We start from the raw sequence: 55,362 nt of genomic DNA, 5'->3' as shown, positions 1-55,362 counted from the left end.
GTCGCCATCGTCGAGGACGGCACCATGCGGACGCAGCGCACGCTGCGCTCCACGCTGGGGCAGGTGGCCGGAGAAGCGGCCGCCGCGGGCGTGCGGCCGCCGGCGGTGATCGTCTTCGGCCCGGTGGCCGGACTGGCGAAGTGACGGGTCAGCTTTCGTAGCAGCGCTCGGCGAAGTCGGTGATCGCCGAGGTCAGGCGCTTCGGGTCGGAGCGCAGCTCGACCGGGCTGCGCGCCTGCACGAACTCGGCGCACGGCATGTCCGCGGCCAGGGTGTCAGCGTCGCCGAAGGGGTGGATCGGGTCGCCTTCGTGGCCGATCACCAGCGCGGGCGTGGTGATGGCCCGGCGAACCGACTTCGGCGGCGCGATCCGGCCGAACAGCACGCCGTGCAGGAGCGCGGCCATCGGCGCGGGCTGCTGGGTCAGGGTGTCGGTGACGACGTCGACCCACTGGCTCCCGTGGGGCACGAGGTTGGCCGCCAGGGCGACGCCGCGCACGGTCACGGGCAGGAAGCGCGCGGCGAACAGCAGCGGGGCGAACGTGAGCAGCCCGGCGACGATCGCGTTGTCCAGCACCGGCATTTCCACGACCAGCCCGCGGGCGCGGGCCGGCTGTGCCACCGCCACCTCGAGTGCGACATTCGCGCCGAGCGACGTCCCGCCCAGCACGGCGTCGTCCAGGCCGAGGTGGTCGAGCAGCGCCACGGCCTGCTCGCCGAACGCCGGCATCGAGTAGCGCCACGACTCGGTCGGCCGGTCGGATTCGCCGTGGCCCAGCAGGTCGAGGGTGATCACGCGGAAGCCCGAGCGCGCGAGCCGGCGGGCCAGGGGCGCGTGCATGCGGCGGGTGAACATGATGCCGTGCATCAGCACCACGACGCGCTCGCCCGAGCCGTACTCGGTGTAGGCGAGGCGCTGGCCGTCGCAGGTGAACGAGCCGGACAGCTCGATCGGGCGCGAGCGGCGCGCCGGCGGGGGATCCGCCGGCAGGTCGTCGACGGCAAGAACGGGGGCCGGGCTCATGCGCCACCTTCCTCTCGTGGTCGAGGGCCGCTTCGATCTCTCGTGTCCATCCCAGGAAAGCATCCCGCGACCGAATTGGCACAGCGTCAACCGGATGGTTCAAGATGACAGACATGACCGCACCCGCCGACTCCCTGCCCGATCTCGCCTCGCTGAAGGTCGACCTCGACGGCCCCGTCGCCGAAGTCACCCTGCTCGGCCCGGCGAAGGGCAACGCCATGGGCCCCGACTTCTGGCGTGAGCTGCCGCTGGTCTTCGCCGCCCTCGACGCCGACCCGCGCGTGCGCGCGATCGTGCTCACCGGCAGCGGCGCGCACTTCTCCTACGGCCTCGACCTGCCCGCGATGATGGGCGGCTGGGCCCCGATGCTCGCCGGCGACGCGCTGGCCGGCCCGCGCACCGACTTCCACCGCGAAGTCCGCCGCCTGCAGGAGTCCGTGAGCTCGATCGCCGAGTGCCGAAAGCCCGTAATCGCCGCCGTGTCCGGCTGGTGCATCGGCGGCGGCGTGGACGTGATCAGCGCGGCCGACGTGCGCCTCGCCAGCGCCGACGCGAAATTCAGCGTGCGCGAGGTGAAGGTCGCGATCGTCGCCGACCTCGGCAGCCTGCAGCGGCTCGCCACGATCGTCGGCGAGGGCCACGTGCGGGAGCTCGCCCTGACCGGCAGGGACGTCGACGCCGCCCGCGCCGAGAAGATCGGCCTGGTCAACGACGTCTACCCCGACCAGGAGACCCTGCTGGCCGAAGCGCGCAAGCTCGCCGCCGACATCGCCGCGAACCCGCCGCTGGTCGTGCAGGGGACCAAGCAGGTGCTCGCCGCCAACACCGAGCGCCAGGTCGCCGAGGGCCTGCGCTACGTCGCGGCCTGGAACTCCGCGTTCCTCCCGAGCAAGGACCTCGCCGAGGCCGTGCAGGCGTTCATGGAGCGCCGCGCGCCCGAGTTCAAGGGCGAGTAGAACAGGCACGTACGCGAGCACGAGGGAGCACGACGTGAGCAATGGCGCTTCGGGGAACCAGCGGGCCGGCGAGGCCCACCAGGTCTTTCGGGAGGCGCGGGACTACCTCCAGTCCCACCGCGAGGACTACGACACCGCCGTCCGGGAGTTCGCGTGGCCGCGGCCCGCGGAGTTCAACTGGGCGCTCGACTGGTTCGACGTGGTGGCCCGCGACCCGGCGAACGCGCAGCGGTACGCGCTGTGGATCGTCGAGGAGGACGGCACCGAGAACCGCTGGACCTACCCGGAGATGTCCGCCCGCTCCGACCAGGTCGCCACGTGGCTGCGCCGCCTCGGCGTCTCGCGCGGCGACCGGCTGATCCTCATGCTGGGCAACCAGGGCGAGCTGTGGGAGACGATCCTCGCCGCGATCAAGCTCGGCGCCGTGATCATCCCGGCCTCGACGCTGCTCGGGCCGGCCGACCTCGCCGACCGCGTCGAGCGCGGCAAGGCCAAGCACGTGGTCGTGCGCTCGGCCGACGCCCCGAAGTTCGCCGACGTGGCGGGCGGCTACACGCGCATCGCCGTCGGCGAGCCGGTGGAAGGCTGGCACGCCTACGCCACCGCATACGCCGAGCCGGCCGGTTTCACCCCGGACGGCGTGACGGCCGCGGCCGACCCGCTGCTGCTGTACTTCACCTCGGGCACCACGGCGAAGCCGAAGCTCGTGCAGCACACGCACGTGTCCTACCCGGTCGGGCATCTGTCCACAATGTACTGGATCGGCCTCGAGCCGGGCGACGTGCACCTGAACATCTCCTCGCCCGGCTGGGCGAAACACGCGTGGAGCAACGTGTTCGCGCCGTGGAACGCCGAGGCGACGGTGTTCCTGTACAACTACACGCGTTTCGACGCCACCGCGCTCATGGCGCAGATGGACCGCTGCGGGGTCACGAGCTTCTGCGCGCCGCCCACAGTGTGGCGCATGCTCATCCAGGCCGACCTGACAGCGTTGAAAACCCCGCCGCAGAAGGTGGTCGGCGCGGGCGAGCCGCTCAACCCCGAGGTGATCGAACAGGTCGAGAAGGCCTGGGGCGTCACCATCCGCGACGGGTTCGGCCAGACCGAGAGCAGCGTGCAGATCGCCAACACCCCCGGCCAGGCCGTGGTTCCCGGCTCGATGGGCCGGCCGCTGCCGGGCTTCGTGGTGGCGCTGGTCGACCCGGTCACGGGCGAGCGCGCCGGCGAGGGCGAGATCTGCCTCGACCTCGCGCACCGGCCCGTCGGCCTGATGGTCGGCTACGCGGACGACGACGAGCGCACGTCGGAAGCGTTCCGCGACGGCTACTACCACACGGGTGACGTCGGTTCGATCGACGAACGCGGCTACATCACCTACGTCGGGCGCACCGACGACGTGTTCAAGGCGTCGGACTACCGGATCTCACCGTTCGAGCTGGAGAGCGTGCTGCTGGAGCACGAAGCGGTGGCGGAGGCCGCCGTGGTGCCCGCCCCGGATCCGATCCGGCTCGCGGTGCCCAAGGCCTACGTCGTGCTGGCCGCGGGCCACGAGCCCACCGCGGACACCGCCCGCGCGATCCTGGCGTACGCGCGGGAGCACCTCGCGCCGTACAAGCGGATCCGGCGCCTGGAGTTCGCCGAGCTGCCGAAGACGATCTCCGGCAAGATCCGCCGCGTCGAGCTGCGCGGGCGCGAGCACGAGAACACCCGGCCCGAGGGCGAGTACCGCGAGGACGACTTCCCGGACCTCAAGGCCTGAGGTCGCGCGGCCGTCGTCCCGTCCGCCTCACTCCGACGGGACGACGGCCGCGAACACCGTCTGCTCGCCTTTGCTGCACGTGGTGCCGCCCTGCGCCGCCGGCGGGCCGGAGGTGCACAGCCAGCCGGACACGGTGTCGTTCACGGCGTCGTTGGACCCGGTGCCCTGCCGGCCGGCGATCTTCGCGTGGAAGTCGCGCACGAGCGCCATGGCCTCGGCGCACGGCACCCCGCCGGCCCGGCTGTCGAACACGTACAAGGTCAGCCCGCTCGCGGCCGTGACGGTGCCGCAGGACCCCGGAACGGCGGGCGTGCTGCTCGGGGCCTTCGCACGCGTGCTCGACGGCGCCCGCGTCGTTTCAGGCGGCGGGGGAGGGACCGAGTGCGCCGACGAGGTCGTCGGCGGCGCCGTGGTCGCGGACGGTGGTGGCGGTACCGCCGCCCGGGGCTCGGGTTCGCCCGAACAGGCGGCGAGCGCCGGCAGCACGAGCCAGGCCGCGAGCAGCGGCCGCCACGCGGGCTTCGACGGGGGCACCGGGGTCCTTTCGCCAGGGGTCCTTCCGGGCATTCTGGCCCGCCTCCGGCGCCGTGACCCGCACCGACACCCGGCGCGGCGGGCGGAGGTTACCGGAACCGGGGCTTCCGCCTCGGCGGGCTCCCCCGGCGGGGAGTCTATTGTGGACGGTTAAGCTGGTGTTAACGCACTGATACAGCGCGAATTCCTTCCTCACCGATCGGACGAATCTTCGCGGCGGTCGTTAACGTCCGCCGCCTTCGGACCGAAATACGTGAGGAGCGCCCAGGGCGTTCCCGTCCCCGATCACCCGCCGACCCCGAGAGACAAGAGCACCGCACAGCATGACCACCGAAACGGCCACCGAGCCCGGCACCCCGTCCGCGTCCGACCTCACCGACCCGACCGCGCGGCCCGCCACGCCGCCCACGGCGCCCTGCAGCGTCGTGTGGTGCTGCGGCCGCCCGTACGTCCTCGAAGGCCGAGCCGGCCGCGCCCGCTGGGTCGGCAACGACGACCGCGGCCGCCCCGAGCGCCTCAGCAACGCCGAGCTGCAGCGCCGCGGCTGGAGCCACCGCCGCGCCGGCTGAGCGCCGCCGCTTTTCCCCTCACGGCCCCGCGGTCGGGTCGCGCGCCACGAACCCGCGACCCGACCGCGTGACCACCGGCGTCGGTGCCGGTCCGCACCTCTAGGCTGAGCCGGTGACCACGGTCCCCGAGCCCAAGACGGAGCCTTCCCTGCTGCGGCAGGCGTTCAACGTCCCCAATCTCCTGTCGCTGCTGCGGCTCGCGGGCGTGCCCGTGTTCCTCTGGCTGCTGCTCGGCCCGAAGGAGGACGGCTGGGCGCTCGCGCTGCTCGTCTTCTCGGCGCTGACCGACTGGCTCGACGGCAAGCTCGCCCGCTGGCTCGACCAGATGTCGCGGCTGGGCCAGCTGCTCGACCCCGCGGCCGACCGGCTCTACATCCTCGCGACGCTGGTCGCGTTCCTCATCCGCGACATCATCCCGTGGTGGGTCGTCGTGCCGCTCGTGCTGCGCGAGGCCGTGCTGGCGATCTGCGTGCTCGTGTTGCGCCGCGGCGGGTTCGCGCCGCCCGAGGTGACCTACATCGGCAAGGGCGCGACGTTCGTGCTCATGTACGCCTTCCCGTTCCTGCTGCTCACGCAGGGCGGCTCGACCGTGGCCGTGGTGGCCCGGCCGATCGCCTACGCCTTCATGGTCTGGGGCGGGGTGCTCTACGTCTGGTCCGGCGCGCTCTACGTCGTGCAGGCGGTGCGCGCGCTTCGCAGCCGGTGATGGAAGACTGCCCGCGACGAAGTCGGTTCGAGGAAGGGGAGGGGCGTTGACCACTCCAGAAGAGCTGCGTTACACCGAGGAACACGAGTGGGTGGCCACGCGTGAGGGTGCGCTGGTCCGCGTGGGCATCACGGAGTACGCCCAGGACCAGCTCGGCGACGTGGTGTTCGTCGACCTGCCCGAGGTCGGCAAGCACGTCGACGCGGGCGACGTCTTCGGCGAGGTGGAGTCCACCAAGAGCGTCTCGGAGCTGTTCGCACCGGTCGACGGCGAGATCGTCTCGGTGAACGCCGCGGTCTCCGATTCGCCCGAGTTGATCAACTCCGACCCGTACGGCGAGGGCTGGCTCGTGGAGATCCGCCTCGACGACCCCGCGGGGCTCGACGCCCTGCTCGAAGCCGAGGCGTACCAGGCGCTCATCACCGGCTGAGGCGGGTTCGGCCTGGCCCGGGGGTTCCGCCCGCCGAAGGGGGAGCCCCGGGGTCCCGAACCGATCAGGCACGGTACGTTGGCAGCTACACGTTCTTGGTCATAGGCAACATTGTGTGTAGAGGAGAGCTCAGGTGAGCACGAACGACGGGCCCGGCGTTCCCCCGGAGCAGTCTCCGGAGCGGACCTCTGTCTTCCGGGCCGACTTCCTGGCCGATGTCGAAGGCCAGGAGTCCGCGCCGGCTGCCGAGGCACCGGTCCAGGGTGTCGACGCCCTGCCCCCGGGTTCCGCCCTCCTGGTCGTGAAGCGGGGCCCCAACGCGGGCTCGCGCTTCCTGCTGGACCGCGACACCACGAGCGCGGGCCGGCACCCCGACAGCGACATCTTCCTCGACGACGTCACCGTTTCCCGCCGGCACGCCGAGTTCCGGCGTGAGGGCGGGGAGTTCGTGGTGATCGACGTCGGCAGCCTGAACGGCACCTACGTCAACCGCGAGCCGGTCGACCAGGCCGTGCTGGCCGGCGGCGACGAGGTGCAGATCGGGAAGTTCCGCCTGGTCTTCCTGACGGGCCCGGGGCACGGGGGCCAGGGGGCACAGTGACGGCGGCCGGGCAGCCCGGTCGTTCGGAGGCCCGGCGCGACGGGTTGAGCATCGGGGCGGTCCTGGCGCAGCTGCGCGGCGACTTCCCCGATGTCACCATCTCCAAGATCCGGTTCCTCGAGGCGGAAGGCCTGGTCCGGCCGGGCCGCACGCCCTCGGGGTACCGGCAGTTCGCCCCGGCGGACGTGGAGCGGCTTCGCTTCGTGCTGTCCGCGCAGCGGGACCACTACCTCCCGCTCAAGGTCATCAAGGAACAGCTGGACGCGGCGGACTCCGGAGCGGAGCCCGCCGCGCCCGCGCCGCGGCTGCCGCGGAAGCTGGTGTCGCTCGACCCGGCCGACACCGGCGGGCTGCCCGACGCCGACGACTTCGAGACCGGTCCCGAGATCCGGCTGACGCAGGAGGAGCTGCTGGCGCGAGCCGGCATCACCGCCGCGACGCTCACCGAGCTGCAGCAGTACGGGCTCGTGCGGCCGGGTGCGGCGGGGTTCTTCGGTCCCGACGCGGTGCTGATCGCGCGCACGGTGAAGGCGATGACCGAATTCGGTATCGAGCCGAGACATCTGCGTGCCTTCCGCGCAGCGGCCGACCGCGAAGTCGGCTTGCTGGAGCAGATCGTGACCCCCGTGTATCGCCACCGTGACGCGGATGCGAAAGCGAGGGCCGACGAGGTGGTCCGGGAGCTGGCCGCGCTGTCCGTCACGCTCCACACGCTCCTCGTGAAAGCGGGGATCCGGGGAGTCACCGGTGGTTGAACCGGACGTAACGGGCCGAACACCGGTGTGCGTCACATGTCAATGACTGAATGTTCGGCACCGTATGCCGTACCGTGAGAGTCGGTTTGCGGTGCAGCGAACCGAGAATGTCCGCCACTAGCGAGCACAGCGCCCGGATGACGGGTAGCGTCGAACCCAACGGCGCGAGTACGTCGCAAGCGCTGCAGCCCGTGTGCACGAGAGGGAGGCGAAACCCGATGAGCGAGATGCGCGTCGTCGGTGTGCGGGTGGAGCTGCCCGCCAATCAGCCGATCTTGTTGCTGCGGGAAACCGAGGGCGAGCGCTACCTGCCGATCTGGATCGGCTCGGTCGAGGCCACCGCCATCGCCTTGGAGCAGCAGGGAGTACGACCCGCCCGGCCCCTGACCCACGACCTCCTCAAAGAGGTCATCGGGGCGCTCGGCCGCGAGCTGGAGCAGGTCGTGATCACGGACCTGAAGGAAGGCACCTTCTTCGCCGAGCTCGTCTTCGACGGCGACATCCGGGTGTCCGCGCGCCCCAGCGACTCGGTCGCCCTGGCGCTGCGGATCGGGGTCCCCATCCACGCCGTGGACGCGGTGCTGGAGGAGGCGGGCCTGATCATCCCGGACGAGCAGGAGGACGAGGTCGAGAAGTTCCGCGAGTTCCTCGACTCCGTGTCCCCCGAAGACTTCCGCGGCGCCGACACCTGAGCCGCCGGCGGCGGGAACGCGGCCGCACACCACGTTCCCGCCTTGTTTCCGGATTTCACTGCTTCGCAGCGGTCGCCCTCTCGAAGAGGTCGGCGATTTCCCGCCCGTAGCGGTCGAGGTCGGTCGACGGGTCGGCGGCGTAGGCCGCTGCCACCCCGTCGATGGCCTGCGCGATCGACATCGCCATCACCTCCGGCGCGAACGCGCCGAACACCCCCTCGTCCTGACCCTGCTTGAGCTGGCGCTGCACACCGCCCACCCGCAGCTGGTCCACGAGCACCGAGGTCATCGACCAACCGTCCGCGTCGTCGGCGTTCGCCGAGAGCTCCGCGAGCACCCGGACGCACTCCGGGTAGTCGCGCAGGAACGCCACCGACGTCTCGATGTGGGCCCGCAGGTTGCCCGGCCGGTCGCCGGGGTCGAGGGCCTTGCTGCGGTCCTGCAGGAACATCGCCTTCGTCTCCGACACCGTGCTCAGCACGGCCTGCATGAGCCCGGCCTTGTTCGTGAAGTGGTAGGAGATCATGCGGGTGCTGCTCAGCCCCGCGCGTTCCTTGATCTTGGCGAACGTGGTGCGCGCGTACCCGTGCTCGGCGATCGTCGCGATGGTCGCCGCGATGATCTGCGCCCGGGCCGTCGCCTCCGTGACGCTCAGCCCGAGCTCTGCTTGCGTGTCGAAGTTTACTCGCATGAGTAATAAGTTACTCAGCCGAGTAAAACGTGTCAAACCCGTACGGCGAACGGACCAAAGGCTCAAGACGAGCTTGAGGTGCGCCGCGCGTCGCGTTGACCGGCCCGCGACGCGGCCTTACCGTCGAAGGCGGTAAATCGCCACGATGTGATTCTCCGACCGGAGCACGATCGTGGCGGTTCTCCCCGGCCGGTCCCGCTCCTGGGCTCGACCGGTGTCGTTCGCCGGCCGCCAGGTCGGGCGAAGGGAGGCTTGCGTGGTCGAGGCTGGTAGTCCGGAGAGGCCGCCCGTTCGTGCCGCCGATGGCGAGCAGGGTGAGCTGTTCCCCGACGCCTCCCTTCCGGACGAGCTCGTCGGCTACCGCGGCCCCGCCGCGTGCCAGATCGCGGGGATCACGTACCGCCAGCTCGACTACTGGGCCCGGACGAAGCTGGTCGCGCCGAGTATCCGCACCGCGCACGGTTCGGGCTCGCAGCGGCTGTACTCGTTCAAGGACATCCTCGTCCTGAAGGTCGTGAAGCGGCTGCTGGACACCGGGGTCTCGCTGCAGAACATCCGGGTCGCGGTGGAGCACCTGCGCGTGCGCGGCGTGCGCGACCTCGCGAAGGTCACCCTGTTCTCCGACGGCACCACGGTGTACGAGTGCACCTCGCCGGAGGAGATCGTGGATCTGCTCCAGGGCGGACAGGGTGTGTTCGGCATCGCCGTCAGTGGCGCGATGCAGGAGATCAGCGGCACGATCCACGAATTCCCCGCCGAACGTGCCGACGGCGGCGTGATCGAATCGGTCGTCCCGGACGAACTCACCCAGCGCCGCAACTCCCGCCGCACCGGGTGATCACCACCCGCGAGGGCGAGGTATCCTGACTGCGCGGTCGACGAACCCGCGCGGGAGAGACCGAGCCGGCATCCACGAGCTCGGCGCCGAAGGAGCAAGTCCTCCCCGGAACCTCTCAGGCACCCTGGACCGCGCGGACGAGACGCCTCTGGAAAGTGGGCCCGCTGGACACCACCAGCCGGTTCCGCCGACGGTGCAAACCCGCGTATCCACGCGGGTGAAACTCTCAGGCGCCCCACGGGGTACGGACAGAGTGGGGAGGACCTCGGACCCGGTGCTCACCGGGCCGGGGCCGGGTGGTTCAGACCTCCGGATCACGATCTTTTCCGGCGGGCCGCGCAGCGGTCCCGGTCTCGTGCGGCCGCCGGTTTTCCCGCCGTGGATGCGCCTTTCCGGTGATCCGCGCCGACTCGGCCGTCCACTGTGGAGCCACGGCAGACCCGTCCGCTCACGGGTCCGCCGCACTCCGGCCCCACGACCTCAGCCCGGGATCTTGTCCAGGAACCCGTGCACCTTGGCGATCCGGCCGTCGGCCAGCTCGACGACGTCGAACCCGATGGCGAGCGGCTCGTCGGCGCCCTGCGCGGTGAGGTACCACTGGAACCGCGCCAGGTCGTGGTGGGCGTCGGGTGCCTTGGGCAGGCTGAACGTCAGCCCGGCGAACTGCGCCTGTGCGCCGCCGATGAACCCGTCGATGCCGTCGTGGCCGGTCACCGAGCCCAGGGGATCGGTCATGGACGCGTCGGGGGTGAAAACCTCGGTGACGAGGGCGCGGCGGCGCTCGGCGTCGGTCTCGTTCCAGATCGCGATGTACTGCTCGACAGTGCTCGTCACGTCGGACACGGGAAAGCTCCCTTTGCTTGGCGGACAACGGGTTCGCTGTCCTGGTGCCGCCAAGACTGCTGCGCCGGGCGCGGTTCGTCGATTACGCCGGAGGTAATCACCGCACCCGGCGCACATCGCCTCCGGCGATTACCCGCGAGGTAATGGCCTGAGCGCGAGCGGACCCGTAGCGTCGGGGGCGTGACGACTTCGGTGAAGGCCCCCGCACGGCGCGCGGTCGGCGAGCTCCTGCGGGAGTGGCGCGACCGGCGCCGCATCAGCCAGCTCGATCTGGCGATCGCCGCGGACATCTCCACGCGGCACCTGAGCTTCGTCGAGACCGGCCGCTCCAAGCCGAGCCGCGAGATGGTGCTGCGCCTCGGCGAGCACCTCGAAGTGCCGCTGCGCGAACGCAACCGGCTGCTGCTGGCCGCCGGCTATGCGCCCGCGTACGGCGAGACCGAGCTGGGCGCGCCGGAGCTGACGGCCGTGCGCGACGCGGTCCGCCAGTTGCTCACCGGCCACGAGCCGTACCCCGCGGCTGTGGTCGACCGCGGCTGGAGCCTCGTCGACGCCAACACGAGCCTCGGTGTGCTCGTCGAGGGTGTGGCACCGGAGCTGCTGACACCGCCCGTGAACGTCCTGCGCGCGACCCTGCACCCCGACGGCATGGCCCCGAACGTGCTGAACCTGGGGGAGTGGCGGGCCCACCTGCTGGGCCGCCTGCGCCGCCAGGTCGAGCAGACGGCCGACGCCGGGCTCGCCGAGCTGCTGGCCGAGCTGCGGGAGTACCCGTGCGACCAACCGGTGCCCGAGGTCGAGGTGCCCGGACCGGGCGACATCTTCGTCCCGCTGCGCTACCTCCACCGGGGCACGGAGCTCACGTTCTTCAGCACGGTCGCGACGTTCGGCACGCCGCTCGACGTCACGCTCGCCGAGCTGGTCATCGAGTCCTTCTACCCGGCGAACCCGGAGACGGCCGCGTACCTGCGGGCCCGGGCGAGCACCTGAGCAGGACCGCTCGATCGTGCGGCGGGGTGCCGAGCCCGCGGGCCGGGGGAGTGGAAGGATCGGAGCGGTCACCCCAGGACACCGCAGTGAGGATCCGCCTTCATGGCCAACCCGCCCCTGCTCACCCTGAACAACTCCGTCACCATCCCGCAGCTCGGCTTCGGCGTGTACCAGGTCCGCGCCGCGCAGGCCGGGAAGGTGATCGGCGCCGCGATCGAAGCCGGCTACCGCAGCATCGACACCGCCGCGATGTACGGCAACGAGGCCGAGGTCGGTGAAGCCATCCGCGCTTCGGGCGTGCCGCGGGACGAGTTCTTCGTGACCACGAAGCTGTGGAACGACCAGCACGGGTACGACAACGCGTTGCGCGCCTTCGACCACAGCGCCGCCGCTCTCGGCCTGGAGCGGATCGACCTGTTCCTCATCCACTGGCCGCAGCCGCGCCGCGACCGGTACGTGGAGACCTGGCGGGCGCTGGAGCAGCTCTACCGCGACGGGCGGGTGCGCGCGATCGGCGTGTCGAACTTCGGCATCACCCACCTGAGCCGGCTGCTCGACGAGACCGACGTGGTCCCGGCCGTGAACCAGGTCGAGCTGCACCCCTGGCTGCAGCAGCTGCCGCTGCGTACGTTCCACGCCGAGCACGGCATCGCCACGGAGGCCTGGAGTCCGCTCGCGCGCGGCCGGCTGCTGGGCGAGCGCGTGATCACGGCGCTCGCGGCCAAGTACGGGAAGACGCCCGCCCAGCTCGTGCTGCGCTGGCACCTGCAGATGGGCACGATCGCCATCCCGAAGTCGGCGACGCCGGCGCGGATCCGGGAGAACTTCGCCGTGTTCGACTTCGAGCTCGCCGACGACGACCTCGCGGCGCTGGCGGAGCTCGACAACGGCACCCGCACGGGCGCCGACCCCGACACCTTCGGCTGAGCCGCGCCGCCCGGCGCGCGAAAACGGCCGGCCCCGGAAGTTCCCGGGACCGGCCGTTCCGGCGTTACGCCAAGCCGCGGGTCAGGACGCCCGGATGCCGGCGGCCGCGAAGTCGGCCAGCTGGGCGGGCTCCTTGAGGAACGCGCGGAAGCTCTGCGTGGCGCGCTGCTGGTTCTCGTCGGTGGCCGTGCCGCCGACGGACGCCGCCGCGAGGCCCACGAACGGGTAGTCGGCGGGCGGGCCCGAGCCGATCGGCATTGCCGGCGAGCCGATGAGCTCGGGCTTGGCGTTCGTCAGCTGCGTGACCCAGTACGACGACTCGGGGATCCAACCGTCGGGCAGGCCGCCGATGGTCGAGAGGTCGGTCTTGCCGGTCAGCGCGTCGAGCACCACCGAGGACGGCTTGGTCGTGACGTTGACCTGGAAGCAGGCGCCGTGCACCGGGGTCAGATCGGCGTCCCAGCGGCTCGCGGCGGCCTCGACCGGCTTCGCGACCTGCGGGGTCACGACGAGCCTGACGGTGGTCCGGTTCCCGCCGCAGCTGGCAGCCTGGGCTTCGGCGCGGTTGTTGAGCACGCTGTCGGCCCAATTCCAGCCGAAGACGCCGAGCGCGACCAGGACGACGAGCCCGGCACAGGCGATGGGCCACTTGGCGATCCGGCGGCGCGGCGCCTTCGCGGCGACGATGCGGTGTGAGCCCGTCGTCTCGCTGCGGCCCTGCTGGCGCTTCGGCGGATCGAGAGGGTGCGGCACCGGCTCTTCGGCCAGTGTGTGTCGCCCCATCGTTGTCCTTTCGAGATGTGCGCACACGCGCTGCTATGCAATCAAACCGTTATCACTCTAACAGGTTAGCGACCCTGGGTGAATATTATGACTCAGAGTTGCACGGTCTGTACACAATTCACCGGATGCCGCCGAGCAGGTGACGGCAGCGCGCGAATCGGCAGAGCGCGAGCCGGCCGAGCCCGTGGCGGGAACGGGTCCGGCCCGCGACGAGGTGTAGAAAATACCCCGCCGCGGGCCGGACTTGATCAGCGGCTCACCGAACGCGCCTCACAGGAGGCACAACAGGGAACACGCCTTGGCCGAAGACCACGCCGAGTGCGACGGCGGGGTCCCGGCCGGGGCGTTGGCCGGGGTGTAGCTCACCTTGGCCTGGTTGGTGATCGGGAACAGGTTGAGCAGGGCGTGGGTGGCGCAGTACACCTGCTTCGACTGGCCGGGTTCCAGCGAGAACGCGTCCGCCGCCTGGCACGACGGCTCGACGCTGTCCACCACGTGCGTGCCGCTGATCCCCACCGGGCCGTGGTCGGTCACCGTGATCCGCCAGTACGCCGTGGCGTCGAGCAGGCCGAGGACGCCGACCGGCGCCTGTTTCGCCCAGGGTCCCGAGCCGCCCGGCCCGCACTTCGCCGCGCTCGCCGAGGTGCAGATCTCCTTCTCTACGCTCACCACGGGGGTGCAGGCCGCACCCGGTGCGACCGGGAGCGCCACCGTGTTGGAGGTGAACGTCCCGGCCGGGTCGGTGCCGGTCGCGGTGTCGGACACGCCGCTCACGCTGCAGTCGGTCGAGATCGCCGCGCGGAAGCACACCTGTGGCGCGTCACCGGTGAAGTCGACGACGAGCTGCGGCTGGTTGCCGCCGGTGAAGTCGGCGGAGCTCTTCAGCACGAGCGTGGTGGTCACCGTGAGCGAGGTGTGGGCGGTGGCCGACACCCCGCTCAGGTCGACCGAGCCGTCGGGGGCGAAGCCCGGGTTGGCCACGACCGCGCCGTCCTGGTCCAGGACGGTGACCCGCGAGGCGGTGAGGTCGACGTTCGCCGGCGTGATGCCGGTCAGCCGCGCCACGCCGTAGCCCTGCACGTGGCCGCTGCCGCCGTCGCAGTAGAACTCGCCCGGCTCGAGCGTCACCTGGGCACCGGAGCGCAGGCACGGAGACGCGCCGGTGGCCGGGTCCATCGAGAACAGCACGCCGGCGTCGCCGAGGCCGATCAGGCAGCCGGTGGGGGCGTCGAAGCTGTAGCCGTAGTCCCGGGTCGCGCCCACCGTCGGGTGCGTGACGGGCACGGGCAGCCCGGCACACGCCGTCGCGGTGGTCCAGTCGTGGCAGAACGTCGCGCCCGCGTACGGGCCGCCCCACACCGGGAGGTAGCTGCGCTGGTGACCGGCAGGATCGGTGACCACCTCGGGGTTGAACGCCAGCACGTTGGCCGGCAGGTTCGCCATCGTGGCCGGGGTGGCCAGTGGTGCGCCGGCGACGGTGAAGCACGTGGTGACGTCGGTGGTCCCGTTCGTCGTCGAGCAGACACCGGCCGTGGTGCCGTCGGTGCCGAACGCGGTGTAGGCGTTGTAGGTGTAGTTCCCGGCGGGTCCGGTCGGGCGGGGGCTCGCCCAGCCCGCGCAGGCCGCATTGGTGGCCGGGTCGAAGCAGCCCAGTTCCGGCTGCCCGAGGCCCGGGTAGGACGAGGACGCGAAGACCTTGCCGGCCACGACGTCCAAGGCTCCGTACATGAGATCCCCGGAGCCGGGGCGATCACCGCTCGGGCGCACGATCGGCGCGTACGGCTGGCCGGCGCACGCGGCGTGCGCGGAGAGCGACCAGCAGACGACGGCGCCGGTGGTGGCCACGCCGTAGAGGTTGCCGCCGGTTTCGACCAGCCCGGCGAGGCTGTTCACGGCCGACGGCGCCCCGCCGGTGGCCAGGAGCGGCCAGTACCCGCAGTTCGCCGCCGCGGCAAGGTCGAGGCAGCCCACGCCGATCGACGCGGCGGTCACGGCGGGGTAGTAGACCGTGGAGCTCTTGGCGGGGTCGCGCACGTACTGCGGGGTGAGCGTGGAGGCGATGTCCCCGGTGGCTCCGGTGCCGAGCGGTCCCGGTGTGGTGTTCAGCGGCTTGGGCCAGGTCCCGCCCGGGCAGCGCCCGCCGGTGCCGAGGTCGCTGCACACCAGCTTCGGCACGGTCGCGCCGAGGTGGTGGAAGACGTTCCAGGCCTGCAGGACGCCGCTCGGGGTGCGCTGCAGGATCGGGGTGAACCCGTCGCCTCCGGTCGCGGTGGCGACCGCCTGCACGGGTGGGGTGAGTACCCCGGACATCGAGGTGGCGTCGGGGCCCGAGCGCGGGTCGACCGCCCGCACCGCGACGGTGCCCGAGGCGGGTTCGGTGGTGGTGAAGGTGCTGCCGTCGGTCGACCACGACGGGGTCCAGCCGGGTGGCACGTGCAGCGATCCGGCTTGGTAAGTCTGTCCGGCGCCGACGGGGTCGGTGATGGTGGCGGGCCCGGTGGTGGTGGCGCGGTCGTCGTAGGCGACGACCCAGGTCGGGGTGTCGCCGTGGCCGGCCGGGGACGACACCCCGTGGACGGATTTCGTCAAGGTCGACCCGGTGGTCGCCGGCGCCGGATCGGCCGACGCCGAGGAGGGGAACGCGGCGGCCACCAGGAACAGCGGCAGCACGGACAGCCCGAGGCGGCGCACGCGCGCGCGTCTTCGCATGAATGGTCCTCGATCCGTTCGGGAAGGATTTCCAGGAAAGGTTTTCCTGGCCGAAGAAAAATCGTAGATCGTCGGGGTGTGCCGATGAACCGGCCTCACCCGTGCGCCCGGAAAAGCGACGCGAACAGCTCAGCCGGCGCCGGAAGCTCTTCTCTGACCAGCATTTCCGGGTGTCCGGTTCACCTGAACGTGGGGCCGACGCCGCCTTTCGGTGCCGTGGTGGCGTATTTATCCGATGGCCAAAAAGGCGATTGCTCCACGCCGGACCAAGCCTTTCCGCCGAATGCGAAAGCGGGGTGCGCAGGTTTCGAATTCGGCGGATCGGCGATTCGGGGTGTTCCGCTTCCGCGGTACGGCATTTCTGCCGTTCGCCCACCGGCGGCACCGCCGAATGCGCGCCGTATCCTGACCGGGTGCCGCCCGCTCAATCGCCGACCGGCCTCGTCGCGCTCGACGAGGCGGTGTGGCGTGCCCGGGCCGCGGCGCACGAGGCGCGCGTCGACGAGCTCGTGGGCGAGCACCTGGCCCGCCGCCGAGACGGCGTGAAGCACCCGGTGCACGACTTCCTGTTCACGTACTACTCGTTCCGCCCGACCCAGCTGCGCCGGTGGTCGCCGGGCTACGGCGTCGTACTGGCCGGCGGGCCGGAGCCCGTCGCGGCCGCGGACGTGGTGGCCCGCCGCGAGCGCATCGACGGCATCCACGCGCTGCTGGCGGCCACCGCGGCCCGGCCGGCGAACTTCGGCTGTTTCGGCCTGCACGAGTGGGCGATGGTCTACGGGCTCACCGAGGACCGGGTCCGGCACGCGACGTACCCGCTGCGCCTCGGGGCCACCGGGACCGACCGGGTGGTGCGGGCGCACCGGATCGCGTGCTCGCACTTCGACGCGTTCCGCTTCTTCACCGCCGCGGCCCGCCCGCTCAACACGCTGGGCCCGGCCGCGCACGACCGGCCCGCCTTCGAGCAGCCGGCGTGTCTGCACGCCGGCATGGACCTCTACAAGCACGCGTTCCGGCTCGCGCCGCTCATCCCGTCCGAGCTGGTGGCCGACTGCTTCGAGCTGGCCCGCGACATCCGGGTGCTCGACATGCGGGCCTCGCCCTACGACCTCGCCGACCTGGGCTACGAGCCCGTGCCGATCGAGACGGCCGAGGGCAAGCAGGAGTACGCCGCCGCCCAGCGCGCGTTCGCCGAGCGCGGCGCCCCGCTGCGGCGCCGGTTGATCGAGCAGTGCGAGCGGCTGCTCGCTGTCACGGCCTGACCCGGCCCCGCGGCCCGGTCAGGCCGTCACGTGCGTGCCGTCGCGCACGGTGCCCACGTACTCCTCGACGAGGTCCTCCAGCGCCACGACGCCCACCGCCTTGCCCGCGGCGTCGAGCGCCCGTGCGAGGTGGCTGCCTTCCTTGCGCATGGCCGAGAGCGCCACGTCGAGCCGCGCGTCGGCGCGCAGCTCGGTGAGCGGCCGGGTCTTCGAGTCCGGCACGCTCGTGTCGGCGCTCTGGCCGACGAGGTCGAGCACGTCCTTCACGTGGATGTAGCCGGTGAGCATGCCGTCGTCGGTGCAGACCGGGAACCGCGAGAACCCGGTCGAGGACACCGCGCGCTCCACGTCGCCGAGCGTCGGTCCACAAGGGAGGGTGGTCAGCTGCTCCGTGGGCACGAGCACGTCGGACACCGTCTTCGCGACCGACGACAACGTCTGCGAAAGCCGTTGGTGCTCCGACTGTTCGAGCAGTCCCTCGCGCCGCGACTCGCTGAGCAGCTCGGCCAGCTCGTCGGAGGTGTAGGCCGTCTCGAGCTCGTCCTTCGGCTCCACCTTCACCAGGCGCAGGAACGAGTTCGCGACCAGGTTGAGGAACCAGATCACGGGGCTCGCGAGCTTCACCCACGCCACGTGGGCGGGCACCAGCCACAGCGCGAGCCGTTCGGGCTCGGCGATGGCGAGGTTCTTCGGCACCATCTCGCCGATCAGCACGTGCAGCATTGTGATGAACGCCAGCGCGATCGCGAACGAGATCGGGTGCAGCAGCTGCTGGGGCAGGCCGAACAGGTCGAAGAACCCGGACAGCCGGTGTGCCACGGCGGGTTCGCCCAGCCGGCCGAGCAGCAGCGAGCAGATGGTGATGCCCAGCTGCGCGCCCGCGAGCATCCGCGAGACGTGCCGGCTGGCGTTGATCACGATCTTCGCGCGGGTCTTTCCCTGGTCCAGCAACGCTTCCAGGCGGTCGCGGCGCGAGGAGATCAGGGTGAACTCGGCGCCGACGAAAAACGCGTTGGCGAGCAGCAGCACCACGACCAGCGCGATGTTCAGCCAGTCGTTCACGCGACCACCTCGCGTTCGGTGACCGGCCGCGGCGTGGCGTTCTTCTTCCGCACGGCGGCCGGGTCCTGGTCGGTGTTCGGGGCCGGGCCGGGTTCCACGGGCCGCACCTCGACCTCGGCGATGCGGTGGCGGTCCATGCTCGTGACGGTGAGCCGCCAGCCGTCGACGACGGCGGCGTCACCCTCGGCGGGGATGCGGCCGAGGCGTTCGAGGATCAGGCCGGCGATCGTCTCGTAGTCGCCGTCGGGCATGCGGAAGCCGGTGACCTCGCTGACCTCGTCGGAGCGCAGCTGGCCCGACACGAGCCAGCTGTCGGAGCCGACTTGCTGCGACGCCGGGGCTTCGCGGTGGTCGTGCTCGTCGCGGACGTCGCCGATGATCTCCTCGACCACGTCCTCCAGCGTCACCAGCCCGGCCGTGCCGCCGTACTCGTCGACGACGATGGCGAGCTGGTAGCGGGAGTCGCGCAGGCGGTTGAGCAGGTCGTCGCCCGAGAGCGACTCGGGCACGGTCGGCACGGGACGCATGACCGAGCCGATGCGGACGGTCGCGCGCTCCTCGCCGGGCACGGCGAAGGCCTGCTTCACGTGCACTGCGCCCTGCACGTCGTCGAGGTCCTCGCGGTAGACGGGAAATCGCGAGAAGCCGGTGCGACGCGAGATGTCGATGAGGTCGTTGATCGTGTCGTCCACGGTCAGGGACTCGACCTGCACGCGCGGGGTCATGAGCTCGTCGGCGGTGCGCTCGCCGAAGCGCAGCGAGCGGTCCAGCAGCTCCGCCGTGGACGTGTCGAGCTTCCCGCTCTCGGCGCTGGAACGCACGATCGAGCCGAGCTCCTGCGGCGAGCGCGCGGACCGGAGCTCTTCCTGCGGCTCGACGCCGAACTTGCGCACCACGAAGTTGGCGCTGTTGTTCATGAGCGTGATGAGCCAGCGGAACAGCGCGGAGAACCGCGAGTGGTAGCCGGTCACCGCGCGGGCCGTGCGCAGCGGGCGCGCGATCGCGATGTTCTTCGGCACCATCTCGCCGAGGATCATCGACAGGAAGGTGGCCAGCACCAGTGCGACGGCGATCGACGCGCCGGCCGCGACGGCCTCGGACAGGCCGACCGCGTCGAAGACCGGCCGCACGAGCTCGCCGATCAGCGGCTCGGCGAGGTAACCGGTGATCAGCGTGGTGAGGGTGATCGCGACCTGGGCACCCGAGAGCTGGAAGCTCAGCGTGCGGTGCGCCTTCTGCACCGACAGCGAGCGGCGGTCGCCCACCTGGCGCACGTCGGCGTCGACGGTGCTGCGCTCGAGGGCGGTCAGCGAGAACTCGGCGGCGACGGCGAGGCCGGTGCCGATCGTGAGGAGGATGAAGACCAGCACACCGGCCACGGAGAGCAGGACGTGGATCATGCCGCACCGTCCGGGACGGGGGAGGGGGCGGTGGCGGTGGACGCTAGCGGGCAGCCGGGTTTTCGACCCGGCCCGGTACTGTCACCGGGCGATTGCGCGGCGCGCACGTGTGGAGTCACTCCTAGTAAGGGAATCGGCTTGTACTGCGACGATGCCGACAATCTTAACGTGCTCCGGACGCCGGACGGGTGAGAGCCGGGTGAAGCGGCGCGGCTCAGCGCGGCTGCCGGCCCAGGAGCGCGACGAGCCGCGTCGCGTCGTTCGCGGAGCGCCCGACCGCGACCGGCGGTTCGAACAGCCCGATGCCCTGCCAGTCGTCGACCCACGGGCGCACGACCTCCAGCAGGCGGGCCGCCAGGTCCGACGGGATCGGGTTCGGCTTGCCGAGCGCCACCGCGAGGTCCCACGCGTGCACCGCGAAGTCGATGGACATCTGCCAGCCGTACTCCTCGGCCGGGATCAGTCCGAAGGAGACGTGGACGGCGCGCTGCGGCACGCCGGGCACCAGCCACGCTTCGCGCGCCGTGGCGGCCGACGTCTCCCAGGCGGCGACGGGGTCGTCGCCGAGCCGGTCGCCGTCGAAGCGGTCGCCGACGTCGTCGAGGGTGGCCCCGTCGAGCAGCGGCGGGACCCACAGCTGCTCGACGACGAGGTGGTTTACGAGGTCGCGCACGGACCAGTCGGCGCAGGGCGTGTCGCGAGCCCAGTCACCGGGTCCGATGTCGTGCACGGCCCGGTCGAAGAGGGCGAGGGACCGTCCGTGCGCGTCGAGGATCTCCACGGCCACATTCAACACGAAAGTGCCGGCCGCGCAGTGTGAGCGACTAGCGGGTGGTCCCGGGCCGGTGCCGCCGGACGGTCTCCTCGACCAGGTCGAGCACGGGTCCGAGGTCGTCGCCGGGCAGGCCCATGGCGAGGTGGGAGACCAGGCCTTCGAGCACCAGCTCGAGAAAAGCCGTGAGCACGTCCACGTCCACGTCGTCGCGCAGGTTGCCGGCCTCGCGCTGGCGCATCAGCCGTTCGCGCGTGGCGGTGGTCAGCTGTTCGGAGCGCTCGGCCCAGCGGCCGCGGAACTCCGGGTCGGTGCGCAGCCGCCGCGACACCTCGAGCCGCGTGCCGAGCCAGTCGGCCGGGTGCTCGCTGTCGCCGGAGAGCAGCTCGCGCATGACCTGCACCAGGCCCTGTTCGGCCACGACGTCGGCCATCCGCACAGCGTCGTCCTCGGCGAGTGCGAGGAACAGCGACTCCTTGTCGCGGAAGTGGTGGAAGATGGCTCCGCGGGACAGGCCCGTCGCCTCCTCGAGGCGGCGGACTGTGGCACCCTCGTAGCCGTAGCGGGCGAAGCACACGCGAGAACCGTCGAGGATCTGGCGCCGGCGTGCGTCGAGGTGATCCTGGCTGACCCGTGGCATCCTGGAATCCTGACATCTGGGACGGGGTTCTCGCAATCCGTACGTACGTACTGTGACGTGGAGTCGCCGGAACCGGCCCGCTTCTTTCTTCGTCTCACCTCGGCCACGTTCTGCTGACACGGACGTGGCCGGTGGCTACGCTGTGCGCCATCACGGTGAGTGAGACTGGGGAGAGGAACGGGCCTTGATCATCGGCGAAGCGGGCCGTGCGGCCCAAACCGTCTTCGGCGACGTCTCGAGCCGCGGTCCGGTCTACGGCGGCGGGGGCGGTGGCGGTTCCTTCGAGATGGAGCCCGCCGAGCTGGACACCGTGATCGGGCTGTGGGAAGACCAGCTCACGAAGATCACGGCCGACGGCCGCAAGATCACGGAAATCGTCACGGCGCTGAAAGCTCCCGGCAAGGATCCCGCCAGCAGTGGTTACGCCACCACCGGTGGCGACTCGTTGCGCGCGCTGCAGGAGCAGAACGATTCGATGCGCCAGTACGTGCAGGGCTACCTCGAGAAGCTGAAGGCGGCGAAGGACAAGACCGTGGCGACCGACCGGGCGAACGCCGAGCTCGGCCAGGCACGATGAGGGCAACCGGCACGAGGGCGGCGTGCGCCGCGCTCGTGGTCGCCGCGATGGCGGCCGGGTGTTCGGCACCCACCGCGGGTACCGCGGAGCCGGCCCTGGGCAGTGCCTCGGGCACCGCTCCCGACGCCCGTGCACCGAAGGTGGCGGATCCGCTCGATCCGGCCGCGTACCTGGGCAAACCTTGCGCGCTCGTGCCGGAGAGCGTGCTGGCCGGGCTGCGCTATCCGGCGCCGGGCGAAGCGACCGTGACCGGGCCGTTCGCCGAGGCGGGGCCCGGTTGTGGCTGGCAGATCGGTGCGGAAGGGCTCAGCGTCCAGATCATCATCGGCACGGGGAACCGTGACCAGGGGATGGGCGGCCTCGCCGGCGTCTACCGCGCGAAGGACGCGGGGCAACTCGGCTTCGTGGACCCCGCTCCCTCGGTGGCCGGTCACCCCGCGGTGTTCAGCGATCTCAGCGACCGCAGGGCGCGCGGCAACTGCACCCTGTGGGTGGGTCTCGCGGACGACCTCGCGTTCGCCACCGCGGCCCAGGGTTATCAGGGCGAGCAGGATTCGTGCCAGGTCGCGGAAACCGTGGCGGGCGCCGTCGTCGGCACACTCAAGGGGGCTTAGGTGGACGGCAAGCAGATCTACCAGAACTTCAGAACCGGCAACACCTCGGGGCTGCGGACCGCGGCCACGCAGGTGCAGGAGCTGTCGTCGGCGTACCTGGAGCGGGCGCAGAGCATCAAGGACCTCCAGGACCGCATGGCGAAGTCCTGGACGGGCAACGGCGCCGACGCCGCCAACGCGGGCGCGGGTCCGTTGGAGAAGGCGTTCGCGGACACCGCCGACCCGCTCGACATGACCAACGCGTCGGTGGAGATGCAGGCGAGCAGCTTCGAGGACTCGAGCCACGCCGTGGTCGAGGTGCCGCCGAAGCCGGACAAGCCGAGCCCGTGGACGACGGGGCTGAAGGCGGCGATCCCGATCGCGGGGCCGTTCATGGCGGCCCACGACCAGAACTCGTACCAGGACAAGCTGAACAAGTACAACGCCGCCAACGACACCAACGTGCGCGTGATGGACCAGTACAACGGCGTCACCACGAGCACGAAGTCGGTGCTGCCGACGCAGTACGGCACGCTGCAGTCCGACGGCGCGGCGATCCGGCTGTCCACCCCGGCGCCGCCGGGGCGCGTGAGCATCCCGGGGTCGCTCGGCAGCACGACGCCCGGCGGGACGACGGGCACCGGGACGGGCGGGCGCACCTCGGCCACCGGGTTCCACGGCACCGGCGATCAGGTGATCACGGGCGGCCACACCGGCACCGGTCACACCGGCGGCCCGGGTGGCACCGGGGGAACCGGCGATCCGGGCGGTACCGGTGGTACACACCACCCGACGGACACGACCACGACGCAGAGCAGTACCGGCGGCACGAACACGGTGGTCCCGCCGGGCACCTCGACTCTGCCGGACCCGACCGCCACCCGGGGCGGCACGGCGTTCCTGCCGAACGATCGCGGCCAGACCCCGACGTCCGGCCCGACCGGCTTCATCGGCGGCGATTCCGGCGGCACCCCGGGCCGGGGTGCGTCCGGCGGCCGGTTCGGCGGCGGGACCGGCAGCGAAGGCGGTGCGGCGGAAGGCCGGGCACTGCGGGGCGGTGCCGGCACGCGGTCGGGCGTCGGTGGCCTGAACGCCGTCGCGGCCGAAGAAGCGGCCGCCGCTCGTGGTGCTTCGGCGAGCCGCGGAACGGCGATGGGACCCGCGGGTGCCGCCGGCCGCCGCGGGGAAGAGGAGGAGGACGCCGAGCACCGCCGGCCCGACTTCCTCGTCGAGCCCGATCCCGACGCCCTCTTCGGCACCGACCAGCGGACGATCCCGCCGGTCATCGGCGAGTGACGGCCGTGGCCGGACGGGTCGACGTGCCGCTGGAGGCACTCGCGGCGCTCGCCGAGCGCGAGCAGGTCGGCTCGTTGCACGTGACGCTGCGCCCCGAACCGGTGTGGCTGTCGGACCTCGAACGCGAGGAGGCCGCCAAGCGGGTCGACGACGCGCTCGCCGTGGCGGGCCTCGTCGACCGGCGCGGGCGCGCCACCGTCGACTTCCTCGACTGGCTGCCGCTGCTGTCGCGGCCGGCGGAGGAGTACTACGGCTGGGTCGCCACGGGCGGGCGCACCTACGGCGTGCTCGTCGCCGCGAGCGGGCTGCAGGCGGTGCTCGCCGTGTCCGACGGCGAGCACGTGGGCGTGCAGGAGATCGACCGGCAGCGGCTGGTCGAGACCCTTGTCGAGCAGCTGCCGGCCGTCGGTGCCGGTGGCGGCGTCCCTCGGTCGGTCCGCGTCTCCGACCTCGCCGACGCCGCGCGCCGCGGCGAGGACGCCTACCCGCTGGAGCCCGAGCTGGCCGACGTCGTCGGCCTCGTGCAGCGCCCGGTCCACGGCAGCGGCGAGCTGTACGCGGCCCGCCGCGACGAGGTCGGCCGCCGCCTGTGCGTGGCGGAACCCCTGCACTACGCCGACACCGACTGGGGCCGCTACCTCAGCCACACCGCCGGCACCGGCGCGGACGCAGTGATCCGCCTCGGCCCCGCCACCCCCGCGGAGTTGTGTCGCGCGCTGAGGGCGCTGGCCGCGGATCTGCTCTGACTCGCCGGAACGCTTCGTCGAACAAAGGACGTGCCGTGCCTGGACTGCACCCCGAGATCACCCCGTGCCGCACCGGCATGCTCGACGTCGGTGTGATCCATCTCGGCCCCGCCACCCCCGCTCAGCTGTGCCGCGCGCTGCGGGAGCCGGCCGCGGATCTGCTCTGACTCGCCGGAACGCTTCGTCGAACAAAGGAGGTGCCGTGCCTGGACTGCACCCCGAGATCAGCCCGTACCGCACCGGCATGCTGGACGTCGGTGTGATCCGCCTCGGCCCCGCCACTCCCGCGGAGTTGTGTCGCGCGCTGCGGGAGCTGGCCGCGGATCTGCTCTGACTCGCCGGAACGCTTCGTCGAGGAAAGGAGGTGCCGTGCCTGGACTGCACCCCGAGATCAGCCCGTACCGCACCGGCATGCTGGACGTCGGCGACGGGCATTCCGTGTACTGGGAGCAGTGCGGCAACCCCGCCGGGAAGCCCGCCCTCGTCGTGCACGGCGGTCCCGGCAGTGGCTGCCTGCCGGCGCACCGGCGGTACTTCGACCCGGCTCGCTACCGCGTGGTGCTGTTCGACCAGCGCGGCTGCGGGCGCAGCACGCCGCACGCGGGCGAGCCCGTCGCCGACCTGTCGGCCAACACCACCCCGCACCTGCTCGCGGACATGGAACTGCTGCGGACCACGCTCGGCATCGACGCCTGGCTGCTGTTCGGCGGGTCCTGGGGTTCGGCGCTCTCACTCCTCTACGCGGAGCGATACCCGGAGCGCGTCAGCGAGCTCGTGCTCCTCGGCCTGGCCACCGACCGGCAGGCCGAGCTGGACCTGCTCACGCGCGGGCTCGGCGCGGTGTTCCCGGCGGCGTTCGCGAAGTTCCGCGACGGCGTGCCGACGGCCGAGCGCGACGGTGACCTCGCCCGGGCCTACCACCGGTTGCTGATGGATCCCGACCCCGCCGTCCACGAAGCCGCCGCCCGCCGCTGGTGTGAGTGGGAGGACGCGATGCTCTCGATCGAACCGGCGGCGTCGCGGTTCACCGATCCCGCGTACCGGCTGGCGTTCGCGCGGCTCGTCACGCACTACTTCGCCAACGGCTGCTTCAGCGAGGACGGCGCCATCCTGCGCGACGCCCACCGGCTCGCCGGGATCCCGGCGACACTGGTCCAGGGCGCGCTCGACCTCGGCAACCTGGTCGGCACGCCGTGGCTGCTGGAACGGGCGCTGCCGGGTGCGCAGCTGCTGCTCGTCGGCGACTCCGGGCACACGACGGCCACCGGCTCGATCGGCGAGGTCCTCGTCGGCGTGCTCGACCGGGCCTGAGCACCCGGAAACCCGGTGACACGGGGAAGTCCCGCGCGGTGCCCCGCCCCGTCTCGGGACACCGCGCGACCCCCGGCCCTGCGGGCTTCCGGCCGGTTACGGGATGAGCAGGGCAGGCGCACCCTCGTTCGCCTGCGCCTCCGCCGCCCGGGCGGCGCGAGTGGTCTCGGCCAGCTGCAGGCCGGTCACCCGCGGCGGCACGCGGTCGAGGTTCCACTCCGCGAGCAGCAGCGCCACCTTCGCCTGCATTTCCGTGCGCAGCCGCAGGAACGAGTCCGCCGGGTCGGCGCCCACCTCGCCGAGCAGCAGCCACCACGCCCACGCGGCGGCACCCGCGTTCGCGACGAAGTCCGGGATCACCGCGACCCCCCGAGCGGACAACGACGCCTCGGCCTCGGGCGTCGTCGCCGCGTTCGCGGCCTCCACCACGACCTTGGCCTTCACGAGGTTCTCGTTGTCCACGCGCAGCGCGTAGGAGATCGCGGCCGGCACGAGGATGTCGGCGTCGGTCGCCACGACCGCCTCGCGCGGCAGCGTGCGGACGCCCTCGGGCAGCCGGGAGCGGTCCACCTCGCCGAAGCGGTCGCGCAGGTCGAGCAGCGCCGGCACGTCGAGGCCCGCGGGGTCGTAGAGCGTGCCCGCCGCGTCGGCCACGGCGACGACCTTCACGCCGGCTTCGTGCAGGTACCACGCGGCGCCGCCGCCCATGGTGCCGATGCCCTGGATCGCGACGGTCGTCTCCGCCGCGTCCCAACCCCACGCCGAAGCGGCGCCCAGGCAGGCCTGCGCCACGCCGTAGCCGCCGATCACGTCACCCAGCAGCAGCCCGCCGGGCACCGGCGCGTTGAGCCCGGCCTGCACCCGCCGCAGCGTGCGCTCGGGATCGGCCGAACGGTGGATCGCGGCGTGGTACGACTGCTCCAGCCCGAGCTTCTCGAAGACGGAGTCGATGAGGTGCTGCGGCACGCCCAGGTCCTCGGCGGTCACCCAGCTGGCGTCGAGCCACGGCCGCAGGAACTCGCAGAACCGCGTGAGCACGCCGAAGGCGTGGGGGTCCTTGGGGTCGAAGTCGATGCCGCCCTTGGCACCGCCGACGGGGAGGTTGAACGTGGCCGTCTTGTTCGCCATCCCGCGGGCGAGGTCCTCGACCTCGCCCATGGTGCAGCCCGCCCGCATCCGCGTGCCGCCCGTGGCGACGCCGGACACCAGGCTGTGCACGACCAGGTAACCGTGCGCGCCGGTGACGGGGTCGGTCCACGTCAGCCTCATCAACGGTTCGGCGTTCTGCGGAAGCATCGGGCCACTCACCTCCAAGAGTCAGGAGCGGCCCTCGTCGGCCGCCGCTTTCGAGGGTGCGGTCGAGACCGCCTTCGCGTCCAGTTAACGAAGCTGCACGAAGTTGTTTAGGGTTCCTGTATGGAGCTTTCGTTGCACCGCCTGCGGATGCTCCGGGAGCTGCGGCGCCGGGGGACGGTGACAGCTGCCGCGGTGTCGCTGCACTACACGGCTTCGGCCGTGTCGCAGCAGCTGGCGCAGCTCGAACGGGACGTGGGCGCGAAGTTGTTCGAACGGCTCGGCCGGCGCGTGCAGCTGACCGAGCTCGGCGTGCTGCTGACCGAGCACGCCGAGGAGATCCTGGGCTCGGTCGAGCGAGCCACGCTCGCCCTCGAGGAGGCGCAGGGCTCGATGTCCGCGCGCCTGACCGCGGGGGTGTGGGCGTCGGTGGCCTCCGGGCTGCTGCCTTCGGCGCTGACCGCGCTCGCCGCCGAGTACCCGGGAATCCAGCTGAAGACGCGTGAGCTGGCCCCCGAGGACACCGCCGAGGCGGTGCGCGACGGCACGCTCGACCTGTCGTTCGTCATCGACTACTCCGACGCGCCGACGCGGTGGGACAACGGGCTGGAGCGCGCGGTCGTGGCCATCGAACGGCTGCACGCGGCCGTGCCCGCGGGCGCGTTCCCCGCCGGTTCGGTGTCGCTCGACGAGCTGGCCGAGCACCCGTGGATCCTCGCCAGCCCGAAGTCGCACTTCGGCCGGGCGATGCGGATGGCGTGCCACCGCCACGGGTTCTCGCCGAAGATCAACCACGAGGTCGAGGAGCAGTCCACGGCCATGGCCATGGTGGGCGCCGGCCTCGGGGTCACGCTCGTGTCGGACCTCGGGCTGCGGCTGTTGCGGCCGCCCGGCATCGACGTGGTCACGTTGACGACGCCGCTGCTGCGCACGGTGTCGATCGCCTACCGGCGCACGGAGATCCGGCGCCCGGCTCTGCACCTCGTGATCGGAGCCGTGCAGTCCGCCGCCGCGGAGCTCGGTTTGGGCACCGAACCTGCCCTGCCGTGATCATCCGGACGGAGCAACGTGCGGGAACTTCAGGACAAACACCCTGGTCAGGAGACCTTACGAGAGTGTTGTGAATCTCGCGCGCGCTCGCGTGCACCTGATTTTGTCAGACCCTCCGTGTAGCGTCCGAGGACGAGAGGTCCCACCCCGCGGACCTCCTTGACTCGGACGGCGAACGATGACTGCGGTGCACGATTTTCCGGAGAAGTCCGGAAGTGCGTCGAACCTCACCGCGCGGGTGCTTTCGGACCGCGCGGCCGGGGAGGCGTACGTCGCCTCGGTGTGTTTCAAGCACGGCCCACCGAGACTGCTGGGCGTGGAACTCGAGTTCACGGTGCACCACGCCGAGGACCCGGCCCGCCCCCTCGACCCCGATGTCCTGGCCACGGCGCTCGGCCCGCACACCCCGCGGACACTGCGCCCCGACAGTCCGGCCACCCCGCTTCCGGCAGGCTCTCCCGTGAGCCTCGAGCCCGGGTGCCAGGTGGAGATCTCCGCTCTTCCTCAGGCCTCGCTGCCCGATCTGCACGCAGCCGTCTCGGCCGACCTCTCCCACCTCGTCAGCCTGCTGGCCCGGCACGGACTCGTGCTCGGCGAGTCGGGCATCGACGCCCACCGCCCGCCCCGGCGCGCCCTGCGCACTCCTCGCTACGCCGCGATGGAGCGCCGGTTCGAGCCGATCGGCGAAGGCGGGATCACCATGATGTGCAGCACCGCCGGGCTGCAGATCTGCGTGGACACAGGAGAAGCCGACCAGGTCGCCGCGCGCTGGGAGGCGGCCCACGTGATGGGGCCGCCGCTGCTCGCCGCGTTCGCCAACTCCCGGGTGCACGCCGGCCGCGACACCGGCCTCGAATCCGCGCGCTGGCTCGCGGTGCTCGAGACCGAACCGGTCCGGACCCGTTCGGCCGAGCCCGGTCCAGACCCTGCCGCCGACTGGGGGCGGCGGATGATGGACACGCCGTTGATGGTGCTGCCCCGCGGCGAGCGGCCGTGGGACGCGCCGGACGGGCTCACGTTCGCCGACTGGATCGACGGCCGCGGTGCGGCCGGGGTGCTGCGCCGTCCGACGGCGGAGGACCTCGACTACCACCTCACCACGATGTTCACCCCGGTGCGGCCCCACGGGTACCTGGAGATCCGGTACCTCGACGCCCAGCCACCCGGCGAGTGGCTGGCGCCGGTCGCCGTCGTCTCGGCCCTGCTCGCCCGTCCGTCCACAGTGGACGAGGTGCGCCGCTTGTGCGCGCCCGTGGCGGGCCGCTGGGTCGAGGCCGCGACGCGGGGCCTGGGCGACGAGGCCATCGCCGCCGTCGCGCGCAAGCTCGTGGAGCTCGGCATCGCCGAGCTGCCGACCACGGGCCTGCCGGCCGGAACCATCACTGAGATCACCGAGAGCGTGCGCACACGCGTGAACGGATCGAGGAGTCAGGAGCGATGAGCGTTACCCCGGAGCACAACCCGCTGCTGGAGCTGAGCCCGCAGAACCTGCGGGCCCACGCGGCCGAGGCCCTCACCCGGGCGCGGGCGCGCAGCGTCGTCCTCACCGACGCCGTCGACGACGAGGATCTGGTCCGCCAGCACTCGAAGCTGATGTCGCCGCTGGTCTGGGACCTCGCGCACATCGGCAGCCAGGAAGAGCTGTGGCTGGTCCGCGACGTGGGCGGGCGTGAGCCGCTGCGCCCCGACATCGACGACCTCTACGACGCGTTCCAGCACGCGCGCGCCGACCGGCCGGCCCTGCCGCTGCTCGGCCCGGCCGAGGCCCGCGCGTACGTGCGCGAGGTCCGAGAGAAGGCGTTCGACGTGCTGGAGACCGCGCCGCTGGAGGGCAGCCGGCTCACCGAGAGCGCGTTCGCGTTCGGCATGATCACCCAGCACGAGCAGCAGCACGACGAGACGATGCTGGCCACCCACCAGCTGCGCAAGGGCGAGCCGGTGCTGCACGCGCCGGAGCCGCCGGCCGCGCGGGCGGGCCGGCTGCCCGCCGAGGTCTTCGTGCCGGCCGGCCGCTTCACCATGGGGACCACGGCCGAGCCGTGGGCGCTGGACAACGAGCGCCCGGCGCACGAGATCGACGTGCCGGCGTACTTCCTCGACACCGGCGCGGTCACGTGTGGGGCCTACGTCGAGTTCCTCGAGTCCGGCGGCTACGACGAGCGGCGGTTCTGGAGCGAGCCCGGCTGGGCCTACCGGCAGGAGCACGACATCACGGCGCCGCGCTTCTGGCACCGCGAGCCGGGTGGCTGGTGGCGCACGAGGTTCAGCGTCCACGAGCCGGTGCCGGTGAACGAGCCCGTGGTGCACGTGTCGTACTACGAGGCCGAGGCGTACGCCGCGTGGGCGGGCAAGCGGCTGCCCACCGAGGCGGAGTGGGAGAAGGCCGCGCGCCACGACCCGGAGACGGGCCGGTCGCGGCGTTTTCCCTGGGGCGACGAGGAACCGACGGCCGAGCACGCCAACCTCGGCCAGCGCCACCTGCGCGCGGCCGAGGCCGGCGCGTACCCGGCCGGGGCGTCGCCGCTCGGTGTGCACCAGCTGATCGGTGACGTGTGGGAGTGGACCAGCACCGACTTCCACGGCTACCCGGGCTTCGCGTCCTTCCCGTACCGCGAGTACTCGGAGGTGTTCTTCGGCCCGGAGTACAAGGTGCTGCGCGGGGGTTCGTTCGGCACCGACTCGGCGGCGATCCGCGGCACGTTCCGCAACTGGGACTACCCGATCCGGCGGCAGATCTTCTCCGGCTTCCGCTGCGCCCGTGACCCCCGGCCCGGCGAGGTGAGCTGAGCGGCATGTGCCGGCACCTCGCGTACCTCGGCGCGCCCGTCTCGCCCGCCGAGCTCGTGTTCGCGGCGCCCCACGCGCTGCTCGTGCAGTCCTACGCGCCGCAGGACATGCGAGGCGGCGGCTCGGTCAACGCCGACGGCTTCGGCCTCGGCTGGTACCCCGAGCCCGGTGGTGCGCCGCAGCGCTACCGGCGTGCGTCTCCACTGTGGACGGACCAGACGCTGCCCGCGCTGGCCGCCGCGGTCTCGACCACGACGTTCGTCGCCGCGGTCCGCAACGGCACCACCGGGATGCCGGTGACCGAGGCGGCCGCGGCGCCGTTCACCGACGGGCGGTGGCTGTTCAGCCACAACGGCGTGGTCCGCGGCTGGCCCGGTTCGATGGCCGGGCTGGCGAAGTCGCTCGACGTGACCGAACTGCTCACGCTCGAGGCGCCCACCGACGCGGCGCTGCTGTGGGCGCTGCTGCGCGCCCGGCTCCGCGACGGAGCCGACCCGCTGGCCGCGGTCACCGACCTGATCGCCGAGGTCGAGGCCGCGGCTCCGGGTTCGCGGCTGAACTTCCTGCTGACCGACGGCACCACACTGATCGGCACCACGTGGACGCATGCGCTGTCGGTGCGGTCCGTGGCCGGCGGTGTGGTGCTGGCGTCGGAGCCGTGCGACCCGGACCCGGCCTGGACCCCCGTTCCCGAGCACCACGCCGTGCGCGTCACCGAGGCCGGCGTCGAACTGCTTCCCCTGACCCTGGATCGGAGCACCACCTCATGACGGATGTGGATCTCGAAAGCCATCGCCGCGACGTCGCGGGCGAGCTTCGCGCGGACGTGCGAACGGGCCTGACGGCGGAGCAGAAGTGGTTGCCGCCCAAGTGGTTCTACGACGCCGAGGGCAGCGAGCTGTTCGAGAAGATCACCGAGCTGCCCGAGTACTACCCGACCCGCAGCGAGCGTGAGGTGCTCGCCGCGCGGGCCGGTGACGTCGCGCGGCTCACCGACGCGCACACGCTCGTCGAGCTCGGGTCCGGGTCGAGCGAGAAGACGCGGCTGCTGCTCGACGCGCTGACCGAGCACGGCACGCTCGAGTCGTTCGTGCCCCTCGACGTGTCGGAGTCGGCGCTGGCCGAGGCCGCCGAGGCGATCGCGGCGGACTACCCGAAGCTGGAGGTGCGCGGTGTCGTCGGCGACTTCACCCAGCACCTGAACCTGCTGCCGGGCACCTCGCCGCGCGTGGTGGCGTTCCTCGGCGGGACGATCGGCAACTTCCTGCCCGCCGAACGCGCCACGTTCCTGAGGTCGGTGCGCGACGTGCTCGACGAGGGCGAGTGGCTGCTGCTGGGCACAGACCTGGTGAAGGACCGCGAGACGCTGGAGCGCGCCTACGACGACGCGGCCGGGGTCACCGCCGCCTTCAACAGCAACGTGCTGCGGGTGATCAACTCTCAGCTGGGGGCGAACTTCGACCTCGACACCTTCGAGCACGTCTCGTACTGGAACGCCGAGGACGAGTGGATCGAGATGTGGCTGCGGGCCCGGCGCGAGGTCACCGTCGACATTCCGGGCGCCGACCTGCAGGTGCGCTTCGCGGCGGGCGAGCACATCCGCACGGAGATCTCCGCGAAGTTCCGCCGTACCGGCGTCGAGGCGGAGCTGGCCGCCGCCGGGTTCGCCGTCGAGCGCTGGTGGACGGACTCCCAGGAGCGGTTCGGGGTGAGTTTGGCAAGATCTGTTCGTGCGTAACCCCCTCGAGCCCTTCGCTCGCAAGCTCGGTACCCGGCCCTTCGTGATGACGCTCTCGCGCGGCATCATCTGGACCGACCAGAAGCTGCACCGCTTCTTCGGCGGGCGGGTGAGCCTCGTCGGCATCGCGGGCCTGCCGTCCCTGCGGCTGACCACGACCGGGCGCAAGAGCGGGCTGCCCCGCAGCACGAACCTGCTGTACTTCCCGCACGGCGACGACTTCGTGCTCACCGGGTCGAACTGGGGCCGGCCGAACAACCCGGCCTGGACCTACAACCTGCGCGCGGATCCCAAAGCGACAGTCGGGATCCGCGCGCGGGTCGTGGAAGTCAAGGCCCGCGAGCTCGAAGGCGCCGAGTACGACCGGATGTGGTCCGAGCTGCTCGCGTTCTGGCCGGGCTACGAGATGGAACGCGTCGCGGCCGGGCGGCCGCTGCCGGTGTTCGTGCTGTCGCGGCGCTAGCGAAGGCGGTGCTCACCAAGACGGAGTAGGCGGTGTCGCGCCCTGCCGACGGAATCGTCGGTGACGAGGGCGTGCTGGGAAGCCGCGCAGGTTTGACGCACGAACGGCGAAGGCCGCCCCGGGGGAGTCCCGGAGCGGCCTTCGCGTGTGTTCCGACCAGACTGGTCAGGCAGTGCTAGATCAGGCGTTGGTCATCTTGCGCAGCACGTACTGCAGGATGCCGCCGTTGCGGTAGTAGTCGGCCTCGCCCGGGGTGTCGATGCGGACGTCGGCTTCGAACTCCACCTTGGTGCCGTCTTCCTTGGTGGCGGTGACGTGCACCGTGCGCGGGGTCTCCCCGTCGTTCAGCTTGGTGATGCCCGAGATGTCGAAGGTCTCCGTGCCGTCCAGCTTCAGCGACGCGGCCGACTCGCCGGCCGGGAACTGCAGCGGGATGACGCCCATGCCGATGAGGTTCGAGCGGTGGATGCGCTCGAACGACTCGGTGATCACCGCGCGCACGCCCAGCAGCGAGGTGCCCTTGGCCGCCCAGTCACGCGACGAGCCCGAGCCGTACTCCTTGCCGCCCAGCACGACCAGCGGGGTGCCCTGCGCGGCGTAGTTCTGCGCAGCGTCGTAGATGAACGCCTGCGGGGCGCCGTCCTGGGTGAAGTCACGGGTGTAGCCGCCCTGCACGTCGTCCAGCAGCTGGTTGCGCAGCCGGATGTTCGCGAAGGTGCCGCGGATCATGACCTCGTGGTTGCCGCGGCGCGAGCCGTAGGAGTTGAAGTCCTTGCGATCGATGCCGTGCTCGGTGAGGTACTTGCCGGCCGGGGTGTCGGCCTTGATCGCACCGGCGGGGGAGATGTGGTCGGTCGTGACCGAGTCGCCCAGCTTCGCCAGCACGCGCGCGCCGGAGATGTCGGTGACCGGCGCCGGCTCGGCCTGCATGCCCTCGAAGTACGGGGGCTTGCGGACGTAGGTGGACTCGGAGTCCCACTCGAAGGTCTTGCCCTCGGGCGTGGGCAGCGCCTTCCAGCGCTCGCCACCGTCGAAGACGTCGGCGTAGTCCTTGGTGAACATCTCCTGGGTGATCGAGGAGTCGATGGTCTCCTGGATCTCCTGCGGCGTCGGCCAGATGTCCTTCAGGAAGACGTCGTTGCCGTCGGTGTCCTGGCCCAGCGGCTGGCGCTCGAAGTCGAAGTCCATCGTGCCGGCGAGCGCGTAGGCGATGACCAGCGGCGGCGACGCGAGGTAGTTCATCTTCACGTCGGGGTTGATGCGGCCTTCGAAGTTCCGGTTGCCCGAGAGCACCGAGACGGCGGTGAGGTCGTTCTCCTGGATCGCGGCCGAGATCTCGTCCGACAGCGGGCCGGAGTTGCCGATGCAGGTGGTGCAGCCGTAGCCGACCAGGTGGTAGCCCAGCTTCTCCAGGTACGGCCACAGGCCGGCCTTGTTGTAGTAGTCGGTCACGACCTGCGAGCCCGGCGCCATCGACGTCTTGACCCACGGCTTGACCGTGAGGCCCTTGTCCACCGCGTTGCGGGCGAGCAGTGCCGCGCCCAGCATCACGGACGGGTTCGAGGTGTTGGTGCACGAGGTGATCGAGGCGATCACCACGGCGCCGTGGTCGAGCACGAACTCGCCGCGCTCGTCCGACTTCACCGTGACCGGCTTGGACGGGCGGCCCGACGCGCCGTTGGCGGCCGAGGCCACCGGCACGGCGTCCTCGTCGGCGAACGACAGCGAAGCCGGGTCGCTCGCGGGGAAGGTCTCCTCGATGGTCTCGTCGACCTTGGTGTGCGGCGCCGGGTGCTGCTCCTCCACGTAGTCGTGCACCGACTTGCGGAACGACTCCTTGGCGTCGGACAGCTCGATGCGGTCCTGCGGGCGCTTCGGGCCGGCGATCGACGGGACGACCGTGGAGAGGTCCAGCTCGATGTACTCGGAGTAGACCGGCTCGTGGGACGCGTCGTGCCAGAGGCCCTGCTCCTTGGCGTAGGCCTCGACGAGTGCGACCTGCTCGGCCGAGCGGCCGGTGAGCTTGAGGTAGCGCATGGTCTCGTCGTCGATCGGGAAGATCGCCGCGGTGGAGCCGAACTCGGGGCTCATGTTGCCGATGGTGGCGCGGTTGGCCAGTGGCACCGAGGCGACGCCGTCGCCGTAGAACTCGACGAACTTGCTGACCACACCGTGCTTGCGCAGCATCTCGGTGATGGTGAGCACCACGTCGGTGGCGGTCACGCCGGTCGGGATCTCGCCGGTCAGCTTGAAGCCGACCACGCGCGGGATGAGCATCGACACCGGCTGGCCCAGCATGGCGGCCTCGGCCTCGATGCCGCCGACGCCCCAGCCCAGCACGCCCAGGCCGTTGACCATCGTGGTGTGCGAGTCGGTGCCGACGCAGGAGTCGGGGTAGGCCTGGCCGTTGCGGGCCATGACCGTGCGCGCGAGGTGCTCGATGTTGACCTGGTGCACGATGCCGGTGCCCGGCGGGACGACCTTGAACTCGTCGAAGGCGCCCTGGCCCCAGCGCAGGAACTGGTAGCGCTCGCGGTTGCGCTCGTACTCGATCTCGACGTTGCGCTCGAACGCGTCGGCGCGGCCGAACACGTCGATGATCACGGAGTGGTCGATGACCAGCTCGGCCGGCGCCAGCGGGTTCACCTTGTCGGGGTCGCCGCCGAGGTCGGTGACGGCCTCGCGCATGGTGGCGAGGTCCACGACGCAAGGAACGCCGGTGAAGTCCTGCATGATCACGCGCGCGGGCGTGAACTGGATCTCGATGGACGGGTCGGCGCTGGGGTCCCAGTTGCCGAGCGCGCGGATGTGGTCGGCGGTGATGTTCGCGCCGTCCTCGGTGCGCAGCAGGTTCTCGAGCAGGATCTTCAGGCTGTACGGCAGGCGCTCGGCGCCCTCGACCTTGTTCAGGCGGAAGACCTCGTACGAGTTGTCTCCGACCTTCAGCGTGTCTTTGGCGCCGAAGCTGTCCTTGCTGGCAGGTGCAGTCACGTCTAACTCCAGTGGCGGGGACTCGCGCCGTCGCGGGTGCGGGCCCCGGGTCAGTTCGGTGTGTGTTTCGCGGTCCTCGGGAAGACCGCGACCGAGTCTTGCGCACCCCCACCGTAGGACCGGAATCGGGATGGCACACCTCGTCCGTCGCCCCAAACAGTACGCGTGTCCTGTATTCACTTCAAGACGACACGCGGAGTGAGCTGGGCCATTCGGACACGCCGAACGTCGGGGGTCCCCCGATGAGGGGAATTGGTGTCTACGGTGTGTGAGTTCCGCCTGAGGCTTGTGATAGTGGTGTGACTGCAGTGGCACGCGGTGTGATCACTGCTGGCAGGCGCTGGTGAGCGGGAGGTGGCGGGTCGTGGTGGTCCGGCGTGGACGGGTCTTGCGGCGTGGTCTCACTGTCGGCTCCTTCGCTCTCGTGGTCCTGTTCGGAGCAACGGGCACGGGCCTGGCGGTGCCGCCGCCCCCGCCCAACCCGAGCGACTCCGAGCTGAATTCGTCGAAGGCCGCGGCCAACGAGAAGGCCGGCGAGGTCGGCAAGCTCACCAACCAGCTCGCGCAGGCCGAGCAGAAGCTCAGCTCGCTGCAGGACGACGTGGAGCTGAAGCAGGAACAGGCCATGAAGGCCCTGGTCGACCTGCAGTCGGCGCAGGACGCCGCGAGCCAGGCCGAGGACGCCGCGAAGTCCGCGCGCACGCAGGCCGATGCCGCGGCGGCCGCCATCGAGAAGGCGCGCCAGGACCTCAAGGAGTTCGCGGCGGCCAGCTTCGAGCAGGGCAGCACGGTCGGCTCCATCTCGGCGTACCTGACCTCCGACAGCCCCAAGGACCTGCTGGCCCGCGCCCAGATCCTCGACTCCATCGGCGGCTCGCGCCTCAACGCGCTCGACCGCCTCCAGCAGGCGCAGACGGACAAGTCCAACAAGGACGCCGCCGCCCGCAAGGCCCTCGACGTCGCGCAGCAGAAGCAGGAAGCCGCGCGCCAGGCGAAGAGCGGCGCCGACGCCGCCCAGGCCGACGCCGTGCAGGCGCAGCAGACCCAGGCGTCGCAGAACCAGCAGCTGCAGGCGAGCAAGAGCTCGGTCGAGCAGCAGCTCTACGCGGCGCAGTCGAAGGTCAACGGCCTGCAGGGCCAGCGCCGGCGCTACCAGGACTGGCTCGCGCAGAAGCAGCGCGAGGACGAGGAACGCGCCCGCCAGGCGGCGTTGAATTCTTCGGGCGGCGGCGGCCGTCCCTCCTCCGGCGGCGGTGGCCGGCCTTCGCCCGCGGCGGGCTCGTCGATCGAGTCCGTGATCGCCCGCGCGCTCTCGCAGCTGGGCCGTCCGTACGCCTGGGGCGGCGGCAACGGCAGCGGCCCCACTCGCGGCATCCACGACGGCGGCGTCGCCGACATGTACGGCGACTACCGCAAGATCGGCTTCGACTGCTCCGGCCTGATGATCTACGCCTTCGCCGGCGTGCGCGCCCTGCCGCACTACAGCGGCTACCAGTACACCTCCGGCCGCCGCGTCCCGCTGTCCCAGATGCGCCGCGGTGACATGCTCTTCTGGGGCGGCGCGGGCGGCATCCACCACGTCGCCCTGTACCTCGGCGGCGGCCAGATGGTGGAGGCCCCGCAGTCCGGCTCGTACGTCCGCGTGACGGCCGTGCGCTACGGCGGGATCATGCCGTACGCGACCCGGCTGATCGGCTGAGGCCCTACGCTCGTCCCTCGTGACCTGGGGCGGCGTCCGCGAGCGGCTGGCGCGGCTGGCGAAGCGGCGCGCAGCGCGCTCGGTGTTCGGCGCGACCGCCCACGGGTTCCGGCCGGCTCCACCGCTGAGCGAACGCGACGTCGAGGCGATCGAGGAGCAGTTCGGGGCACTTTTGCCGGAGCCGTACCGCAGCTTCCTCGTGGAGGTCGGCGCCGGCGGGGCGGGTCCGGGTTACGGGCTGCTGGGCTTCGGCCGGTCCGGCCGGCGCTGGGAGTTCGCCGCAGGCGACCGGCGTGGCGCCTCCGTGGACCTGCGGGCGGAGTTTCCGCACCGAGAGCTCTTCCACCACGCCGAATGGCCGGACTTCACGAAGATCCCGCAGGAGCGATGGCCGCAGCTGTCCCGCTCGCTCGATGCCCGCGACGAGGCCGACACCCACGGCACCCTGCCGCTCAGCCACCAGGGCTGCGGCCACTACGACCTCCTCGTGGTGACGGGTCCCGACCGCGGCGCACTGTGGTTCGACGGCGAGGCCTCCGACGGCGGGATCGGACCGCAGGCCGACGGCCACGGCCGGATGACGTTCGACCGCTGGTACCTCGGCCGGCCGGCCGGGGTCGAGGCCGCGGTGGGCCGGCCTAGGCCGGGCTCCAGACGTACGGCGTGGTCGTGGTCACGGCGGTGAAGCCGAGGCGCTGCAGGATCGGGCGGCTCGGCGGGAGGGCGTCGACCTGGAGGTAGCGGGCGCCGCGGGTGCGGGCGGTGGCGGCGCGGTGGGCGACGAGCGCGCGGTAGAGGCCGCGGCCCCGGAAGGCCGGGAGGGTGGCGCCGCCCCAGAGGCCGGCGAAGGTGGTGCCGCCGACGAGTTCCAGGCGGGCGGCGGAGACGAAGTGCCCGGCGGACTCGGCGACGACGTGGACCGTCGTGCCGTGGTCGGCGCGGGTGCGCGCGAGGAGGTCGCGGAGGGTGGCGGCCTCGTCACTGCCGAAGATGGTGGCGCTGAGGTGGGCGATGCGGCGCAGATCGGCCTCGCCGGAGGCTTCGCGGATGGTGACGTCGGGCGGGGGCGGAGCCGAGGGGGAAATCGCGTCGAGGGGCGCGATGAGGACCGTTTCCGTTTCCTCCGGTGCGAATCCGGCGGCGAGCAGGTGGTCGGGCAGATCGGCGGGACGGTCGTGGGCGCGGGTTTTCCATTCGAAAGCTTCACCGCGTGCGGCGAAGAAGCGGACCTGGCGGGCGATGAGGGCGTCCAGCGAAGCGCCGGCCACGCCGAGGTCCGGCGGCCCCGCCACGAAACCGCGCCGGGCGCCGAGGATGCGGGTGACGGGAGCGTCGCGGTCCAGGGTCGTGCCCGGTTCCGGTGTGGTCAGCTCGGCGGTGCGCACTTCGGCGTCGTAGGCGGCCAGCAGGGGGTCGGTCATGAGAGAACGCTAGCGTGGGCGGGGGAGTAGGCGGGGGATCGCGTTCGCCGGCGGGCCGTCCATTGACTGTCCGGTGTGGACAAGCCGGAGCTGACGTGCAGGGGAAGCCGCGGTTGAGTCCACTGTGGACCACTTGCCCGCGCCCGCGCCGCCGCAGGGGAGGGTCGCGGCTGCATCGAACCGCAGGTCGAACCGGTCAAAACCGACGATCACGACACGCCGCGCGACCTGCGCCGGCGTCGCTGACACGGTCTTCACAGCTGTCACACCGCTGATGCGCTTGGCTACCGTCACGGGCCAGCGTGCCGCGCGGACTTCGACCACCGGGAAGCAGTACGGTCGCGGGCGAGCCCGGAGGAAGCAGAACCACAGGAGGCAGAGTGACCGAGCCCGGCTACGCCGAGGGCGGGAACGGGCAGCAGCCCGGCACGCCGGCGCGGGACGCCCAGTTGCTGGAACGCACCGTGTTCGAGGTCAAGCGCATCATCGTCGGCCAGGACCGGCTGGTGGAGCGCATGCTCGTCGGGTTGCTGGCGAAGGGGCACCTGCTGCTGGAAGGCGTGCCCGGTGTCGCGAAGACGCTGGCCGTGGAGACCTTCGCGCGGGTGGTCGGCGGGTCGTTCTCCCGGGTGCAGTTCACGCCCGACCTCGTGCCGGCCGACATCCTCGGCACGCGCATCTACCGCCAGGGCGCCGAGCGCTTCGACGTGGAGCTGGGCCCGGTCGTGGCCAACTTCGTGCTCGCCGACGAGATCAACCGCGCGCCCGCGAAGGTGCAGTCGGCGATGCTGGAGGTGATGGCCGAGCGGCACGTGTCGATCGGCGGCCAGACCTTCCCGATGCCCGACCCGTTCCTCGTGCTCGCCACGCAGAACCCGATCGAGAACGAGGGCGTGTACCCGCTGCCCGAGGCGCAGCGCGACCGCTTCCTGTTCAAGATCGTGGTCGAGTACCCCACGGCCGAGGAAGAGCGCGAGATCATCTACCGGATGGGCGTCACGCCGCCGGTGCCCCACGAGGTGCTCAGCCCCAGCGAGCTCGTGCGCCTGCAGGGCGTCGCGTCGCAGGTGTTCGTGCACCACGCGCTGGTCGACTACGTGGTCCGCCTCGTGCTCACCACCCGCACGCCCAACGACCACGGCCTGGCCGACGTCGCGGGCTGGGTGTCCTACGGCGCGTCGCCGCGCGCGAGCCTCGGCATCATCGCCGCCGCCCGCGCGCTCGCGCTGGTGCGCGGCCGTGACTACGTGCTGCCGCAGGACGTCGTCGACGTGGTGCCCGACGTGCTGCGCCACCGCCTCGTCCTGTCCTACGACGCGCTGGCCGACGGCGTGCCCGTGGACCACATCATCACCCGCGTGCTGCAGACGGTGCCCCTGCCGCAGGTCTCGGCCCGGCCGCAGGGCGGGACCGGGCCGGTGCCGGCGGGCGCGCCCCTCAGGTAGTCGGCGTGGCAGGGAAGGCGCAGAAAGACGAGCGTCCCGGGTGGGCGCCCCCGGTGCTGCGCGGCGACCGCCTGGAGGCGGGGCTGCGCACGCTGGAGCTCGACGTCCGCCGCCGGCTCGACGGCCTGCTGCAGGGCAACCACCTCGGCCTCGTGCCGGGTCCCGGCTCCGAGCCGGGTGAGGCGCGGCCGTACCAGCCGGGCGACGACGTGCGGCGGATGGACTGGGCCGTCACGGCCCGCACGACCACCCCGCACATCCGCGAGACGGTGGCCGACCGCGAGCTGGAGACGTGGGTGGTCGCGGACATGTCCGCGAGCCTCGACTTCGGCACCGCGCTGTGCGAGAAACGCGACCTGGTGGTGTGCGCGACGGCCGCCGTCGCCCACCTCACCGGCGGGGGCGGCAACCGCATCGGCGCGCTCGTGTCCAACGGCCAGGGTGTGAACCGCATCCCCGCGCGCGGCGGGCTCGCCCACGCGCGCGGCCTGATCCGGCGGCTGGCCGAGACCCCGCGGGCGCCCGAAGGCGTCCGGGGAGATCTCGCCGACGCGCTGGAGCAGCTTCGCCGTCCGCCGCGGCGGCGGGGCCTGGGCGTGGTGATCTCGGACTTCCTGGGACCCACCGACTGGCAGCGGCCGTTGCGCGCGCTCGGCGGGCACCACGAGCTCATCGCCATCGAAGTCCTCGACCCGCGCGACGTGGACCTGCCCGACGTGGGCACCGTCGTCCTGGCCGACCCGGAGACAGGGAAACAGCGCGAAGTGCACGCTTCCGCCTTGCTGCGCAAGGAGTTCGGCGCCGCGGCGCACGCCCACCGGCAGGACGTCGCGGCCGGGCTGCGCCGCGCGGGTGCGGCGCACCTGGTGCTGCGCACCGACTCCGACTGGATCGCCGACATGGTGCGGTTCGTGGTCGCCCGCAAGCGCCGCTGGTCGGGAGGTGTCGCATGAGCTTGGCCGGGTTCACGTCGCCGTGGTGGTTCCTGCTGCTGATCCTGGTGGCGGCCGTCGCCGTCGCCTACGTGCTCGCCCAGCGCGCGCGGCGCAAGCGCGTGATGCGGTTCGCGAACCTGGAGCTGCTCGACAAGGTCGCGCCGAAGACGCAGGGCTGGATCCGGCACCTGCCGGCGGTGCTGATCGTGCTGTCGCTGCTTGTGCTGACAGTGGCCCTGGCCGGGCCTACCGCCGAGCAGAAGGTGCCGCGCAACCGCGCCACGGTCGTGCTGGTGATCGACGTGTCGCTGTCGATGGAGGCCACCGACGTCACGCCCAACCGCCTGAAGGCGGCACAGGACGCGGCCAAGCAGTTCGCGGAGAACATGACCCCGGGCGTGAACCTCGGGCTGATCTCCTTCGCGGGCACCGCGACCGTCCTGGTCAACCCGACCACCGACCGCGCCGGCGTGGTGAAGGCGATCGACAACCTGAAGCTCGCGCAGTCCACCGCGACCGGTGAAGGCATCTTCGCGGCCATGCAGTCGATCGAGAGCTTCTCGGCCGTGGTCGGCGGCGCCGACGGTCCGCCGCCGGCGCGCATCGTGCTGATGAGCGACGGCAAGCAGACCGTGCCGGAGGATCTCTACGCCCCGCGCGGCGCGTACACCGCGGCGCAGGCGGCGAAGCAGGCGCAGATGCCGATCTCGTCGATCTCGTTCGGCACCACCCACGGTTCGGTCGACATCGAGGGCAAACCACAGGACGTGCGGGTCGACGACGACTCCCTGAAGGAGATCGCCCGGCTGTCCGGCGGCGACTTCTACAAGGCCGCCAGCGCCGACGAGCTGAAGAAGGTCTACGCCGACCTCGGCGAGCAGATCGGTTACGAGCTCAAGAACGCCGACGCGAGCAAGCCCTGGGTCGTGATCGGCACCCTGGTGCTGATGGTCGGGGCGGCGGCCGCGTTGCTGATCGGGCAGAGACTCCCGTAGCGGGCGTCAGCCTGGCGGCGGGCCGAACCCGTTCTGCCGCCAGGCTTCGTAGATCGTGATGGCCGCGGTGTTGGCCAGGTTGAGCGAGCGGCTCGTGGGCAGCATCGGCAGCCGCACCCGGTCGGTGATCTCGGCCGAGTGCTGCACGGCGTCGGGCAGGCCGGCGGACTCCGGGCCGAACAGCAGCACGTCGCCGGGTTCGTAGGCCACGTCGGTGTAGAGGCGCGTGGCCTTGGCACTGAACGCGTAGACCTTGGCCGGCAACAGCGCGTGCCATGCGGCGGCGAGGTCCGCGTGCACGTGGACGCGGGCGAGGTCGTGGTAGTCGAGCCCGGCGCGGCGCAGCTGCTTGTCCTCGAGCGTGAACCCCAGCGGCTCCACCAGGTGCAGCTCACAGCCGGTGTTGGCGGCCAGCCGGATGGCGTTGCCGGTGTTCGGCGGGATCTCGGGGTGGTAGAAGAGCACGCGGAACATGGCCGGACCTCGAACGTCAGGAAGCGGTGGGTGCGGGCAGGTGGGCCGCGTAGACGTCGCGCACGGCGGCGGGCGGCTCGGTCTTGCGCAGGGTCACGGGGTCGATGAACACGTAGCGGATCTTCGCCTCGGTGGTGAGCTTGCCGCCGCGGCGGATCTCCGACTCGTAGACCATCGACGTGGTCCCGAGATGGGTGAGGAACACCGACACCACGAGGTCGTCGTCGTAGCGGCACGGCGCGCGGTAGCGCAGGTTCGACTCCGCGACCACCACGTCGATCCCCGTGGCCAGGAACGCCTCGTGCGAGCCGAACAGCGCCTTCTCGACCTCGAAGGAGGCCATGTCGACGTAGGCCAGGTAGTGCGCGTTGAAGACGATCCCCTGGCCGTCGCACTCGTGGTAGCGCACGCGCAAGGGCATCTCGACCAGCGGTCGGCGCGGTGGGGTCACGCGACCAATCTAGCGAGCGCGGATCCGCCGTGGAGCGCCCGGTACGTGTCGGCGGCCCCGGGGTGCAGCGGCACGGGCTGGGTGCCGATGAGCGTGCGCACGTCGAGGAACTGCGTCCCGACGGCTTGTGCCGGGACCAGATCGGCCGCGCGCCCGGCGAGCACCCGCACCACCGCCGCGGCGACGTCCGAAGGCAGCCGCGGGGCGCAGACGAGCAGGTTCGCCACGCCGATCGTCGCCGGCGCCCCGACTCCCGCGTACGCGCCGGCGGGGACCTGGACCTGTTCGTAGACCGGCCCGTGCTTCGCGCGCAGCGCGGGGATCACCGACGCGAGCGGCAGCAGGGCGAGCGGCGTCGTGCGGTTGAGCTCGGCCAGCGCCGGGGTCGGGAGGCCGCCGGACCACAGGAGCGCGTCGATGCGCTGGCTCTGCAGCGCGGCGATGGCGTCCGCCAGCGGCAAGTGCTGCGCCACCACCGACACGCCCGCCGCCGCGAACACGCGCTCGCCCAGCTGCGCGGCGCCCGATCCGCCCGCGCCGACGGACACCGGCCGTCCGGCCAGGTCCCGCAGCTGCGCGAAGTGATCGTCCGCGCGCACCACGAGCTGCAGGTAGTTCTCGTAGACGCGGCCCAGCGCCTGCACCGGCACCGGCGCGGGGAACGGCGCCCGGCCCGCGAGCGCCGACTGCGCGACGTCCGCGAGCACCAGTCCCAGGTCGGCCTTTCCGTCGCGGACTCGCTCGACGTTCACGACACTCGCCTCGGTCGGCACAGCCGTGCAGTGCAAGCGCGGCTCCGCCCGGCTCACCTCGGCCGCGAGCACCTCCGCGAACGCCAGGTAGAACCCGCCCTCCTCCCCGGCGGCGATCGTGACGGGCCGCTCGGGGCCGCGATACGCGGGTGCGCACCCGGCCAGCGCGAGGCCGAGTCCGCCGAGCAACGCCGTGCGGCGCGTGATCGTCATGGCGTCACCGCCGGCAGGGTCACGCGGACCTGCAACCCGTGCGGGGCGTTGGCGCGCAGTTCGAGGGTGCCCCCGCGGGCCCGGGTCTGCTCGCGCGCGATGGCGAGGCCGAGGCCCGTGCCGCGGGGCGCGCCGTCGCCGCCGGCGCGCCAGAAGCGGTCCGTCGCGCGGGCCAGGTCGGCGGTGGGCAGACCGGGGCCGTCGTCGGTGATGACGAGGGTGGCGGCGCCCGGCGAGGTCTCCCACGCGGCGGAGATGGTGGCGCCGCGGCCGGCGTGGTGGACCGCGTTGTCGAGGAGCACGTCGAGGATCTGCGCGAGCTCGCCCTCGGGAGTGTGGACGAGGACCGGTTCGTCGTGGCCAGAGCAGGGGAGCAGGGTGGCCCCGACGTCGTCGGCGGCGGGGCGCCAGGCGTCGACGCGCTCGGCGAGCACGGCGGCGAGGTCGGCCGGTTCGTCCGCCGCGCCGGCGGCGATGCGGGTGGCGGTGGACTCCGCGGTGGCGAGCGCCAGGAGCCCGTCGAGGATGCGTTCGAGTCGCTCGACCTCCGCGACGATCGCGCGGTACGCGGGCTGGTCGGCCTCGGCCGAGGCGAGGGAGTCGACGCGCAGCCGCAGCGCGGCCATCGGGTTGCGCAGCTGGTGGGAGGTGTCCGCGACGAGCCGGTGCTGCTGGTCGGCGGCCTCGGCCACGGCGTCGGACATGCGGTTCACCGAAGCCGCCAGCGACCGCAGCTCGCGCGGCCCGGAGCTTTCCGGTACCTGTGCGCGGTGGCCGCCCGCGACGGCCAGCACACCCGTCTCGAGCTCCACCAGCGGCCGCACCATCCACCGGGCCAGCAGCACCGCCAGCAGGACGAACACGGCGGCCACGAGCAGCGCCCCGGCCGCGATCGCGCTCCAGCGGGCGGCGACGTCGGCGGCCGCCGCGGCCACGGAAGCGCGCAGCACCACCACGCCGGCCACCCGCGTGCCCGAACCCACCGGCCGCGCGAACAGCACCGGCCCGGCCGACCACGGGCTCAGCCGCTCGACGCGCGGCGCCGGCTCGTTGCGCATGGTCGCCTCCACGAGCGCACGCACCTCCGGCGCCGCGGCCGTGAGCCCACCCGTCTGCACCAGCGGCGCGCGCTGCGCGTCGACGACCACCACGGCCTCGCCGTAGAGCGCCGAGTACCGCTCGGCTTCGGCGTCGAGGGCCGCCGGGTCGTGGGCGTCGACCGCCTGCTGCGCCAGGACTCCGAACCTGTCGACGTCGCTGCTGCGGGAGATCACCAGCTGCTGCGTGCGCTGCTCCGCGGTGCTCGCCAGCAGCGGCACCGCGAACGCGGCCACCACGAGCAGCGCGAGCGCGACCAGAACGACGAGCAGGCGGGTGCGCACCGCTCAGCCCCGGCCCAGCCGGTAGCCGAAGCCGCGGATCGTGGTGAGCAGGCCCGGGCGGTCGAGCTTGGCGCGCAGCTGTGTCATGTGGACGTCCAGCGACCGCGAGATGGCGAGGTACGCGTCGCCCCACACCTCGTCCATCAGCTGCTGGCGGCTCACGGCGGTTCCGGGCCGCGCGGCGAGCACGGCCAGCACCGCGAACTCCTTCGTCGTCAGCCCGATGTCCCGGCCCGCCACGAGGACGCGGCGCCCGCCGAGGTCGATCTCGACGTCTTCGAGCCGCACCACGGCGTCGTCGGCCGGGGTGTCGCGCCCGCCCGCCCGGCGCACGACGGCGTCCATCCGCGCGAGCAGTTCGGCCAGCCGCACGGGTTTCGTGAGGTAGTCGTCGGCACCCAGGCGCAGCCCGCGGACGACGGAGCGCTCGTCGCCGCGCGCGGTCAGCACGATCACGGGCACGCCCGAGACCTGGCGGATCTTGCGCAGCACGTCGAGCCCGTCGAGGTCCGGCAGGCCGAGGTCGAGCAGCAGCAGGTCGGCCTCGCGGTGCCGGTGCAGCGCGTCGGCACCACGGCCGACGCTGGTCACGGTGTGGCCGCGCGCCTGCAGCGTCTCGGCGAGCGCACCGGCGACCCCGGTGTCGTCCTCCACGAGCAGCACGCGCACGGCCGTCCTCCCGGTCAGTCTTCGTCCCGCTCCAGTGCGGACGAACGCGACGTTTCGCGCATTGTCCCGTACACGACGAGCGAGACGAGGATGCAGCCCGCGACGTACCAGAAGAACAGGGATTCGTGCCCCGCCTTCTTCAGCGCCTGCGCGATGAGCTCGGCCGTGCCACCGAAGATCGCCACCGTCAGCGCGTACGGCAGGCCGACGCCGAGCGCGCGGATCCGCGTGGGGAACAGCTCGGCCTTCACGATCGCGTTGATGGACGTGTAGCCCGTGACGATCACGAGCGCGCCGAGCAGCAGCAGGAAGGCGAGCACCGGCTGTTTGGTGTGTGCCATCGTCGTCATGATCGGGACGGTGAGCACGGTGCCCGCGATGCCGAAGAACATCAGCAGCTTCCGCCGGCCGATCCGGTCCGACAGCCGCCCGGCCACCGGCTGCAGGAGCGCGAACACGAGCAACGCGACGAACAGGATCCACGTCACCGTGCGGCGCGGGATGCCGGCGGTGTTCTCGAGGAACTTCTGCGTGTAGGTCGCGTAGGTGTAGAAGGCGACCGTGCCGCCGAGCGTGAGGCCGACGACGAGTGCGATCTCCTTGGGGTACTTCACGAGCGTGCGCAGCGTGCCGCGTTCGCCGGCCTGCCTGCCGGACCCTGATCCGGACTCCGCGGCCACGCGCTCGTAGCTGGCCGACTCGTCCATGCTGCGCCGCAACGCCATCACCACCACGGCCGCGACGGCGCCGACGACGAACGCGATGCGCCAGCCCCAGTCGCCCATCTGCGCCTCGGTGAGCACGCTCTGCAGGATCAGCTGCAGCCCGAGCGCGAGCAGCTGCCCGCCGACGAGCGTCACGTACTGGAAGCTGGAGTAGAACCCGCGTTTGCCGGGAGTGGCCACTTCGGACAGATACGTTGCCGACGTCGAGTACTCACCACCCACGGAGAGGCCCTGCAGCAGCCGCGCGAGCACGAGCAGGATCGGCGCCGCGACGCCGATGGCCGCGTAACCCGGCGTCGCCGCGATGAGCAGCGAGCCGAACGCCATCATCGAAACCGAGAGCACGAGCGCGCTGCGGCGCCCGAACCGGTCGGCGAAGCGGCCGAGCAGCCAGCCGCCCAGCGGGCGCATCAGGAACCCGACGGCGAACACGGCCGCGGTGTTGAGGAACTGGGCCGTCGCGTCGCCGCCGGGGAAGAACGCTTTGGCGAAGTAGATCGTGAACGCCGAGTAGGCGTACCAGTCGTACCACTCGACGAGGTTGCCGATGGAGCCGCGCAGCACGTTGCCGACGACTCGCCGCTCGCCCTCTCGGGTCGCCGGGGTGGGGATCCGGGTAGTCATCCTTGACCTCCTGTGTCGCGACACACGGTGACCACCGGAGCACGCGCGCGGCAAGGTCGCAGCGCTGTTCCTTACCTGTCCTTAGGCGAGTTCCGAGCGTCTCGGAGGGCCCGGGGACCGGCGATCCTGATCACGTTTTGTGCGGATCGCACGCCCGGCCTTCCCCCGGTTTGTAGGAACCCTCTGGTCTGCGCAAACGGACCGGCGCGCCGCGCCCTAACCTCCGCTCTGGACTTCCGCGCCCGGCCCGGACGCGGAGGTGGCGCCGGGTGCGGCGACGCCGCGCGCGGCCGATAGCCTCGTCCCCACGCGTTCGCGACAGGGACACCGAGCAGAGGGAGACGTGCAGTGGGACGGTCGGTCTTGGTCACCGGCGGCAACCGGGGTATCGGTCTGGCGATCGCCCGGGATCTCGCCGAGCAGGGCCACCAGGTGGCGGTCACCCACCGCGGCTCCGGCGCGCCGGAAGGGCTCTTCGGGGTCGAAGCGGACGTCACGGACGCCGAGCAGATCGACGCCGCGTTCAAGCTGGTCGAGGAGCACCAGGGCCCCGTCGAGGTGCTGGTGTCCAACGCCGGGCTCACCGACGACACGCTGCTGATGCGCATGAGCGAGGAGCAGTTCGAGCGTGTGGTGAACGCGAACCTCACCGGCGCGTTCCGGGTCGCCAAGCGCGCGTCGCGCGGCATGCTGCGCGCCCGCTGGGGCCGGTTCATCTTCATCTCGTCGGTCGTCGGGCTCTCCGGCTCGGCGGGCCAGGCGAACTACGCCGCGTCGAAGGCCGGCCTCGTCGGGTTCTCGCGCTCGCTCGCGCGGGAGCTCGGCTCGCGCAACATCACGTCCAACGTGATCGCGCCCGGCTTCGTGCGCACCGACATGACCGACGCGCTCGGCGAGGACCGCAAGAAGGAGATCCTCGCCAACGTGCCCACCGGCCGCTACGCCGAGCCGGCCGAGATCGCCGCGGCCGTGCGCTACCTCGCCTCGGACGACGCCGCCTACGTCAACGGCGCGGTGCTGCCGGTCGACGGCGGCCTCGGCCTCGGCCACTGACCTGCCGACTTTTCGCGACCACCCCTAGCGACATCACCCGAGACCTGGAGGAACCCGTTGCCCGGACTGCTCGAAGGCAAGCGGCTGCTGATCACCGGTGTCATCACCGACGCCTCGCTCGCGTTCCACGCGGCCAAGATCGCGCAGCAGGAGGGCGCTGAGGTCGTGCTCACCGGCTTCGGCCGCCTCTCGCTGGTGAAGACGATCGCCAAGCGCCTCCCGAAGCCGGCGCCGGTGCTCGAGCTCGACGTGACCAACTCCGAGCACCTGGACTCGCTGGCCGACCGCGTGCGCGAGCACGTCGACGGCCTCGACGGCGTGCTGCACTCCATCGGCTTCGCCCCGCAGACCTGCCTGGGCGCGCCGTTCCTGGACGCGCCGAGCGACGACGTGAAGATCGCCGTGGACGTGTCGGCGTTCTCGTTCAAGTCGCTGGCCGTGGCGACATTGCCGCTGCTCTCGCGCGGCTCGTCGATCGTCGGCATGGACTTCGACGCGCGCGTGGCGTGGCCGGCCTACAACTGGATGGGCGTCGCGAAGGCGGCCCTGGAGTCGGTGAACCGCTACCTCGCGCGCGACCTCGGCCCGCGCGGCATCCGCGTGAACCTGGTCAGCGCCGGCCCGATGAAGACCATGGCCGCGAAGTCGATCCCGGGCTTCAATGAGCTCGAAGACGGCTGGAACGACCGCGCCCCGCTCGGCTGGGACAGCTCCGACCCGGACCCGACGGCCAAGACCGTCTGCGTCGCGCTGTCGGACTGGCTGCCCGCCACCACCGGCTCGATGATCATGGTCGACGGCGGCGTGCACGCGCTCGGCATCTGAGTTTCTTCCCTTACGGTGAACGGCTCCCGCGATGTGTTCGCGGGAGCCGTTCACCGTTTCATTGCGTGGCGGGTTGGACCACCGGCTCGTCGGGGGAGAGCGCCGGACGGCGTGGCGTGCGGGCGTCGTCCGAGCGCTGCAGGCGCAGCGCGAACGTCAGGGCGGCCAGCGCCAGCCCGCCGAGGCCCACGCTCACCCAGGCGACACTGGGGAAGCCGAGGCCCGCGTTGATCGCGACCCCGCCGACCCACGGGCCCGCGGTGTTGCCGACGTTGAAGCCGGACGTGGTGCTGGCGCCGACCAAAGTGGACGATCCGCCCGCGACCGAGTAGGCGCGGACGTTGAGGGCCGGATTGGCCGCGAACGCCGCGGCGCCGAGCACGAGGACCGCGGTCACGGCCACCGCCACGTCCGAGGTGACCGCCAGCGCAACGAGCGCGACGACGGCCAGCGCCAGGCTGCCGTAGAGCGTCGCGAACGGGTGGGCGTCGGCGAGCTTGCCGCCCGCGAGGATGCCGATGAACGCGCCGGCGCCGAAGAGCACCAGCACGAGCGGGACCCACGAAGACGGCAGGCCGTCGGTCGTCGTGAGCAACGGCGCGAGGTAGCTGAACGTCGCGAAGACCATGGCCTGCGTCAGCGCGATCACGCCCAGTGCCAGCCACACGCGTCCGTTGCGGAAGACCCGCAGCTCGGTCCGCACCCGCAGCGCCGAGGAGTCCGAGACCGTGCGCGGCACGAACGCGAGCACGCCGACGACGGCCAGCACGGTCAGCGCCGCCACGGCCCAGAACGCGGTGCGCCAGCCGGCGTGCTGGCCGAGGAGGGTGCCGGCGGGGACGCCGGCGATGTTCGCCAGCGTCAGGCCGCCGACCAGCACCGCGAGCGCACGGCCGCGGCGCGCGGCGGGGACGAGCGAGACCGTGGTTGCCGCGGCGACGGCCCAGAACCCGGCGCAGGCCAATGCGCTCACGATGCGGGTCGCGAAGAGCAGCCCGTAGCCCGGGGCGAGCGCACCGACGACGTGCGAGCCGGCGAACACCACGAGAAGCGCGAGCAGGGTCGTGCGGCGGGGCAGCCTGAGCGTGCCGACGGCCAGCAGCGGCGCGCCGACCACCATGCCGACGGCGAACGCCGAAATGAGCAGGCCGGCGTCGGGGATGCTGACGCCGAGGTCGGCCGCCATCCCGGGCAGCAGGCCAGTGATCATGAACTCCGAGGTGCCGAGGGCGAAGATGCTGAGCCCGAGCACGAAGACGGCCAAAGGCACGGTTCGTCTCTCCTTGAGGATCGTCTGGTATTGGATCGTCTGGTACAAAACTGGCCCGTGACGCATCGGCGCTGATGCCGGGGTGAAAAAAGGGCGAGAGGGTGGCGCGGTCGGGGGTGGGGTCAGCGGCGGGCGAGCGCGGCGACGGCGATGTCGGCCACCGCCGTCATGGGCGGACGTTGCGCGCCGCGACGCGACATCAGCCGCAGCCCGCTCACGGTGCTGTGCACGAACTCCGCGATGTCGCGCGGATCCCGGTCGCGGGTGATGCTGCCGTCGGCCTGGCCGACGCGGGCGCATTCGGCGAGTGAGGCCAGGTGTGCGGCAGTGTCGGCCTCGACGCGCGCCGCGATCTCGGGGTCCGCGGTGCCGAACTCGGCCACGGTGTTCACCACCAGGCAGCCGCGGCGGCCGTGGGTGAGCTCGTCGTCGATCACCGACGCCAGGAGCCGCCGGATCGCGTCGAGCCCGTCATCGGCTTCTTCCAGTACGGCGGCCCGGCTGCGGACACCGAGCTCGATGTAGTGCTCGAGCGCGCGCCGGAACAGGATTTCCTTGCTGGTGAAGGTGTTGTACACGCTGCTGCGCCCGAGCCCGGTCGCGGCGCAGAGGTCCTGCGTCGAGGTCGCCTCGTAACCGTGGGCCCAGAAGGCGTTCATGGCGCCTTCGAGGGCTTCGGTCTCGTCGAACTCGCGTGGCCTTGGCATGAGCACACCGTACCAGGTTTTGGATAGCTCGGTACACAATGAGCCCGCTCCGTCGTGGGCGCCGCCACAGGGGCAAGATGGACACCGTGGGTTACGACGCGTTGTTATGGCTTTCGTTCGGCGGTCCGGAGGGGCCCGACGAGGTGATGCCGTTCCTCGAGAACGTCACCCGGGGCCGCGGGGTGCCGCGCGAGCGGCTGCTGGAGGTCGCCGAGCACTACCAGCACTTCGGCGGGGTGTCGCCGATCAACCGGCTCAACCGCGCGGCCATCGCGGCCGTCGAGAAGCAGCTGGCGGCCGAGGGACTCGACCTGCCGGTGTACTTCGGCAACCGCAACTGGCAGCCCATGGTGGAGGACACCGTGGCGCGGATGAAGGCCGACGGCGTGCGGCGCGTGCTCGCGTTTCCCACCAGTGCCTACGGCGGTTACTCCGCGTGCCGTCAGTACGACGAGGACATCGTGCGCGCCCGCGAAGCCGTGGGTCCGGATGCCCCGGAGATCGTGAAGCTGCGCCAGTTCTTCGATCACCCGCTGTTCGTCTCCGCCGTCGCCGACGCGGTGCGCGCCGCCCACGGGAGCCTCGGCGACCGGCCCGGCACGCGCACGGTCTTCACCGCGCACTCCGTGCCCGTGAGCGCCGACGTCGCGTCCGGCCCGCCCGCGGAAGGGGGACGGCGCTACTCCCGCCAGATCGCCGAGGCGGCGCGGCTCGTGGCCGCCGAGGCGGGCATCGCGGAGTACGACGTGGTCTGGCAGTCGCGCTCGGGGCCGCCGCAGGTGCCGTGGCTGGAGCCGGACATCGTCGACCACCTCGACGCGCTGCACGCCGACGGTGTGAAGTCCGTGGTCGTCAGCCCGATCGGCTTCGTCTCGGACCACCTCGAGGTGATCTGGGACCTCGACAACGAAGCCGCCGAGCGCGCCGCCGAACACGGCATGGCCTTCGCCCGTGCCGCGACGCCCGACGTGGACCCGCGCTTCGCCGAGCTGGTCGTGGAACTGGTGCGCGAGCACGTTTCCGGCGCCCCGGCCCGCAAGCTCTCGCCCTTCCCGGCCGGCGGCTGCTCGGTCAACGGCGCGCCCTGCTCGATCGGGTGCTGCGAGCCCGCGAAGCGTCCCGCCCGCTGAGCTGAAAAGCCCGCGTTGTCCGGGAAAACCGGGCAACGCGGGCAAAACCTCGCTGTTCGCTCTCGGCTGAGCCGCGGTTCCTGGCAGTCAACTCACCGCCGGGAACCTCACGGCTGCCGGTCGGCCTGCTCCGCGAACACCCGCACCGCTTCGTTGACCGACGCCGTCCGAGCCGTGCGCACGGCGTCGGACAGCGGCCGCAGCGCTTCGGCCCGGCGGCTGGCGGCCGAAGCGGACAGCGCGCCACCAGGGTCGTCGGTGCGTGCGATGGCCAGGATCGCCGAGATCTCCTCCGCGCGCTGCAACACTCGCAGCGCCCGCGCGGGCGTGCCGGCCGGCCACTCGACCTGCGGCCGCGACCGCAGGTGCGCCGACAGCTCGGCGCGCACGCCGGGGCGGTCGCTGGCCACGTCGAGGGCCTGCAAGGCACCCGCGCTGGCGCGGATCGCGTCCGTGAGCCCGTGTTCGGCGTCGGGCAGCGACTGGTACTCCAGCGGAACCGGGGTGGGCACCGAGTAGACCGTCCAGCGCATGAGCCCCTCGGCGATCGGCTCGGGCACGAGGCCGAAGCCGAGCTCGGTCAGTACCACCGCGTCACCGCAGCGCAGCGCCGCTTCGGCGAACGGGCCGCCGCCGCCGAGCCCGCGGACGTCGCCGGGCACGGGGAGCACGAGCTGGGCCATCTTCACGCCCTGCGCGCGCAGCGCCATGAGGAGCTGGACCGGGGTGGCGGCGCGGTGGAACGCCAGCGGGAGCTCGAAAGCTTCGGCGGCGGGGGCGTCGGCCGCGACGACGTCGTGCGCTTCGCCCCAGGCAGCGAGGGCGTCGAGCACATCATCGGAAGCCGCGGCTCCGTTGAGCCACGCGGAGGACCAGACGGCGAGGGTCGCACTGGGACGGCACACGACGCCCTATTTTACCGGTAGCCCACACTTCGTGGACGATCGCCCACGCTGGAGTCGCTCCACGTCGACGTACGCCGAAACGGTAAGTAGCGTCGATGCCGTGACCGTTGTCCCAGACTCACTTCCCCGTACCGCAGGCGAGCTCCGCGCCGCCGGGTACACCCCGCGCCCCATCGCGCAGGAGATCCACGACAACCTGCTGGCCGCCCTTCGTGAAGGCCGCGACGCGTGGCCCGGCATCGTCGGCTTCTCCCGCACCGTCCTGCCGCAGCTCGAGCGCGCGCTGCTCGCCGGCCACGACGTCGTCCTGCTCGGCGAACGAGGCCAGGGCAAGACCCGCCTGCTGCGCACCCTCGCCGGCCTGCTCGACGAGTGGACTCCCGTCATCGAGGGCTCCGAGCTCGGCGAGCACCCCCTCGACCCCATCACCCCCGCCTCGATCCGCCGCGCGGCGGAGCTGGGCGACGACCTGCCCGTGGCGTGGCGCCACCGCAGCGAGCGCTACACCGAGAAGCTCGCGACGCCGGACACGTCCGTCGGTGACCTCATCGGCGACGTCGACCCGGTGAAGGTGGCCGAGGGCCGCAGCCTGGGCGATCCGGAGACGATCCACTTCGGGCTCGTCCCGCGCGCCCACCGCGGCATCGTGGCGATCAACGAACTGCCCGACCTCGCCGAGCGCATCCAGGTCGCGCTGCTCAACGTGATGGAGGAGCGCGACATCCAGGTCCGCGGCTACACGCTGCGGCTGCCGCTGGACGTCCTGCTCGTCGCCACCGCGAACCCCGAGGACTACACCAACCGCGGCCGCATCATCACGCCGCTGAAGGACCGCTTCGGCGCGGAGATCCGCACGCACTACCCGCTCGACGTCGACGCCGAAGTGGCCGTGGTGAAGCAGGAGGCGCACCTGGTCGCCGAGGTCGGCGAGCCGCTGCTGGAGGTGCTGGCCCGGTTCGTGCGCAACCTGCGCGAATCGCCGGTGATCGACCAGCGCTCCGGTGTGTCGGCGCGCTTCGCCGTGGCTGCCGCCGAAACCGTCGCCGCCGCGGCGCTGCGCCGCGCCGCGCTCACGGGGGAGGCCCCGGCCGTCGCGCGGCCGGTCGACCTCGAAGCGGTGCCCGCCGTGCTGCGCGGGAAGATCGAGTTCGAGCCGGGCGAAGAGGGCCGCGAGGTCGAGCACCTCGTGCACCTGATGCGCCGGGCCGTCGCCGAGACCGCTCGCGAGCGCTTCGCCGGACTGGACCTGCGTCCGCTGTCCGACGCCGTCGCCGACGGCCACCTGGTGGCCACCGGCGAGCGCGTGCCGGCCCGAGACGTGCTCGCGGCCCTGCCGGAACTGCCGGTGCTGCACGAGGTCGCCCAGCGTGCCGGGGTGTCCTCCGACGAGCCGGCCGGTCGCATCGCGGCCGCGGTGGAGCTGGCCCTGGAGTCGCTGTTCCTCGCCCGTCGGCTGGCGAAGGACTCCGACGAGAACACCACGGTGTACGGCCAGTAATGCCGCTCATTCCCGAGGGGTACTCCTACGGCCCGTGGCACGACGGGCCGGACCCGCTGGCGCCGCCGGCGGACCTGCGCGACGCGCTCGACGAGATCGGCCGCGAGGTGATGGCCGGCGCGTCGCCGCGCTCGGCACTGGAGGAGCTGCTGCGCCGCGGCACCGAGCGCACGTCGGGGCTCGACGAGCTCACGCGGCGGTTGTGGCAGCGGCGTTCGGAGATCCAGCGCCGCCACCGGCTCGACGGCACGCTGCAGGAGGTGCAGCAGCTGCTGAGCGAGGCGCTGACCGCCGAGCGCCGTGAGCTGTTCCCGGACCCGGACGACGAGGCGCGCTTCCGCGAGGCGCAGCTCGACGCCCTCCCGCCGGGCACCGCCGCGGCCGTGCGTGAGCTGAGCGAG

At 71.9% G+C, this 55,362-nt stretch carries 58 protein-coding genes and 1 riboswitch (2 of these 59 running past the window's edge); of the genes, 36 read left to right on the top strand and 22 right to left on the bottom strand.

Translation table 11 applies throughout. From position 1 onward, the window contains the following. Positions 1-144: the end of a uroporphyrinogen-III C-methyltransferase gene (gene cobA, locus ACQPXB_RS25955; protein WP_432844737.1), read on the top strand. The gene continues 1,074 nt to the left of window position 1, outside the view; only the last 144 of its 1,218 coding nucleotides appear in the window; its start codon lies beyond the left edge, outside the window; the stop codon is at positions 142-144. Between the two features lie 4 nt (positions 145-148). Here the strand turns inward: cobA and ACQPXB_RS25950 are convergent, their stop codons facing one another. Beyond that, positions 149-1,024 carry an alpha/beta fold hydrolase gene (locus tag ACQPXB_RS25950; protein ID WP_432844736.1) on the bottom strand — a complete coding sequence of 292 codons (876 nt, stop codon included), beginning with the start codon at positions 1,022-1,024 and terminating at the stop codon, positions 149-151. A 113-nt stretch (positions 1,025-1,137) separates the two neighbouring features. Between ACQPXB_RS25950 and ACQPXB_RS25945 the strand changes: the two genes are divergently transcribed. After that, positions 1,138-1,980 carry a crotonase/enoyl-CoA hydratase family protein gene (locus ACQPXB_RS25945; RefSeq protein WP_366576297.1) on the top strand — a complete coding sequence of 281 codons (843 nt, stop codon included), beginning with the start codon at positions 1,138-1,140 and terminating at the stop codon, positions 1,978-1,980. 34 nt (positions 1,981-2,014) lie between these two features. Beyond that, entirely contained in the window at positions 2,015-3,739 is a 1,725-nt protein-coding gene (locus ACQPXB_RS25940; RefSeq protein WP_366576295.1) for an AMP-binding protein, read from the top strand. 27 nt (positions 3,740-3,766) lie between these two features. On the opposite strand, the gene ACQPXB_RS25935 is transcribed toward ACQPXB_RS25940, so the two are convergent. Then, positions 3,767-4,273 (bottom strand): hypothetical protein, encoded by a 507-nt coding sequence (locus tag ACQPXB_RS25935; protein WP_432844735.1) that lies wholly within the window; start codon positions 4,271-4,273, stop codon positions 3,767-3,769. 323 nt (positions 4,274-4,596) lie between these two features. Between ACQPXB_RS25935 and ACQPXB_RS25930 the strand changes: the two genes are divergently transcribed. From ACQPXB_RS25930 to ACQPXB_RS25905, 6 genes are all read left to right on the top strand, one after another. Then, complete coding sequence (locus ACQPXB_RS25930; protein WP_366576291.1) at positions 4,597-4,842, top strand: hypothetical protein; 246 nt, start codon at positions 4,597-4,599, stop codon at positions 4,840-4,842. Between the two features lie 112 nt (positions 4,843-4,954). Next, a complete protein-coding gene (locus ACQPXB_RS25925) occupies positions 4,955-5,548 on the top strand; it encodes a CDP-alcohol phosphatidyltransferase family protein (protein ID WP_220240885.1) in 594 nt (197 codons plus the stop codon). Positions 5,549-5,594: 46 nt separating this feature from the next. After that, positions 5,595-5,978 carry a glycine cleavage system protein GcvH gene (gene gcvH, locus ACQPXB_RS25920; RefSeq protein ID WP_366576289.1) on the top strand — a complete coding sequence of 128 codons (384 nt, stop codon included), beginning with the start codon at positions 5,595-5,597 and terminating at the stop codon, positions 5,976-5,978. Between the two features lie 133 nt (positions 5,979-6,111). Next, positions 6,112-6,579 (top strand): glycogen accumulation regulator GarA, encoded by a 468-nt coding sequence (gene garA / locus ACQPXB_RS25915; protein WP_033287853.1) that lies wholly within the window; start codon positions 6,112-6,114, stop codon positions 6,577-6,579. After that, positions 6,576-7,334 (top strand): transcriptional regulator FtsR, encoded by a 759-nt coding sequence (gene ftsR / locus ACQPXB_RS25910; protein WP_366576287.1) that lies wholly within the window; start codon positions 6,576-6,578, stop codon positions 7,332-7,334. Before garA ends, ftsR begins: the two co-directional genes overlap by 4 nt. Before the next feature lie 218 nt (positions 7,335-7,552). Continuing rightward, positions 7,553-8,026 (top strand): bifunctional nuclease family protein, encoded by a 474-nt coding sequence (locus ACQPXB_RS25905; RefSeq protein WP_009078856.1) that lies wholly within the window; start codon positions 7,553-7,555, stop codon positions 8,024-8,026. Between the two features lie 55 nt (positions 8,027-8,081). Here the strand turns inward: ACQPXB_RS25905 and ACQPXB_RS25900 are convergent, their stop codons facing one another. Next, complete coding sequence (locus tag ACQPXB_RS25900) at positions 8,082-8,717, bottom strand: TetR/AcrR family transcriptional regulator (protein WP_432844734.1); 636 nt, start codon at positions 8,715-8,717, stop codon at positions 8,082-8,084. 256 nt (positions 8,718-8,973) lie between these two features. On the opposite strand from ACQPXB_RS25900, the gene ACQPXB_RS25895 reads away from it, so the two are divergent. Beyond that, positions 8,974-9,555: a MerR family transcriptional regulator gene (locus ACQPXB_RS25895; RefSeq protein WP_220240879.1), complete on the top strand. Its 582-nt coding sequence runs from the start codon at positions 8,974-8,976 to the stop codon at positions 9,553-9,555. Between the two features lie 41 nt (positions 9,556-9,596). Further along, positions 9,597-9,697: riboswitch (glycine riboswitch) on the top strand. A gap of 338 nt (positions 9,698-10,035) precedes the next feature. On the opposite strand, the gene ACQPXB_RS25890 is transcribed toward ACQPXB_RS25895, so the two are convergent. Then, positions 10,036-10,398: a nuclear transport factor 2 family protein gene (locus tag ACQPXB_RS25890; protein ID WP_432844733.1), complete on the bottom strand. Its 363-nt coding sequence runs from the start codon at positions 10,396-10,398 to the stop codon at positions 10,036-10,038. A 180-nt stretch (positions 10,399-10,578) separates the two neighbouring features. Here ACQPXB_RS25890 and ACQPXB_RS25885 point away from each other — a divergent pair, with 180 nt between their 5' ends. After that, on the top strand, positions 10,579-11,388 hold the full coding sequence (locus ACQPXB_RS25885) for a helix-turn-helix domain-containing protein (RefSeq protein ID WP_432844732.1): 810 nt from the start codon (positions 10,579-10,581) through the stop codon (positions 11,386-11,388). A gap of 102 nt (positions 11,389-11,490) precedes the next feature. Further along, entirely contained in the window at positions 11,491-12,315 is an 825-nt protein-coding gene (locus ACQPXB_RS25880; RefSeq protein ID WP_386945401.1) for an aldo/keto reductase, read from the top strand. An 81-nt stretch (positions 12,316-12,396) separates the two neighbouring features. On the opposite strand, the gene ACQPXB_RS25875 is transcribed toward ACQPXB_RS25880, so the two are convergent. Further along, positions 12,397-13,098: a hypothetical protein gene (locus ACQPXB_RS25875; RefSeq protein ID WP_366576276.1), complete on the bottom strand. Its 702-nt coding sequence runs from the start codon at positions 13,096-13,098 to the stop codon at positions 12,397-12,399. Between the two features lie 270 nt (positions 13,099-13,368). Then, a complete protein-coding gene (locus ACQPXB_RS25870) occupies positions 13,369-15,807 on the bottom strand; it encodes a DUF7617 domain-containing protein (RefSeq protein WP_432844731.1) in 2,439 nt (812 codons plus the stop codon). Positions 15,808-16,220: 413 nt separating this feature from the next. Here ACQPXB_RS25870 and ACQPXB_RS25865 point away from each other — a divergent pair, with 413 nt between their 5' ends. After that, positions 16,221-17,069, top strand: a complete 849-nt coding sequence (locus ACQPXB_RS25865; protein WP_432844730.1) for a 3-methyladenine DNA glycosylase — start codon at positions 16,221-16,223, stop codon at positions 17,067-17,069. Between the two features lie 18 nt (positions 17,070-17,087). Here the strand turns inward: ACQPXB_RS25865 and ACQPXB_RS25860 are convergent, their stop codons facing one another. The 4 genes from ACQPXB_RS25860 to ACQPXB_RS25845 all read right to left on the bottom strand — a co-directional run bounded on the left by ACQPXB_RS25860 (position 17,088) and on the right by ACQPXB_RS25845 (position 20,943). Further along, positions 17,088-18,131 (bottom strand): hemolysin family protein, encoded by a 1,044-nt coding sequence (locus ACQPXB_RS25860; RefSeq protein ID WP_366576271.1) that lies wholly within the window; start codon positions 18,129-18,131, stop codon positions 17,088-17,090. Further along, positions 18,128-19,531 (bottom strand): hemolysin family protein, encoded by a 1,404-nt coding sequence (locus tag ACQPXB_RS25855; RefSeq protein WP_432844729.1) that lies wholly within the window; start codon positions 19,529-19,531, stop codon positions 18,128-18,130. The genes ACQPXB_RS25860 and ACQPXB_RS25855 overlap by 4 nt, the downstream gene beginning before the upstream one ends. A gap of 214 nt (positions 19,532-19,745) precedes the next feature. After that, a complete protein-coding gene (locus ACQPXB_RS25850) occupies positions 19,746-20,312 on the bottom strand; it encodes a TIGR03086 family metal-binding protein (protein ID WP_386945406.1) in 567 nt (188 codons plus the stop codon). A gap of 43 nt (positions 20,313-20,355) precedes the next feature. After that, complete coding sequence (locus ACQPXB_RS25845; protein WP_366576265.1) at positions 20,356-20,943, bottom strand: TetR/AcrR family transcriptional regulator; 588 nt, start codon at positions 20,941-20,943, stop codon at positions 20,356-20,358. A gap of 184 nt (positions 20,944-21,127) precedes the next feature. On the opposite strand from ACQPXB_RS25845, the gene ACQPXB_RS25840 reads away from it, so the two are divergent. Genes ACQPXB_RS25840 through pip form a run of 7 tightly spaced genes read left to right on the top strand, consistent with a single transcriptional unit; the run spans position 21,128 to position 25,466 of the window. Beyond that, positions 21,128-21,520: a hypothetical protein gene (locus ACQPXB_RS25840; protein ID WP_366576263.1), complete on the top strand. Its 393-nt coding sequence runs from the start codon at positions 21,128-21,130 to the stop codon at positions 21,518-21,520. Beyond that, positions 21,517-22,134 carry a DUF3558 domain-containing protein gene (locus ACQPXB_RS25835; protein WP_366576261.1) on the top strand — a complete coding sequence of 206 codons (618 nt, stop codon included), beginning with the start codon at positions 21,517-21,519 and terminating at the stop codon, positions 22,132-22,134. Before ACQPXB_RS25840 ends, ACQPXB_RS25835 begins: the two co-directional genes overlap by 4 nt. After that, positions 22,135-23,409: a WXG100 family type VII secretion target gene (locus tag ACQPXB_RS25830; protein ID WP_432844728.1), complete on the top strand. Its 1,275-nt coding sequence runs from the start codon at positions 22,135-22,137 to the stop codon at positions 23,407-23,409. Further along, positions 23,406-24,155, top strand: a complete 750-nt coding sequence (locus ACQPXB_RS25825; protein WP_432844727.1) for an ESX secretion-associated protein EspG — start codon at positions 23,406-23,408, stop codon at positions 24,153-24,155. Before ACQPXB_RS25830 ends, ACQPXB_RS25825 begins: the two co-directional genes overlap by 4 nt. A gap of 35 nt (positions 24,156-24,190) precedes the next feature. Next, positions 24,191-24,322 (top strand): hypothetical protein, encoded by a 132-nt coding sequence (locus tag ACQPXB_RS25820; protein WP_432844726.1) that lies wholly within the window; start codon positions 24,191-24,193, stop codon positions 24,320-24,322. Positions 24,323-24,357: 35 nt separating this feature from the next. Continuing rightward, positions 24,358-24,489, top strand: a complete 132-nt coding sequence (locus ACQPXB_RS25815) for a hypothetical protein (RefSeq protein WP_432844725.1) — start codon at positions 24,358-24,360, stop codon at positions 24,487-24,489. 35 nt (positions 24,490-24,524) lie between these two features. Then, a complete protein-coding gene (gene pip / locus ACQPXB_RS25810; RefSeq protein WP_432844724.1) occupies positions 24,525-25,466 on the top strand; it encodes a prolyl aminopeptidase in 942 nt (313 codons plus the stop codon). Between the two features lie 96 nt (positions 25,467-25,562). Here the strand turns inward: pip and ACQPXB_RS25805 are convergent, their stop codons facing one another. Further along, the gene (locus ACQPXB_RS25805) at positions 25,563-26,762 is read right to left on the bottom strand and encodes a Glu/Leu/Phe/Val dehydrogenase dimerization domain-containing protein (RefSeq protein ID WP_432844723.1); all 1,200 of its coding nucleotides are present in this window, start codon (positions 26,760-26,762) and stop codon (positions 25,563-25,565) included. Positions 26,763-26,882: 120 nt separating this feature from the next. Between ACQPXB_RS25805 and ACQPXB_RS25800 the strand changes: the two genes are divergently transcribed. The 6 genes from ACQPXB_RS25800 (at position 26,883) to ACQPXB_RS25775 (ending at position 32,797) form a co-directional block, all read left to right on the top strand. Continuing rightward, positions 26,883-27,809: a LysR family transcriptional regulator gene (locus ACQPXB_RS25800; protein ID WP_285966861.1), complete on the top strand. Its 927-nt coding sequence runs from the start codon at positions 26,883-26,885 to the stop codon at positions 27,807-27,809. 178 nt (positions 27,810-27,987) lie between these two features. Beyond that, entirely contained in the window at positions 27,988-29,250 is a 1,263-nt protein-coding gene (locus ACQPXB_RS25795) for a glutamate-cysteine ligase family protein (protein WP_366576247.1), read from the top strand. Next, on the top strand, positions 29,247-30,596 hold the full coding sequence (gene egtB, locus ACQPXB_RS25790; RefSeq protein ID WP_432844722.1) for an ergothioneine biosynthesis protein EgtB: 1,350 nt from the start codon (positions 29,247-29,249) through the stop codon (positions 30,594-30,596). Before ACQPXB_RS25795 ends, egtB begins: the two co-directional genes overlap by 4 nt. 5 nt (positions 30,597-30,601) lie before the next feature. Then, the gene (gene egtC / locus ACQPXB_RS25785; protein WP_432844721.1) at positions 30,602-31,366 is read left to right on the top strand and encodes an ergothioneine biosynthesis protein EgtC; all 765 of its coding nucleotides are present in this window, start codon (positions 30,602-30,604) and stop codon (positions 31,364-31,366) included. Continuing rightward, entirely contained in the window at positions 31,363-32,334 is a 972-nt protein-coding gene (gene egtD, locus ACQPXB_RS25780; RefSeq protein ID WP_432844720.1) for an L-histidine N(alpha)-methyltransferase, read from the top strand. The genes egtC and egtD overlap by 4 nt, the downstream gene beginning before the upstream one ends. Further along, positions 32,327-32,797 (top strand): nitroreductase family deazaflavin-dependent oxidoreductase, encoded by a 471-nt coding sequence (locus ACQPXB_RS25775; protein ID WP_364048815.1) that lies wholly within the window; start codon positions 32,327-32,329, stop codon positions 32,795-32,797. Before egtD ends, ACQPXB_RS25775 begins: the two co-directional genes overlap by 8 nt. A gap of 180 nt (positions 32,798-32,977) precedes the next feature. On the opposite strand, the gene acnA is transcribed toward ACQPXB_RS25775, so the two are convergent. Then, positions 32,978-35,788 (bottom strand): aconitate hydratase AcnA, encoded by a 2,811-nt coding sequence (gene acnA, locus ACQPXB_RS25770; RefSeq protein ID WP_432844719.1) that lies wholly within the window; start codon positions 35,786-35,788, stop codon positions 32,978-32,980. A gap of 367 nt (positions 35,789-36,155) precedes the next feature. Here acnA and ACQPXB_RS25765 point away from each other — a divergent pair, with 367 nt between their 5' ends. Next, complete coding sequence (locus tag ACQPXB_RS25765; RefSeq protein ID WP_432856787.1) at positions 36,156-37,487, top strand: NlpC/P60 family protein; 1,332 nt, start codon at positions 36,156-36,158, stop codon at positions 37,485-37,487. A gap of 19 nt (positions 37,488-37,506) precedes the next feature. Continuing rightward, positions 37,507-38,172, top strand: coding sequence for an SMI1/KNR4 family protein (locus tag ACQPXB_RS25760; protein WP_432844718.1), 666 nt, complete (start codon positions 37,507-37,509; stop codon positions 38,170-38,172). On the opposite strand, the gene ACQPXB_RS25755 is transcribed toward ACQPXB_RS25760, so the two are convergent. Next, positions 38,126-38,908 (bottom strand): GNAT family N-acetyltransferase, encoded by a 783-nt coding sequence (locus tag ACQPXB_RS25755; RefSeq protein ID WP_432844717.1) that lies wholly within the window; start codon positions 38,906-38,908, stop codon positions 38,126-38,128. The genes ACQPXB_RS25760 and ACQPXB_RS25755 overlap by 47 nt on opposite strands. Before the next feature lie 380 nt (positions 38,909-39,288). On the opposite strand from ACQPXB_RS25755, the gene ACQPXB_RS25750 reads away from it, so the two are divergent. From ACQPXB_RS25750 to ACQPXB_RS25740, 3 genes are read left to right on the top strand one after another with little or no spacing between them, the layout of a single operon-like run. Beyond that, entirely contained in the window at positions 39,289-40,353 is a 1,065-nt protein-coding gene (locus ACQPXB_RS25750; protein ID WP_432844716.1) for an AAA family ATPase, read from the top strand. Positions 40,354-40,358: 5 nt separating this feature from the next. Continuing rightward, positions 40,359-41,306, top strand: a complete 948-nt coding sequence (locus ACQPXB_RS25745; protein ID WP_366576231.1) for a DUF58 domain-containing protein — start codon at positions 40,359-40,361, stop codon at positions 41,304-41,306. Then, complete coding sequence (locus ACQPXB_RS25740) at positions 41,303-42,283, top strand: VWA domain-containing protein (RefSeq protein ID WP_432844715.1); 981 nt, start codon at positions 41,303-41,305, stop codon at positions 42,281-42,283. Before ACQPXB_RS25745 ends, ACQPXB_RS25740 begins: the two co-directional genes overlap by 4 nt. 6 nt (positions 42,284-42,289) lie before the next feature. On the opposite strand, the gene ACQPXB_RS25735 is transcribed toward ACQPXB_RS25740, so the two are convergent. From ACQPXB_RS25735 to ACQPXB_RS25710, 6 genes are read right to left on the bottom strand one after another with little or no spacing between them, the layout of a single operon-like run. Continuing rightward, a complete protein-coding gene (locus ACQPXB_RS25735; protein WP_432844714.1) occupies positions 42,290-42,757 on the bottom strand; it encodes a tRNA (cytidine(34)-2'-O)-methyltransferase in 468 nt (155 codons plus the stop codon). 16 nt (positions 42,758-42,773) lie between these two features. Continuing rightward, a complete protein-coding gene (locus ACQPXB_RS25730; RefSeq protein WP_366576225.1) occupies positions 42,774-43,208 on the bottom strand; it encodes an acyl-CoA thioesterase in 435 nt (144 codons plus the stop codon). Beyond that, positions 43,205-44,173 carry a TAXI family TRAP transporter solute-binding subunit gene (locus tag ACQPXB_RS25725; RefSeq protein WP_432844713.1) on the bottom strand — a complete coding sequence of 323 codons (969 nt, stop codon included), beginning with the start codon at positions 44,171-44,173 and terminating at the stop codon, positions 43,205-43,207. Before ACQPXB_RS25725 ends, ACQPXB_RS25730 begins: the two co-directional genes overlap by 4 nt. Further along, positions 44,170-45,555 (bottom strand): sensor histidine kinase, encoded by a 1,386-nt coding sequence (locus ACQPXB_RS25720; RefSeq protein WP_432844712.1) that lies wholly within the window; start codon positions 45,553-45,555, stop codon positions 44,170-44,172. Before ACQPXB_RS25720 ends, ACQPXB_RS25725 begins: the two co-directional genes overlap by 4 nt. A gap of 3 nt (positions 45,556-45,558) precedes the next feature. Continuing rightward, positions 45,559-46,224 carry a response regulator transcription factor gene (locus tag ACQPXB_RS25715; protein ID WP_432844711.1) on the bottom strand — a complete coding sequence of 222 codons (666 nt, stop codon included), beginning with the start codon at positions 46,222-46,224 and terminating at the stop codon, positions 45,559-45,561. A gap of 14 nt (positions 46,225-46,238) precedes the next feature. Next, on the bottom strand, positions 46,239-47,573 hold the full coding sequence (locus tag ACQPXB_RS25710) for an MFS transporter (RefSeq protein ID WP_366576217.1): 1,335 nt from the start codon (positions 47,571-47,573) through the stop codon (positions 46,239-46,241). A gap of 348 nt (positions 47,574-47,921) precedes the next feature. Between ACQPXB_RS25710 and fabG the strand changes: the two genes are divergently transcribed. Together fabG and fabI are read left to right on the top strand one after the other, a co-directional pair. Next, positions 47,922-48,626 carry a beta-ketoacyl-ACP reductase gene (fabG, locus tag ACQPXB_RS25705; RefSeq protein WP_285966883.1) on the top strand — a complete coding sequence of 235 codons (705 nt, stop codon included), beginning with the start codon at positions 47,922-47,924 and terminating at the stop codon, positions 48,624-48,626. 57 nt (positions 48,627-48,683) lie between these two features. Continuing rightward, positions 48,684-49,451 (top strand): enoyl-ACP reductase FabI, encoded by a 768-nt coding sequence (gene fabI / locus ACQPXB_RS25700; RefSeq protein ID WP_360601602.1) that lies wholly within the window; start codon positions 48,684-48,686, stop codon positions 49,449-49,451. 58 nt (positions 49,452-49,509) lie between these two features. Here fabI and ACQPXB_RS25695 read toward each other — a convergent pair whose 3' ends face one another. Next, positions 49,510-50,721, bottom strand: coding sequence for a Cmx/CmrA family chloramphenicol efflux MFS transporter (locus ACQPXB_RS25695; RefSeq protein ID WP_432844710.1), 1,212 nt, complete (start codon positions 50,719-50,721; stop codon positions 49,510-49,512). A 122-nt stretch (positions 50,722-50,843) separates the two neighbouring features. Continuing rightward, positions 50,844-51,428 (bottom strand): TetR/AcrR family transcriptional regulator, encoded by a 585-nt coding sequence (locus tag ACQPXB_RS25690; protein ID WP_432844709.1) that lies wholly within the window; start codon positions 51,426-51,428, stop codon positions 50,844-50,846. A gap of 86 nt (positions 51,429-51,514) precedes the next feature. On the opposite strand from ACQPXB_RS25690, the gene ACQPXB_RS25685 reads away from it, so the two are divergent. Further along, positions 51,515-52,558: a ferrochelatase gene (locus tag ACQPXB_RS25685; RefSeq protein ID WP_432856784.1), complete on the top strand. Its 1,044-nt coding sequence runs from the start codon at positions 51,515-51,517 to the stop codon at positions 52,556-52,558. Between the two features lie 107 nt (positions 52,559-52,665). On the opposite strand, the gene ACQPXB_RS25680 is transcribed toward ACQPXB_RS25685, so the two are convergent. Beyond that, positions 52,666-53,463, bottom strand: coding sequence for a hypothetical protein (locus ACQPXB_RS25680; RefSeq protein ID WP_366576210.1), 798 nt, complete (start codon positions 53,461-53,463; stop codon positions 52,666-52,668). A 100-nt stretch (positions 53,464-53,563) separates the two neighbouring features. Between ACQPXB_RS25680 and ACQPXB_RS25675 the strand changes: the two genes are divergently transcribed. Then, positions 53,564-54,961 (top strand): ATP-binding protein, encoded by a 1,398-nt coding sequence (locus tag ACQPXB_RS25675; protein ID WP_366576208.1) that lies wholly within the window; start codon positions 53,564-53,566, stop codon positions 54,959-54,961. Next, on the top strand, positions 54,961-55,362 hold the 5' portion of the coding sequence (locus ACQPXB_RS25670; RefSeq protein WP_366576206.1) for a VWA domain-containing protein. It continues 1,557 nt past the right edge of the window; the window shows 402 of its 1,959 coding nt (coding positions 1-402); its start codon is at positions 54,961-54,963; the stop codon falls past the right edge of the window. Before ACQPXB_RS25675 ends, ACQPXB_RS25670 begins: the two co-directional genes overlap by 1 nt.

The organism is Amycolatopsis sp. CA-161197 (assembly GCF_050942255.1).
Classification (GTDB): Bacteria; Actinomycetota; Actinomycetes; order Mycobacteriales; family Pseudonocardiaceae; genus Amycolatopsis.
The sequence above is the reverse complement of the archived record's forward strand: the minus strand, read 5'-3'. Positions and strand labels throughout refer to the sequence as shown.

Coding starts and splice junctions, on each gene's coding strand:
- ACQPXB_RS25950 (WP_432844736.1), bottom strand. CDS start 1,024: ATGAGCCCGGCCCCCGTTCTTGCCGTCGACGACCTGCCGGCGGATCCC.
- ACQPXB_RS25945 (WP_366576297.1), top strand. CDS start 1,138: ATGACCGCACCCGCCGACTCCCTGCCCGATCTCGCCTCGCTGAAGGTC.
- ACQPXB_RS25930 (WP_366576291.1), top strand. CDS start 4,597: ATGACCACCGAAACGGCCACCGAGCCCGGCACCCCGTCCGCGTCCGAC.
- ACQPXB_RS25905 (WP_009078856.1), top strand. CDS start 7,553: ATGAGCGAGATGCGCGTCGTCGGTGTGCGGGTGGAGCTGCCCGCCAAT.
- ACQPXB_RS25900 (WP_432844734.1), bottom strand. CDS start 8,717: ATGCGAGTAAACTTCGACACGCAAGCAGAGCTCGGGCTGAGCGTCACG.
- ACQPXB_RS25880 (WP_386945401.1), top strand. CDS start 11,491: ATGGCCAACCCGCCCCTGCTCACCCTGAACAACTCCGTCACCATCCCG.
- ACQPXB_RS25875 (WP_366576276.1), bottom strand. CDS start 13,098: ATGGGGCGACACACACTGGCCGAAGAGCCGGTGCCGCACCCTCTCGAT.
- ACQPXB_RS25870 (WP_432844731.1), bottom strand. CDS start 15,807: ATGCGAAGACGCGCGCGCGTGCGCCGCCTCGGGCTGTCCGTGCTGCCG.
- ACQPXB_RS25855 (WP_432844729.1), bottom strand. CDS start 19,531: ATGATCCACGTCCTGCTCTCCGTGGCCGGTGTGCTGGTCTTCATCCTC.
- ACQPXB_RS25845 (WP_366576265.1), bottom strand. CDS start 20,943: ATGCCACGGGTCAGCCAGGATCACCTCGACGCACGCCGGCGCCAGATC.
- ACQPXB_RS25835 (WP_366576261.1), top strand. CDS start 21,517: ATGAGGGCAACCGGCACGAGGGCGGCGTGCGCCGCGCTCGTGGTCGCC.
- ACQPXB_RS25805 (WP_432844723.1), bottom strand. CDS start 26,762: ATGCTTCCGCAGAACGCCGAACCGTTGATGAGGCTGACGTGGACCGAC.
- ACQPXB_RS25800 (WP_285966861.1), top strand. CDS start 26,883: ATGGAGCTTTCGTTGCACCGCCTGCGGATGCTCCGGGAGCTGCGGCGC.
- ACQPXB_RS25795 (WP_366576247.1), top strand. CDS start 27,988: ATGACTGCGGTGCACGATTTTCCGGAGAAGTCCGGAAGTGCGTCGAAC.
- egtB (WP_432844722.1), top strand. CDS start 29,247: ATGAGCGTTACCCCGGAGCACAACCCGCTGCTGGAGCTGAGCCCGCAG.
- egtC (WP_432844721.1), top strand. CDS start 30,602: ATGTGCCGGCACCTCGCGTACCTCGGCGCGCCCGTCTCGCCCGCCGAG.
- egtD (WP_432844720.1), top strand. CDS start 31,363: ATGACGGATGTGGATCTCGAAAGCCATCGCCGCGACGTCGCGGGCGAG.
- ACQPXB_RS25755 (WP_432844717.1), bottom strand. CDS start 38,908: ATGACCGACCCCCTGCTGGCCGCCTACGACGCCGAAGTGCGCACCGCC.
- ACQPXB_RS25740 (WP_432844715.1), top strand. CDS start 41,303: ATGAGCTTGGCCGGGTTCACGTCGCCGTGGTGGTTCCTGCTGCTGATC.
- ACQPXB_RS25735 (WP_432844714.1), bottom strand. CDS start 42,757: ATGTTCCGCGTGCTCTTCTACCACCCCGAGATCCCGCCGAACACCGGC.
- ACQPXB_RS25725 (WP_432844713.1), bottom strand. CDS start 44,173: ATGACGATCACGCGCCGCACGGCGTTGCTCGGCGGACTCGGCCTCGCG.
- ACQPXB_RS25710 (WP_366576217.1), bottom strand. CDS start 47,573: ATGACTACCCGGATCCCCACCCCGGCGACCCGAGAGGGCGAGCGGCGA.
- ACQPXB_RS25690 (WP_432844709.1), bottom strand. CDS start 51,428: ATGCCAAGGCCACGCGAGTTCGACGAGACCGAAGCCCTCGAAGGCGCC.